The sequence below is a fragment of the Flavobacterium sp. AC267 genome (assembly GCF_979258715.1).
The window spans coordinates 288,357-346,027 of the sequence record NZ_OZ409875.1 but is presented as its reverse complement, the minus strand read 5'-3'; the positions used below and the strand labels follow the sequence as shown (position 1 = coordinate 346,027).

Genomic DNA, 57,671 nt, shown 5'->3' with positions numbered 1-57,671 from the left:
TTTCCAAATAATTGGGTTTCATTTCACGAAAATGGAGATGTAGCTCTCTATCCAATGTTTGCAGAAAATCGTCGTCAGGAACGTCGTGAAGATATTTTGGATACTTTGGAAGAAAAAGGATTTGAGATTTCTAATATAATGGATTATACATCTGCAGAGGAAGATGGGATTTTCTTGGAAGGAACAGGAAGTTTGTTGTTGGATAGAGCAAATGGAAAAGCGTATTGTGCATTGTCTCCAAGAGCAGATGAAGAATTGTTTATAGAGTTTTGCGAAGATTTTGATTATGCTCCAGTTATTTTTGAAGCTTTTCAAACAGTTGATGGCGAGCGTAAGCTTATTTATCATACAAATGTAATGATGTGTTTAGGTGAAACTTTTGCTGTTATCTGTGCAGATTGTATTGATGATAAAAAGGAACGCAAAATGGTTTTGGATAATCTTAAAGCTGATCAAAAAGAAATCATTTTAATTACCGAGGCTCAAGTAAATAATTTCGCTGGAAATATGTTAGAGGTTCGAGGGAAAGATGATAAGCGATATCTTGTAATGAGTGCATCTGCGCATCAAAGTTTAACTGCGAAACAAATTGCCCAGTTAGAAAATCACGCTGAAATTATAAGTTCAAGTCTTGATACAATTGAAGCCTGCGGAGGCGGAAGTGCGAGATGCATGATGGCCGAGGTCTTTTTGCCTAGAAGTTAAAAAATGAAAAATATAAATAAGAAAAGGGATAAAATCAAAAATTAGATTTTATCCCTTTTCTTATTTACAAACATATATCTTACATTAAATTTCCTTTAATAATATTTACTAGCGAGCTTACAATATATTGAATTCCGATAGAAATAACTATAAAGCCAACAATTCTGGAAATTGCAACAATACCCGAAGCACCTAAAATTCTAGCTAAATAATGAGCGCTTTTTAGAATTACAAAAATTGCAACAGCAATTGCTAAAATCGCAAGACAAGAAAAAATAATTTCTTCAATCTCGTGATGTTCTTGATAAAATGCAATTAGTAAGGACATTGAGCCTGGTCCCGCCAGCATTGGTATAGCTAAAGGAGTGAGTGCAATATCATTTCTTTGTTGTACTTCATTTTCTATTTTTTTGTTAATTCCTCGTTTTTTATTGAATTTGCCAGAAAGCAGTGAAAATCCTGAATTTACAATTACAATACCGCCGGCAATTCTAAGCGCATCAATGCTGATTCCGAAAAAAGTCAAAACATATTGACCTATAAAATAAGAAACTAATAATATAATAAAGACGTTTATTGCTGTCCATAACGAAATTCTTGAACGTTCTTTTTGTGAATCGTGCTGTGTTAATCCAACAAAAATAGGCACAGTGCCAATAGGGTTTAAGACTGAAAAAAGAGTCGCAAATAGGTAAATAAATAAATCCATATAAAAATTGGTTAGTGAGGTAAAAATAATCAAATTTTAATAGCCGCATGATAAATTAAAAAGAGGATATTATTTTTTTACAGTTAATATTCTAAATTAATAAAACAATTTAAACCAGCACTTTTGATTACTTTTGTACCATATATTTATTATTATGAAAAACAAAAAAACCTTACTTCTTGGTGCTACTACAAGACCAGATCGTTATGCTTTTAGAGCTATAAATGCCCTGACTCAAAAAGGACATACTGTAATTGCAATTGGACAACAAACGGGAGAAGTTGCAGGTGTAAAAATTCACACAAAAGCCATTCCCGTAAAAAATATAGATACAGTAACATTATATCTAAATCCGAATAATCAGCGTGATTATTACAATTATATTATAGAGGCACAGCCTAAAAGAGTGATTTTTAATCCAGGTACCGAAAATCCGCAATTATATCAATTGTTAGAGTTGAATAATATTGAGGTAGAAGTGGCGTGTACTTTGGTTTTATTAGCTACAAATCAATATTAAATACTGTTTTTTATTAAATAGTTTAGCCTGCATTCGATTGATGAGATTTTATTTAATCAGTGAATTTTATTCATTGTGAATTTAATCAATCGTATGCAGGCTAAATCATTAAAAGTATTACTTTTGTCGTCATGGAATTTTCATCAAAATTAATTGAAAAAGCGGTTAACGAAATGTCGCAATTGCCTGGTATTGGTAAGCGTACAGCACTTCGATTGGTTCTTCATCTGCTTAAGCGACCTAAAGAACAAACTTCTTTTTTGTCTCAAGCATTATTAAATATGCGGGAAGATATTAAATTTTGTGAAAGCTGTCATAATATTTCGGATACTAAAATCTGTGAAATCTGCGCTAATGCTTTGAGGAATCATGAGACTATATGTGTGGTTGAAGATATTAGAGATGTAATGGCAATCGAAAATACAGGCCAATTTAAAGGTATTTACCATGTTCTTGGTGGGAAGATTTCGCCAATTGAAGGAGTGGGGCCTAATCAGCTCAATATTTCAACTTTGGTAGAAAAAGTAAAATCAGGGAAAGTGGTTGAGATTATTTTTGCCCTAAGTTCAACAATGGAAGGCGATACCACTAATTTCTATATTTATAAGCAAATAGGAGATTCAAATATTATAATCTCAACAATTGCAAGAGGAATATCTGTTGGTGACGAATTAGAATATGCAGATGAAATAACATTAGGAAGAAGTATTCTGCATAGGGTTCCTTTCGAAAAAACATTTAAAAATAATTAACTAAAACCCCAAATAAGTTCGATTTTCCAAGCATTAAAGGAAAAACTATATTTGCATAAAATTAAACTAATGACAAAAAACAGCTTTTATCTATTTTTATTAATCTCGGTATTATTTACATCTTGTATTCCGATTAAAGATTTAGTTTATCTTCAAGATAAAAGTACTTCAAGCGAGCAAAATTCTATTGCGGCAGTAGAATCCAAACCATATAGATTACAAGTTAATGATGTTTTAAGTATAAACATAAAAGCAATTGATCCCAAATTAGTTTCTATTTTTAATACAACAAATACAGAAGGAGCTGAAACAGGTAAGTCTGAATCTGGTCTTTATTTTGATGGTTTTACAGTTGATGATCACGGAAATATTAGAATGCCAATTTTAGGCGAAATAAATGTAATTGGTTATACACTTGAAGAGGTTCGTGTAAAAATTGAAAAAAAATTATTAGAAGAGTATTTTAAAAGTGAAGCAAATATTTTTGTTACTGTAAAACTGGCAGGTTTTAGATATACAATTAATGGAGAAGTTGGAAGTACAGGAACAAAAACTTTATTTAAAGATAATGTTACTATTTTAGAAGCAATTGCTAATGCTGGAGATATTACTACAGTTGGTAATCGAAAAGCTGTAACTATAATTCGTCAAACGCCAACAGGTGTTCAAATGAATGATATTGATCTTACAGATGTAAATGTAATGAAGTCTCCTTATTATTATTTACAGCCAAACGATTATATATATGTAAAACCATTGAGACAAAAAACATGGGGAACCGGTCAAACTGGTATCCAGTCTATTGGTACAATAATTACATTATTATCTTTAGCAACGACAGTTTATCTTATTATAAAAAATTAAATCAGATTTAGAAAATGCTAGATATTAAAGATTTTTCCATTTTTGAAAATCATTCCAATTTTGATTTTAAGGGGCTTTTGTTGAAGATTATCAGCTACTGGAAATGGTTTTTAATCAGTTTGATTATTGCATTTACAATTGCTTACCAAGTAAACATTCGTAAAGAAAAAAATTTACGGAATGCAGACCATGATTTCTATAAAAGAAGAAAGCAATCCGTTTTTTACTTCTAATACGAGTTTAGTTTTTAATTGGGGTGGAATTTCAGATCAAGTTAATGGAATTTCAACAATTTTAAAATCACGATCTCACAACGAACTAGTTGTGGATAAACTGCAGTTTTATATTGATTATTTAGAACAGGGAAAATATAATTTAATTGATTCGTATGGTGCTGTGCCTTTTTATGTAAATATTGATAAATCAAAAGGACAGCTAGCCAATGCATTAATAAAAATTAAATTTTTGAGTGAAAGCGAATATCAAATTGAAATTCCTTTTGAAAATAATTCAGTTTCACTAATTACGTATAGTTCTAAAACTTACAGTAATACATCTGTACAACTCGGAACTTTTTCAAAAAGATATAAAGTAGGAGAACACGTTACTCTGCCTTTTTTAAACTGGACACTACAAATAACAGATAATCCAGGTTTCTACAAGGGAAAAGAATATTTTGTAAAATTTAATGATTTTGATGGAACCGCTTCTAGATACAGAGGAATAAATGTCGAAGGGGATAAAGGAGGAGGATCATTACTGACTTTATCAATGCAGGGAACCAATAAAGCAAGAATGGTAGAGTATTTGAATTCTACTGTAAAAATGCTTATTAAAATACAGCTAGATGGTAAAAATCAGTTTGCAACAAATACGATTAGATTTATTGATAGTACTTTAGTTGCAATGGAATCGCGACTAAAGCAAACAGGCAACGAGCTAAAATCTTTTCAAAAAGACAAAAATATTTTTCAAATAGAAGACGGCGGTGCTAAAGTTTCTGATAAAATAATGAATTTTGATGTTGAAAAAGATGAAGTAACCCGTAAAATAGCCTATTACAATTCATTAAAATCGTATTTAAGCAGTAGTAATGATTATTCTAGACTGCCGGCTCCTTCGGTAGCGGGAATTGAAGATCCAAACATTGTTGCAAGTGTCTCAAAGTTAATAGCACTTTCAACTCAAAGATCTGAAATGGCTTATGCTGTAAAAAGCGAAAAAATATTTAAAGATTTTGACAATCAAATGGAGGCTGTCAAGAACGTTCTTCAAGAGAATATTACAACAGCAAAAACATCGTTACTTTATGATTTGTCTCTGGTAAATGCAAAAATAGGGCAAGCAGAGAGCACAGTTCGAAAACTACCTGCAGAACAGCAGGAATTGTTGAAAATTAAAAGAAAATATGATTTAAATGATAATATTTATACGGAGTTTCTTCAAAAGAGAAACGAGGCAGAAATTGTAAAAGCTTCAAATTTATCAGATATTCATTTTATTGATCCTGCAAAAGATATTGGAGACGGTTTAATTGGCCCAAAGACTTCTGCAAATTATATTCTGGCTTTATTTTTAGGAACTTTAATTCCTTTACTATTTGTCTTTGCAATTTTCTTTATTAATAATTCTATTCAGAATACCGATGATATAAGTAAATTGACTCAAATACCTTTATTGGGAGTAATCGGTGTGAATAAGGATTTAAGAAGTCTCGCTGTTTTCGATAAACCTAAGTCAGCTCTTTCTGAAGCCTTTAGAGGCATACGTTCTTCTCTTCAATTTTTATATAAAAAGCAACAAGTCAGCGGATCAAAAACATTGATGATTACTTCTTCAATCAGTGGGGAAGGAAAAACATTTTGCTCGATAAATATTGCAACTGTTTTTGCTTTAAGCGAAAAGAAAACAGTCATTGTTGGTTTAGACTTACGAAAGCCTAGATTAGCAGATGAGTTTGAATTAACAACATCTTTAGGAGTTGTTAATTATTTAATCAGGCAAAATACTTTGGAGGAAATTACCAACTCAACTCCAATTCCAAATTTAGATATAATTCTTTCAGGTCCTATTCCTCCAAATCCTTCGGAACTTATTTTAAGTGATGCGATGAAGGAATTAATAGATGAATTAAAAGAGAAATACGATTATATAATTTTGGATACACCGCCTGTTGGCTTAGTTGCCGATTCATTAGAATTGGTTCAATTTGCAGATGTTACGCTATATATCGTAAGACAAAATTATACCAAAAAAGAAATGATAACGTTGTTAAATACCAGACTTAAACGCGGTGAGCTAAGTAATGTCAGTATTGTACTGAATGGTTACGAGAACAAAGCGAAATACGGTACAGCTTATGGCTATGGCTATGGTTACGGAGCTTATTCAAACGGTTATCATGAGGAAGAAGTTAAATTAGGATTTTGGAAAACACTTTTAAATAGATTTAAAAGAAGCTAATCTTTCACAAATGGAAAACACATCAAAAAATATAATTTTAATTACTGGAGGAGCTGGATTTATTGGTTCTAATTTGACTGAATATTTTTTAGGATTAGGACATAAAGTAATTTGTTTGGATAATTTTTCTACAGGTCATCGCCATAATTTGAAAGATTTTTTAAACAACCCTGATTTTAAATTAATAGAAGGAGATATTAGAAATCTAGATGATTGTGTTCTGGTCGCTGAAGGAGTAGATTATGTTTTACATCAGGCGACTTTAGGTTCTGTTCCTCGATCAATAAAAGATCCTATTACTACAAATGATGTAAATGTTTCTGGTTTTTTAAACATGCTTATTGCGACTCGAGATGCTAAAGTAAAACGTTTCGTTTATGCGGCGAGTTCTTCAACTTATGGAGATTCACAAGGACTTCCAAAAGTAGAAGAAGTTATTGGAAAGCCTTTGTCGCCTTATGCTATAACTAAATATGTAAACGAATTATATGCTGAAATTTTCAGTAAAACATACGGATTAGAAACTATAGGATTGCGTTATTTTAATGTTTTTGGAAGGAAGCAAGATCCTAATGGAGCATATGCTTGCTGTAATACCAAAATTTGTAAAGCAGTTCATGAATTATGAAAGTCCTGTAATTAATGGAGACGGAAATTATTCTCGTGATTTTACTTACATTGATAATGTGATTCAAATGAATGAATTAGCGATGACTTGTCAAAATCCAGCGGCTGTAAATTCTGTTTACAACACTGCATTTGGAGATCGAAATACATTAAATGATTTGGTTAAATATTTAAAACAATATTTGTCTGAATTTGATTCAAAAATAAATGATGTCCAAGTTGTTTATGGAGAAAATAGGGTGGGAGATATTCCTCATTCATTAGCCAGCATCGAAAAAGCAAAAAATATACTAGGTTATGATCCAAAATATTCCTTACAAGCTGGATTGAAAGAAGCTGTTGGATGGTATTGGGAGAATTTAAAATAAATAAGATCAAGATAATAACAGATCAAATGAAAATTACAAAAATTTGTCGCATTGGTGCAGGATATGTTGGTGGGCCGACAATGGCGGTTATTGCTCAAAAATGTCCACATATTCAAGTTACGGTTGTTGATTTAAATGAACAAAGAATAGCTGACTGGAACGATCCTAATCCTGAAAATATTCCAATTTATGAGCCGGGACTTTCTGATATTGTATCTGAAGCAAGAGATCGAAACTTGTTTTTTTCTACAGATGTAGATAAAGCAATCGACGAGGCGCAGATGATATTTATTTCGGTAAATACCCCAACAAAAACGTATGGAAAAGGAAAAGGAATGGCGGCAGATTTAAAATATATTGAATTATGTGCCAGACAAATTGCGAGAGTTGCAGAACAAAATAAAATCGTAGTAGAAAAATCAACTTTACCTGTTCGAACTGCAGAAGCAATTAAAAGTATTTTGGATAATACAGGAAATGGAGTTCAATTTCAGATTTTATCGAACCCAGAATTTTTAGCTGAAGGAACAGCAGTTACAGATTTATTGAATCCTGACAGAATTTTAATAGGAGGAGATACAACTCCAGAAGGTCAAGAAGCAATTAATTCACTAGTTGATGTTTATGCAAACTGGGTGAATAAAGATAAAATTTTGACAACAAATGTTTGGTCGTCAGAGTTGTCTAAGCTAACTGCAAATGCATTTTTAGCGCGACGAATTTCATCAATTAACGCAATGTCTGAATTGTGTGAAAAAACGGGTGCTAATGTAACTGAAGTAGCTAGAGCTATTGGAATGGATAGTAGAATTGGATCAAAATTCCTTAAAGCGTCGGTTGGTTTTGGAGGTTCATGTTTCCAGAAGGATATCTTAAATTTGGTTTACATCGCAAAATCATATGGATTGAATGAAGTTGCCGATTATTGGGAGCAAGTTATTATTATGAATGATCATCAAAAAGAAGATTTTCAAATAAAATTGTTCAAACCTTATATAATACAGTTGCAGATAAAAAAATTACATTTTTAGGTTGGGCCTTTAAAAAAGACACAAATGATACCAGAGAATCTGCTCGCAATTTATGTTGCAGATGACTTAATTAATGAGCAAGCTAAGATCTCAGTTTATGATCCGAAAGTTTCGAGAAATAAAATGCTGTCTGATTTAGATTATTTAGAAACAAGAATAAGTCAAGAGAATATTAACTCTTTAAATGTTTTTGAAAATGCTTATGAGGCTTGCGCTGGATCTCATGCAATTGCAATACTAACTGAATGGGACGAATTTACGAGTTACGATTGGAAAAAGATTTACGATTCAATGCATAAGCCCGCTTTCGTTTTTGATGGAAGAAATATTTTGGATGGTAAACAATTAGAATCAATTGGTTTTGTTTACTCCAATATAGGTTCTTAAATTGTTTTCTGCGGAAGTGAATAAATTGAAGTGATTAATGTGAAGTAGTAAAAAGTTTTACTTCGTTATAAATAGAAAAATGAATTGGTACGTAGTTTATACAAAACCTAAATGGGAAAAGAAAGTTGCAGATAAACTGAGTCAATTAGGAATTGAAAGCTACTGTCCATTAATTACCCAAGTTAAACAATGGTCAGATAGGAAGAAAAAAATTGAAGTGCCTCTTTTTAATTCTTACGTTTTTGTTCAAATACCAGATTCAGAGAGGAATTCGGTTTTTCAAGTTTCAGGGGTTGTAAGGTATTTGTTTTGGCTTGGAAAACCAGCAATAGTTAAAGATCAGGAAATTGAAGTTATAAAAAGCAGTCTTAAAGCGCCTAATATAAGTGATGTATCAGTTTCAACGATACAGGTTGGAGACAAAATTAAATTAGAGTCGGGAGCATTTAGTAATCAAAATGCAATTGTACAAGAAATATCCAACAATTATTATATTCTAGTATTAGAAACTTTAGGATGTGTTTTGAAAATAAAGTATAAATAATTGCGTTATTCAATGAAATTAACAGAAGAGAAAGTCTTTTTTAGATTTTTTTCTTCTGTTTTTTTATAAAGTAATTATTTACACCCTGATTAATAACATATTGTGTTTTAGTGTTTTTTATTAATAACTGTTTTTTGTGTTATTACGGGAAACCGTATTGAAAAAGTAGAGTTATTGTATTATATTTGCCGAAAATGATTAATTTAGGTAGCTGAGTCCGAATATTGGGACTTGGAACGGCGAAGCCGTGAATTTTAATGACCTAAATAAATTGAAAGAATGGAATTAGAAAAAAAAGTAAAAATTGCGGTTATTGGTTTAGGCTATGTAGGATTGCCTTTAGCTCGATTGTTTGCTACAAAATATTCAGTTATTGGATTCGATATTAACGAATCAAGAGTTAATTCTTTAAAATCTGGAACTGACTCAACTTTAGAAGTTGAAGATGATGTTTTACAAAAGGTTTTAATTATAAATCCTAGTGACGAAAAAGGATTATATTGTACAACATCATTAAGCGATATTGAAGAATGTAATTATTATATAGTTACTGTTCCGACACCAGTCGATAAAAATAATAGACCAGATTTAACTCCTTTATACAAGTCTAGTGAGACTGTTGGAAAGGTTTTGAAAAAGGGAGATATTGTTATTTATGAATCTACAGTGTATCCAGGTGTTACAGAAGAACAGTGCGTGCCAGTTTTAGAACGAGTTTCAGGTCTGATATTTAATGAAGATTTTTTTGCAGGATATTCACCAGAAAGAATAAATCCGGGAGATAAAGAGCATACTGTCGAAAAAATTTTAAAAGTTACTTCTGGTTCAACTCCAGAAATCGGTTTAAAGGTTGATGAATTATATAAATCAGTCATTACAGCGGGAACTCACCTTGCACCAAGTATTAAAGTAGCTGAAGCGACGAAAGTTATTGAAAATTCACAACGTGATATCAATATTGCTTTTGTAAACGAATTGGCTAAAATATTCAACTTAATGAATATTGATACACAAGAAGTTTTAGAGGTCGGATCAACAAAATGGAATTTCTTGCCTTTTAAACCAGGTCTTGTTGGTGGACATTGTATCGGTGTCGATCCGTATTATTTAGCACAAAGAGCACAAGAATTTGGATATCATCCTGAAATAATTTTGGCAGGAAGACGTTTGAATGACAGCATGGGAGAATATGTGGCTTCCCAGATAGTGAAGTTAATGATTAAAAAAGGTGTTTCAGTAAATGGAGCAAATTTGCTGATGCTTGGAATCACTTTTAAAGAAAATTGCCCAGATGTTAGGAATACAAAAATAGTTGATGTAATAAGAGCATTAAAAGAATATGGTATAAATGTTACATTATATGATCCTTTAGCAAATATTGAAGAAGTTAAAAAGGAATATAAATTAGAAATTATAAATTCTGTTCCAAAAGAAAAATTTGATGCTATAGTATTAGGGGTAGCACATAAAGAATTTTTAAAGATGGATTTTTCAGAATTGCAAAATGAAAATAGTTTATTATATGATGTCAAAGGAGTTTTAGGTGCTATAGCTGATAACAGATTATAATACTTACACCCTTTTTAATTTAAAAACAATGGAAAATAATAAGATTACTCATGTAATTTTGACTGGCGGTGTGGGAAGCAGATTATGGCCTCTTTCTCGTAAAAGTCAGCCAAAACAATATCTAGAAATATTTGAAGCTAAGTCACTTTTTGAAATGACTGTTGAACGTAATAGTCATTTAGCTGATAACGTAATGGTTGTAGGAAATGTCGACAATCATCATTTGAGTGGCAAAGTAATGGATAAAACCAATACTTCTTATTTAAACATAGTTGAAGCTACTCCAAGAAATACTGCAATAGCAATTGCTTTTGCGGCTTTCGCATCTAATCCTGATGATATTTTAATTATAACTCCATCCGATCATATTATTGATAAAATGGATGATTATAATAATGCTATCCAGGAAGCAATTTCTAAAGCAAAGGATGGTTATATCGTTACTTTCGGGATTATTCCAACCAAACCAGAAACTGGTTATGGTTATATAGAATCAAAAGGCGATAAAGTATTATCATTTCGTGAAAAACCAAATGAAACTACTGCTAAAGAATTTATAGCAAGAGGCAATTTTTTATGGAACAGTGGAATGTTTTGTTTCAAAGCTGGAGTTCTTTTAGATGAATTAAAAATATTTCAACCAGATGTATATGAGAAATCAAAAGCAGTTTGGGAAGCTTCTAAAGAAGGGTTTTTAGATTTAGAGTTGTCATTACAAATTCCATCGATTAGTGTAGATTATGCTGTTATGGAGCGCAGTAAAAAAATAAAAGTAGTTCCTGCGACCTTCGCATGGTCAGATTTAGGTTCGTTTGAATCGGTTTATGATTATTTGGTTTCCAAAGGACATCCTACTGATCAAAACGGTAATATGGTTATTGGTTCAGGAAAACATACAACTTTTCTAGGATTAAAAAATACTATTTTTGTTTATACTGATAGTGCTAACTTAATATTGCAAAAAGAAAACTCACAAGATGTAAAAGACATTTACAGTGAGTTAGAAAAAATAAATTCAGATTTATTAAATTAAAATAATAATTTAAGAATGAAAAAAATTCTTATAACCGGTGGGGCTGGTTTTATTGGATCTCATGTCGTTAGACGTTTTGTAAATAAATATCCTGACTATCAAATATTCAATTTAGATGCTTTGACATATGCAGGGAATTTAGAGAATATAAAAGATATTGAAAATAATTCTAATTATACTTTTGTCAAAGGTGATATCGTTGATGAGAATTTTATAAATGAGCTTTTTGCAACTCAGAATTTTGATGGTGTTTTGCACTTAGCGACTGAATCACATGTGGATCGTTCAATTGAAGATCCATTAGCGTTTGTAAAAACAAATGTTATTGGGACTATGAATTTGTTAAATGCGACTAAAAATCATTGGAAAGGAGATTTTGAAGGGAAACGTTTCTATCATATAAGTACAGATGAAGTTTATGGTTCACTAGGAAATGAAGGATTATTTACGGAAACAACCCCTTATGATCCAAATTCGCCTTATTCTGCATCTAAGGCAAGTTCTGATCACTTTGTTAGGGCTTATGGAGAAACTTATGGACTGCCTTATGTTTTAAGCAACTGTTCTAATAATTATGGTTCATATCATTTTCCTGAAAAATTGATTCCTCTTTTTATTAACAATATAATAAATAACAAACCATTACCAGTTTATGGAGATGGAAATTATACACGTGATTGGCTTTTTGTTGAAGATCATGCTATAGCGATAGATCTAGTTTTTCATGAAGGTAAAAATCATGAAACTTACAATATTGGAGGTTTTAATGAATGGAAAAACATTGACTTGGTTAAGTTGTTATGCGGAATAATGGATGAAAAATTAGGCAGAGAGAAAAGTACTTCGGAGAAACTAATTACTTATGTAAAAGACAGGCCGGGACATGATTTGCGTTATGCAATAGATGCTTCGAAAATTAATACAGAATTAGGATGGAAACCTTCCGTAACTTTTGAAGAAGGGTTAGAAAAAACTATTAATTGGTATTTAAGCAATTCGGAATGGTTGCAAAATGTGACTTCTGGTACCTACAAAGATTATTATAAAAAACAATATTCATAAATATATGAAAAAAATAACATACGTTCTTTTTTTGTTTTTAACACTTACTATGTCTTTAAGTGTTAAAGCGCAGGACATAATGAAGTCTAAAGATTTAAGTACAGTCAATGTAGATTATTTATCTGATGATGATTTGGCTAAAATTAGTGCGACTAAAAAGCAATAATGCAACAATTGATCAAGTTGAAGCAATGGCATTATCAAAAGGGATGAATCAAGCTAATTTCAACAAATTGAAAGTTAAACTTAATGAATATCAGAAAAAAATTCAGGGACAAAAAAAATTGATGAAAAAGCTGTCGATAAAGATTCTGATTCTGGAAGAAAACAGGAAAAGATCGAAAATTTCAAAGTAAAAGACTCAACAAATGCGCTTATTTTTGGATCTGAGCTTTTTGATAATCCAACTCTTAATTTTGAACCAGACTTAAAAATGGCGACTCCAATGAATTATGTTTTGGGACCTGGAGATGAAATTCAAGTTACTGTGTATGGCGTACAAGAGTATAATGGAAATCTACCAGTTAGTGTTGAAGGAAAAATTTCTATTGAATATGTTGGTCAAATCACTGTTTCAGGAATGACAATAGAAGTCGCAACACAAAAAATAAAAGCAACAATAGCAAAAGTTTATAGTACAGTTAGATCAGGTCAGTCACAGGTAAGTGTGAGTTTAGGTAAAATTCGAACAATAAAGATTACTGTAGTTGGAGGAAAACAGCCAGGTAACTATTCAATCTCTTCGTTAGCAACAGTTTATAATGCTTTGCACTTAGCGGGTGGGCCAGGAAAGAATGGAAGTTACAGAAATATTGAATTGATTCGAAATAATAAGGTTTATAAAAATATTGATATTTATCGATTTTTAGTAAAAGGAGATCAGTCTGATAATGTTAGTATAAAAGAAAATGATGTCATCAGGATTCCAGCTTACAGCCAGAGAGTTACTGTTGAAGGAGAAGTAAAAAGGCCTGGAGTTTTTGAAATGAAAAATGGAGAAAAATTCTCCGATTTATTAAATTTCGCTTCAGGATTTAATGAGTTTGCTTACACAGCTTCTGTAAATGTATTGCAAAAAACGGGAAAAGAATTTAAAGTTCATGATATAAATGAAAGTGAATATAGTTCATATCAGCCTCAATCTGGTGATGTTTTTAGAGTAACGAAAATATTGAATCGTTTTGAAAACCGTATTAAAATTGAGGGAGCTGTATTTAGACCTGATTATTATTCGTTCTCAGAAGGAATGCGTATTTCAGATCTTATCACCAGAGCTGAAGGTTTAAAAGAAGATGCCTATAGTAAGAGGGCAAGAATAATTCGTCTAAAAACAGATTTAACTACTGAAATTGTAAATTTAGATTTAGGAGCGACTTTATCGGGTGATTTAAATGCAGATATAGTTTTAAAACGTGAAGACATTGTTACAGTATATTCTATATTAGATTTTAGAGAAGAGTATAAAGTAACGATTGATGGAGAAGTGAAAAATCCTGGAGAATACGAATATTTTGAGAATCTAACATTAAATGATTTGGTTGTTCAAGTGGGAGGATTAACTGGTTCTGCTTCTAAAAGAGTTGAAATTGCGAGAATGATAAAGTCAGATGCCATTGATGATGCTGATCCGAAGCGAATAGAATTAATTGAACTTGAGATTACAGCAGATAATAATGAACAAATTAAAAATTTTATTCTAAAACCTTTCGATGTTATTAACATTCGCCGCATGGCAGTTTATGAAAGGCCTGAAATGGTGATTGTAAGTGGATCTGTTGCATATCCTGGTAAATATGTTCTAGCTAACAAAAAAGAAACTGTTTACAATGTAGTAATGAGAGCAGGCGGTTTAACATCTATTGCTAACCTGGATGGAATGAAAATTAAGCGACCAATAAAACAAGAACAGATTGAGACATTAGAAAGATTTGATTTAAATATTTCTAAAAATGATACTTTAAAAGGTAAGCTAGCTAAGAAATTGAAAGAGGATTTAAAATATGCAACAATTCCAGTAAATTGGGAAAAAATCGTAAAAGATAAAAATCATTTTTCTAATGTTACATTATTTCCAGGTGATGAAATTGAAGTTGCTGTTTATAATGAGGGGGTTAAAGTAACAGGAAATGTTTTATTGACTTCTGAAATTCCATATAGAAGCGGTAAAGGCTTTAAATACTACATTAATGCAGTTGGAGGTGTTGATAATAAAGGATGGAAGAAAAAAGCATATATAATTTATCCAAATGGAAAAGCTGATGTAACAACTTCATTTTTATTTTTTAGATCTTATCCTAAAGTGCAACCTGATTCACAAATTGTAGTACCAGAAAAACCAGATAGAAAAAAGATGACTACAGGCGAATGGGTTGGTATAGGAAGTGTGATTTCTAGTTTAGCTTTATTAATTATTACAGCCTTTAAATAATATCTTAAATGGAGAAAAATAAGATTGAAAGCGATGGAATCTCGTTTATAGAATTAATTCAAAAAATTAGAGAATGGTCTCATTTTTTGCTTTCCAAATGGAAAATTATCGTTTTTGCTGGATTTATTGGCGGAGGACTCGGACTAACCTATGCATTTTTAAAAAAACCTATTTATACAGCAACATTGTCTTTTGCACTAGAGGATGAGAAATCTGGAGGTGGCGGATTAGGAAGTGCTTTAGGTTTGGCAAGTTCCTTTGGTTTAGATTTAGGTGGAAGTGGAGGAGGCGTATTTGCTGGCTCTAACTTAACAGAATTGTTTAAATCAAGATCAATGGTTGAGAAAACCCTTTTATCCCCAGTTGTATTTGACGGCAAAGAAATTTCAATAGCTGAAATGTATATTGCAAATAATAAATGGAGAAAAAATTGGTCTGATAAACCATCTTTAAACAAAGTCCAGTTTCTCCCAAATGTTAATCGCAAAAACTTTTCAAGGGTCCAAGATAGTATATTAGGAGCGATGTATAATGACCTATCTAAGTCAAGTTTGTCGGTTTTGCAAAAAGATAAAAAAGCATCTATAATAAGTATTGATGTTACATCTGAAAATGAATTATTCGCCAAATTCTTTTGCGAAGCTTTAGCTAAGCAAGTAGGAAAATTTTATATAGAGACTAAGAGTAAAAAAGCTCGAATGAATATGGATATTCTAGAGCATCAAGTTGATTCGATACGTGGTGAGCTTAATGGAGCAATCACTGGTGTTGCAATTGCAAACGATAATACTTTCAATCTAAATCCTGCACTAAATATACGTCGAGCGCCTTCTGCTAGAAGACAAGTTGACGTTCAGGCTAATACGGCCATTTTAACAGAGTTAGTCAAACAGGCTGAACTAGCAAAGGTTACTTTACGCAAAGAAACTCCGCTAATTCAGGTAATTGATAAACCAATTTTACCATTAGCTAAGGAAAAGTTCGGAAAATTAAAAGGTATTTTATTAGGGGGAATCTTATCAGGATTTTTAGCCGTTTTTATTCTTGTATTTCGACGAATTTTAAACGAGACTGAAATTTAAAATTTAAATATATTGAAAAGGAATACAAGTTTACTTTTTTAATAAGAATTGTAAAGTTACTAGTTGGGATTTTAAATTTATCTCTTACCGCAAAATATTTTGGCGTAAGCTTAGAGAAAGACGTATGGTTACTAGCTCTATCTGTTGTTTTGTTTTTAGATATGGCAATTTGGGGGCCTATAAATGAAACTTTTCGATCGAAATTCATTTTTTTGCGTGGTGAAAGTGGAGAAAATGAAGCGCTAACAAAAACAAAATCACTACTTTTTTTTACTTTAATAATCTCTACAGGATTAGTTTGTTTTATTCTTATTTTTCCTCAGTTGTTAGCTAAGATTATTGCTCCTACATATTCGGGAATTCAATATGACAAGCTAATCACAATGATTTTGATTGTCGCACCAATATTGTTGATTACTCAGCTTTCTGCGATAGCCACTAGTGTATTAAATGCCTATGAATCTTTTTTTGTGCCAGAAATAACAGGATTTGTTACTTCAATTATAAATTTATTTCTACTAATTTTTCTTGCACCATACATTGGAATATATTCTTTAGTTTTATCTTATTACATTGGAGCAATACTCTTACTTCTATTATTAATTTTGCAAATAAAAAAATTGAAGATTTCAATTTTTTCTTATTCTAGTATAAAGTTTAATGATTTTAAGATTTTTTTCTTTTCGCTCTTCCTTTTTTCTTGCCATATTCCTTTGGTCAAATATCAGCGGTTTTAGAAAAGACTTTAGTTAGTACTTTAGGAATTGGATATGTATCGGTACTTGATTATTCGAGAAAATTTACTGATATTTTTACGAGTGTTTTAACAAGTGTGCTTGTAACTATGCTAGTACCTGTACTGTCTTCAAAGTTTATTGAAAAAAAGCCTAAAGAATTTACTGCAAATTTCATGGAAATTTTACAATTAGGAATTCTTTTATTGTGTTTTGTAATTCCAATATTTACTTCATGTTCATTATCTTTTGTTTATATCTTTTTTGATAAAGGTAAAATTCCACATAATATGTTATTTGAAATAAGTCAATTAACGATTTATTATAGTTGGAGCATATTAGCTGTTTTTATTTATGTAATTTTTGGAATGGCTCTGTTGTCTTCTAATGACAGTAAGAAGTATGCTTTTTTAGGAGTATGTGCGCAAATTATTTCTATTTTATTAAACTTGACACTTGTTTCAAGTGTGGGAATTTATATGTTTCCAATTTCATTATTTATTTCTCATTTTATTATTGGTTTAATAATGGCCTATAATTTTCCTTACAAATCAAAAACCATTATCGTAGTATTTTTTAAATATGTCAGTATTCTTGTTTTAACAGCTGTAATAGTCTTTTTCATTAATAAAATAATTAATGATAGTATTAACCCATTTCTTCATATTTTAAGTAATCTAATTCTTGTTACAATTCTTATTATTGGGTCGTTATATCTTTTTGATTTGGACGAGAAGAATGTTGTTTATAAGTACATTATAAAATTTAAAGAAAAATGCCGAAATTTTTAACTATTTTTCCTAAGACTTCAAATGTTCATTTGATAAAAGATGTAGGTATGATTCCTTATGTTCTCCATAAAGAATTTGGATATTATTCGACACTTGCTAGCTTTAAAAATGGAGAGTATCCTTATATAGAAAGCGATGTAAAAGGGTTAGAACATCTTTTTATTAGTAAAAAATTTAATAACGAAATACTTGATGTATGTTGGTATATATTGTTGAATTTTAGAAAGTACGAAATTGTCCAGTGTTATCATATTTCAAGAGAAAGTATTATTTATTTAATGTTTTTTAAAATTTTAAAAAATATTACATTTTCTAAGAATGTTACTTATTTAAAATTTGATGCTAATGATTCTATAAAAAATAAAGGATTAAGTAAAAGATTAGTTTATATATTAAAGAAAATCGATATTTTAAGTGTTGAAACAAAAACCTTGCATAGTTATTTAAATACTAAAAAGTTATTTGACGGTATTTTAAATTATATTCCAAACGGATATTATAACACTAAAAACAAAGTTAAGTTTAGTTCTAAAGAAAATATAATTTTAACAGTAGGTAGAATTGGTAGTAAAGAAAAAAATAATGAAGAATTACTAAAATCATTTAGAGATTTTGCACAAAAAAATGAAGATTGGAAATTAGAGTTAGTTGGGCCTATTGAGGAAGGATTTAATAAGTATATTGATGATTATTTTAAGGAAAATCCAAATTTAATATCTAGGGTAATGTTTAGTGGTAACATTACAGATAGAGATATATTGCAAACGAAATACGATAGAGCAAAAATATTTGCATTGACTTCTCCTATGGAAGCTTTTCCACTAGTTTTTCTAGAAGCCATTAAATCGGGTTGTAGTTTGATTTCTCCAAACTTTTCATCCGCAATTGATGTTACTTCAAATGGAAAATTAGGGACGTTATTCAATGTTGGTGATTATGATTGTTTAACAACACAAATTATCGAAATGGTAGAAGACTCCACGAAACTCGAGCATAACTGTGAAAAAATACAGGAATATGCTTATAATAATTTTTATTGGAAAAAAAATTTGTGGAGAGCTTAATAAAATTATTTTGCAAAATCTTAACTAAAGTTAAATATTATATATAGACTATGATTAAGTATTTAAAATTAATAAATCTTCTTAGAGTAGAATTCATCTGGAATTTAAAAAGAAGAATGCAGATGGTCCAATGGAGAGCAATTAATAAACATAATTCTACGACACTTTCGATAAACGTTAAAAATCCTAAAATAATAACTGCTGGGAAATATTCTTATGGTGAAATTAATGTTGAATCGTTTGAGAATAAAAATGAGAAATTAGTTATTGGAAATTTTGTAAGTATTGCTTCTAATGTTGTATTCATATTGGGAGGAAATCATCAAATTGATAAATTTACTACTTACCCAATAAAAGCACATTTTTTAGAGGAATTTTCAGAAGAAGATGCGGGTACAAAAGGACCTGTCATTGTAGAGGATGAGGTTTGGATTGGGAATAATGTAATCATTTTGTCTGGTGTAAAATTAGGAAAAGGCTCTATAATTGCAAGCAGGAAGTGTTGTAACTAAAGATGTTCCGCCATTTTCGATTGTGGGTGGTAATCCTGCAAAATTTATAAAATGGAGAATTTCTGAAACTGTAATAGAACAACGAAATGCACTTAATTTGAAAGAGATTGACTTAAAAGTAATAATGGAAAATGTTGAGGTGTTTTATAACACCTTGGATCAATATACAATTAATTTAATTAAAAACAAAATTTAATGGTTTCTATAATCATAGTAAACTATAACACTAGAGAGATAACGGCTAATTGTGTTCACTCTATATATCAACATACCAAGTTGATTGACTTTGAAATTATCATTGTTGATAATGCTTCAACCGACGGTTCGCAAGAGTATATAAAAAACAAACTTTCCAAAGGTTAAGCTAATAAATTCTAAAGAAAATATCGGATTTGGAAGAGCTAATAATTTGGGAGCTCAACATGCAAAAGGAGAGTTTTTGTTTCTATTAAATTCTGATACTATTTTAATTGAAAATTCTATATTAAAATTTATATCTTTTTTCAGTAAAAATGAAAACGAACTGAATATTGGAGTTTTAGGTACAATATTGGTTGACGAGAACCTTGAACGTAACGGTTATGGAAATAGTTTTCCCACTTGTCATAAAGAGAATAAAAAAAATTGGAGAAAGATTCCTTTTTTAAGATCTTTTATATTAGATCCAATTGCTATAACATATGATTTTGGAAAGGAATATTTTGAGATCGACTATGTAATAGGTGCAGATATGTTCTTAAGAAAAAAGCTTTTTGATAAAATGAACGGTTTTTCCGAAGATTTTTTTATGTATTATGAAGAATCCGATTTACAGAAACGAATTTCTAATTTAGGTTATAAGCAGTACATCTTTACCAATACAAAAATTATTCATCTGGAAGAAGTAAGCTGACAAAGTAATAGAGAATTATTCTAACAGAAAAAGAATAATAACGCACCAAAGTAGAGCAATTTATTTAAAGAAAAATGATTTCAAGAATTTTTATAAATATGTAATATCTGATTTTCTTTTTCTTAGTTTAAATTTTTTAAATTTTAAGTATACAATGAGGGAAAATTTAAAATACTTTAAAGAAGTAGCAAAAAAATATTAAGCAAAAAAGTTTTATAAATCAAAAAATAATAAGATCATAAAAAATGAATATTTTAATATTTGGATCAACAGGATTTATTGGAAAAAATTTAATCTTACATCTATCTCAGTGCCATCAAATAGAAGTTGCAAAGATTGATGAGGAAGATTTGATCTTGAAGGAAAAAATAAAGAATGCAGATGTTATTATAAATGCTTCGGGGGTTTCTAGATCTAACTTAGAGAGTGACTTTTTTTTATATAACATTTACCATTCGCATGACGAGTATTTTCTTTTATAAACGAACATGAAAATAAGATGTATATCTATTTTTCATCCATTCATTATTCATCAGATAGTATATATGGATTTAGTAAAAGGTATAATGAGTTTTTGTTAAGTGATTTAAAATTTAAAGAAAAAAACTACTTTTTATGTTTGAGAATTCCAAGTATATTTGGTCCAGGAATGAAGCCTAATTATGTTTCAGTTGTGGCTACTTTTTGTAATAACATAGCAAATAAATTAGAAAGTAATGTTGTAGATGGTGGGAAGACACTTAAATTGCTGTATGTTGGCGATTTACTGAAAAATATTAATAATAAAATAATTAATAAATCTCATGCGGGATTTGAAATAATTGAATTATTTTCTGAAACTGTCGAAATTACAGTTAATGATTTATTCGAAACTATAAAAAATATTGAATTTAATTTTTCTCAGAACCAGAAAAATATATTCCTAAATAATTTATTTCTTACATATAACTCTTATTTAAATAAAATATGAATACAGACTTTCTAAAAGGCAAAACAATTACTATAACAGGGGGAACAGGATCATTTGGATCAACATTGTTAGATTTTTTAAGCGATAGCGAGGTTAAAAAAATTAAAATTGTTTCAAGAGATGAAACAAAACAAGATACTTTAAGGAAAAAATTTCCAAGTGATAAGGTTGAATTTATTATAGGAGATATTAAAGATCGTGATTCATTATTTGGTTCTTTTGAAAATTCTGATTATGTATTTCATGCGGTTGCTTTGAAATATGTACCTTCTTGTGAGTTTTTTCCTTTTGAAGCAGTTAAAACAAATATAATTGGATCAAATAATGTTTTAGAAGTAGCAAGATTAGTCGATGTTAAAAAAGTTGTAATGCTAAGCACAGATAAAGCAGTACAACCGATAAATGCAATGGGTATGTCAAAAGCTATGATGGAGAAATTGACTTTCACTTATGGTTTAAATCACAAAAGTACTGTGAAGACTATTTATAACGTTACTAGATATGGAAATGTGATGGGATCCAGAGGTTCAGTAATTCCTTTATTTATCAAGTTGCTTTTAAATAACGAAGAATTAACCGTTACTGATATGAATATGACAAGGTTTATGATGTCGTTACAAGAATCAGTAAATTTAGTTCTGTACGCTTTAGAAAATGGTACGCAAGGTGAGTTATTTGTTCAGAAGGCACCTAGTGCAACAATTGAATGTTTAATTAGTGCATTAGAAGTTATATTTAATAAAAAAGCTAGAATAAAAACAATAGGTTTTAGACACAGTGAAAAGCTTCACGAAACTTTACTTTCTTCCGAAGAAGCCACCAGATCATCAAGTCATGATAATTATTTTAGAGTACAACCTGATTTAAGAGATTTGAATTATTCAAATAATAATAGTTCTACAGGAAATTCTTCTACATTGCCATTTGATTCAAGTAATACAAAAAATTCTTAATACGGAAGAATTGGTTCAATTATTATTGAAACAGGACTTTATACAGAAATATTTAAAATAATTATAAAAGAGTATATATGTAATTTAACATCAATGCCCTTAAATGAATTTATAAATTAAGGAGTTAGGTGTTTTAAAATTTAGAAATGAAGAAAATAATTATTATTGGATCCGATAGTAAATTTGGAATGGAAAGAAGTTACAAATCGGCATTAGAAAAATGTAACTTTGAAGTAGAAATAGTTGATTTTAAGAATCTTTGCAATTCTTTTATACCAATCAAATTTTTAAAAAGAGTTGGATTATACATTGATGTTCTACCTTCAACGATACGTGGAAATCATTCTATTTCGAAAAAGGTATTTACAGAAAGACCTCACGCTATTATTGTATTTACAAGTGTTTTGATATATCCTGGAACAATTGAATATTTTAAGATTTTTTGCAATAATGTTTCTTTCTACTGGCCGGATTCAATAGTTAATATGTCCAGCGCGGTTTTTTCTAATTTAAAACATTATCATAATATTTATACACACTCTGAAAAAAATGTTGAAATTTTTGCAAGTAATGGTGTAAATTCTAAGTGGTTGCCTTTCGCAGGAGATACGCTCTTAACCAAAAATTATATTGCAAATTCAGAGAAACAAAGCGAGTTTGATTTTTCTTTTGTGGGTGCGTATAGACCTGAACGTTATGAGGCAATAAATGAGTTGATGAAGAACTTTACAAATAGCAAATTTTTAATTGTTGGTCTTGGATGGGAAAAACTTTCATTTCATAATAAAAAAAATCTTGACATCGTCAGTAAAATGGTAGATTTAAATGAGTTTTTAAATTATACAGCAAAAAGTAAAATTGCTTTAAATGCTATTGATCATTTAAATTATCCTTCTTCCAATTTAAGATTTTTGAAATTGCTCTTTCGTCAATTCCTCAGATTTCAACTTTTGTACCTGAGTTTAAGGATAAATTCATAGATAAAGAGCATGTTTATTATTATAGAAATTTGGAAGAATTAGTTACAATTGCTAATTATATATTAGAAAATTATAATGATGCATTAATTAATGCTTGCTAAATTTAGAAAAGCAATTGATTTAGATGACAATTACATTTCAAGAGCTAAATTTTTGATAAATGATTTTGTTAATGATTTGAATTAATAGTATTCTTTTAGGAATTAATTTGAAATAATATTGTATTCTTTGAAAATTTGAAATCTCTTAACAACTTGTTTTGATATATATATGTACGTTTTTACTGTTTAGCTTATTTGCTTATTTTGAAGTACGAATTAATTTGACTGAATACAATAAAAAGTTATTGTATAGTATAATTTTTATTTTTTTAATATTTCAGGTTGGATTTAGATGGGAAACTGGTACAGACTGGGTTCCTTACTATAAACATTTTCTAGTCGCTGGAGCGTTTGAGAAAATTTTTGTTGATGTATTATTAGGTTTTGAAATTGGGTATGGGTATTTTGTTTATTTTGTTAGATTATTTACAGATCAATACACTGTTTTTTTAGTAATTCATGCTTTAATTTATTATTCTCTAATATTCAAAGCTAATAAATTATTAAGTCCTTATCCCGTACTATCGATGTTTATATTTTATACTTCGACAATGGGAATTTTAGGTTCAAATAGGCAACTTTTAGCCTTGGCTATTTGTCTTTATTCATTAAAATTCATTTTAGAAAAAAAGAATAAACTATTTTTTTTATGTGTCTTTTTTGCATTTTTGTTTCATACTTCTGCACTTTTTTTTCTCATTTATTATTTTTTAAATAGAGATTTTAAAAAACATTTTGTGATCGGTGCTTTAGTATTAGCAATTATAATAGGTAAATCTAGTATCCCTACGTATGCTTTTTCTAGTTTTGCAAATTTTTTAGGAGGAGCTTCGTCAGATAAAGCTGAAGGTTATGTATTAAATCAGCTATCCGAAACATCTTTGAGTTTGACGGGGTTAATTAGGCGATTATTTTTCTTTGTACTATTTATAGTCAACTATGATTTACTTGTTAAAAAATGGCAACCTTACAGACTTATATTTAATGGTTATGTATTTGGACTTTGCATCTATTTCTTGTTTAAAGAAACTTTTATAATTTTAGTAGGTAGAGGAAGTTTCTATTTTAATGTTATGGAATGTTTTTTATTAGCTAGCCAGTTATTGTTATTTAAGTACAAAAAGGAACGAAGTTATATTTTGATAATTCTGTTAATATATGCTTGCTTGATATTTTATCAATCCATTTCCGAATTTCCAATGTTATTTTTACCATATAAGGGACTTTTTATAAACGAATATTTTCCAAGAGAAGGACTATAATTTTTATTTTACCACAGCATTAATATTTTATTTCAACTATGAACTCTTCAAAAAAACTTATAATATTTTCATTTGATTTTCCACCTTCGAACGGAGGAATAGCTAGACTTTGTCAAGAAATCGCAGTTGGAATGAAACCTTATTATGAATCAATCCAAGTTTTAACACCAGAGAAGGAGGGTGTCAACCTTCCATATAATTTGAAAGAAGTTGAAGTTACTAGGCTTCCTAAAAGACGTGTTTTATGTGAGTTAAAGGCTATAAGATTTTTATCTAAAATAAAGGACAAGAATAATTATGATATCATATGTGGAACTTGGCATCCCGAAGCTCTTTTATGTAAGATAAGCGGCTTTAAAAATATATTTATTTTAGCTCATGGAGCAGAATTAACTAGCGGAAAATCTTTCTTTAGAAAAAAATTTGGCTACCCTTCTATGCAAAGTTTATTTTAAACAACGTAAAATTAACAATTGCTAATAGTAATTTTACCAAAAAATTGGTTTACAAAATTTCCAATTCCGCTAATTGCAAAGAATTACCATTGGGGGTAAATGATAGTTTTTTTAAACCTTCGAATTTAGAAAAATCAAGCGAAAAACTTAAAATTTGCACCGTATCAAGAATAGAAGAGTTTAAGGGACATGATTTTATTGCTAACACTTTAGTAAAACTAAATCAGGAGTTTGAAGATAAAATAGTATGGAATATTGCAGGTACAGGAGGATATCTTAAGACACTAACTGAAACAGTTAATAATTTGGGAATTTCACGTTTAGTTAATTTTCATGGTTTTGTTAAAGATGAGGATTTGCCTGACTTCTATAATTCTAATGACTTATTTATTTTATGTACGAGAGAAAATCCAAAAGATATTAATGTAGAAGGATTTGGATTGGTTTTTTTGGAAGCTCAATCTTGTGGAATACCTGTTATTGGTACAAGAACAGGGGGAATCGCAGATGCTATAGAAGAAAATAACGGAGGGTGGTTAATCGAACAAAATAATGAATTAGAATTGTATCATTTAATAAGGAACTTATTAAATGATAAATCAATATTACATTATGAAGGCTTGCTAGCTAGAAAGAGGGTGGAAGAAAAATGTACTTGGAAGATTTATTGTGAATATTTATTTCTGATAATGAAGTAATAATTAAATAAGTTTAAAAGTTAATAAGAATTATAAATTATGTCAACAAAGGAGAAGCCATTAGTTAGTGTTGTTATACCAGTTTTTAATGCTTCAAATACAATCTTATCAACCCTTGAATCTGTAAGAGGTCAAAGTTACAAGCAATTTGAAATTATAATTGTAAACGATGGAAGTAAAGATTCTTCAGAACTCATTATTTCTGATTATATAGAAAAACATAAAGGATTAAGTATTAAATACATCAGTCAATTGAACCAAGGAGTTTCAAAAGCAAGAAATGTAGGGATGAAAAATGCAGAAGGAGACTTTATAGCGCTTCTAGATAGCGATGATGAATGGTTACCCAACAAATTAGAACGACAAATAAATGTTTTTTTTGAAAGATCGGATATTGATTTTTTTAGGAACGAATCGAAATGGAGAACATTTTGAAAAATTTTTAAATATCAAATTTGAGTTATTAACTAAGATTTCAGCAAAAAAATTACTTTACAAAATGTTTTTCATTACACCAACAGTAATTTTTAAAAAAAATATTCTGACTGATGTTGGTTTTTTTGATGAGAATCAAAGTTTTAGTGAAGATGCAAATTATTTCATAAAGATTGCTATTTCTAAAAGTTGTTATTTATTAAATGAAAGCCTTGTAATTACTGGTGGTGGTAAAACTTATTTTGAAGAGCGAGGTCTTTCTAGCAATGTTTGGGCAATGCAAAAAGGAGAATTCATAAACTTAAATTATGCTTTTAAACGTAAAGTGATCAATGTGTTAGAGTATATTTTAATTTTTAATTTTTATTGGTTAAAATATTGCAGAAGGATATTGTTGATAAAAAATACGAAATTTTAAAAAAAATAAGTTTATCAGAAAGTCAAAAAAAACAGGAATTTTAAATAAATAGATGAAGATTTTAATTGTGATAACCGATTACGGTAGTTTTAATAATTTTTTGTCAGAAATCAGTGTGGCACTTAGTTTGGATAATGAAATTCATGTGGTTTGCTCACCTTCAAATGTCATTAATATTATAGATAAATTTGATTACAAAAAATACAATTTAACATTTCACTTTATTGACATTCCAAGGTCTACCTCTATAGTGAAACTAGTAAAAGCGGGGTTTAAAATTAGGAACCTGATTAAAAAACAGAAAATTAACTTAGTCTATGCACATTTTACGACTGGAATTTTTCCAGTAATATTGTTGAAACGTAAAGATATAGAATATTGGGGAACCTTTCATGGATTAGGAATGAATGCAAGTTCAGGATTAAGAAAAATCATGTTTACTATTGTTGAAATGTTCTGTTTTGCTAGATTAGACAAAGTATTTCTTATAAATAAAAAAGATTTTGATTTAGTTTCTAAAATCTTTAAAAAGAAAACTTATAAGTACAATTCATGTGGAGTGGGATGCGATATCAATAAGTTTAATAGTGATAACTTTCAATTAATAGATAAAACTAATATAGTAAAAGCACTTAAAATTGAAAATAGGTTCGTAATAACTTTTACAGGCAGATTTGTGGAGTTTAAAGGGTTTGATTTAGTATATCGTAGCTTTGTAAAGTTGAGTGAAAAATATCCAGATTCTTTCGTTTTGTTCGTCGCTTGGAGGAAAAGATCCTATACATCCTTCAGGTCTAACAGAAGATGAGGAAATAATTTTAAAAGAAAATAATGACATTAGTAATATCGGTTATACTTCGGAGGTTGAAAAATATTTGAAGGTTTCGGATGTTTTTTTATTTCCAAGTAAAAGAAGGATTACCTGTTTGTATAGTCGAAGCTTTATCAATGGGGGTACCAGTGGTAACTTTAGATGAAAGAGGAAATTCTGATGTAGTAATAGACAACTATAATGGATATTTAATCAAATCATTTTCAAAGAAAATGATATTGATGAAATTGTAGCAAAAATTGAATATTTGTACAACCACAATGATGCTATTAAACTTTTTGTCTTCAAATTGTTTGCTTGATAGAAATAAGTATTCTAGATCATTTTTTGTTCAAGAACAGTTAAATCTTATTAATGATTACAAAAGCAAAGAAATAATTTAACTTTAATGGATAAAATATTAATTACAGGTAAATCTGGATTTGTAGGTACAAATCTTTCCAAATACTTAATTGATAATAGTTATAGTATTGATTCTATTTCGTTAAGAAACTCAGATTATAAATTGAATTTTGAAGCCGAAGTGGTTGTTCATTTAGCAGGTAAAGCACACGATACAAAAAACACAACTAATCCTTCTGAATATTTTGTAATAAATTCAGAATTAACTAAAGTTCTTTTTGATTCATTTTTAGAAAGCAAAACACGAGATTTTATCTATTTCAGCAGCGTAAAAGCTGTCGCAGATGATGTGCTAGGAATTTTGCATGAAGATGCATTACCTACTCCCAAAACACCATATGGAAAATCAAAACTCTATGCAGAACAATATATTTTATCAAAAGAAATTCCACAAGGAAAAAGAGTTTTCATTATTAGGCCTTGTATGATTCATGGACCAGGAAACAAAGGAAATTTAAATCTTCTTTACAATGTGGTAAAAAAAGAGAATTCCTTATCCTTTGGCAACATTTCATAACGAAAGATCTTTTTTGGGAATTGATAATCTAAATTTTTTAATTAAAGAGATTATTGAAAATAAAAATATAGCATCTGGAGTTTATAATTTTGCAGATGATGAGGTTATGTCAACAAATGATCTGATTAAAATTATTTCTTCTGTTTCTAATAAAAAAAGCTTATTAATTAATATTTCTAAACCAATTATAAATAGAATAGGAAAGTTTGGTGATTTAATAAAATTCCCTTTGAATTCTGAAACCATTCAAAAACTTACAGAAAATTATCGAGTTTCAAATCAAAAAATAAAGTTGGCAATAGGAATAGAGAAATTACCTTATACTGCTACGCAAGGTTTAGAAAAAACAATAAAAAGTTTTATAAATAAATAATGGAATACACAATTATAGGAATTATCTTAGTGACAATAATGTTGCTTTACTTCAAAGTAGCAAATCGTTTCAATATTATCGATAAACCTAATCAAAGGAGTTCACACACCGAGGTAACATTAAGAGGAGGCGGAATTATTTTTTGGTTCTCAGCTTTAATTTATTTTATTCAGAATGTGGAAAGTAATTACCTTTTTTTACAGGAATAACTTTAGTTAGTGTCGTAAGTTTTTGGGATGACATTCAAAGTTTATCTAATAAAATTAGAATTTCTGTTCATTTTCTTGCGATTTCAGTATTGTTTTATAGTTTAGGTGTATTTGATTCATTTCCCGTTTGGGGTATAGTAATTTCATATATTTTATCTATCGGAATAATAAATGCTTACAATTTTATGGATGGAATAAATGGAATCACTGGTCTGTACACTTTAGCAGTCATGGGATCACTACTCTACGTAAATACTAAAATTCAACTTTTTACAGATAGTACGTTTATTAAATATGCAATAATAGCAAGTTTGGTTTTTTTGTTTTTTAATTATAGAAAAAAAGCTAAGTGTTTCGCTGGAGATGTAGGAAGTATTGCAATATCTTTTTGGGTTATCTATCTGATATTAAAACTTGTTTTGATAACAAACTCGCTTATATGGCTTTTATTTTTGGCAGTTTATGGAGTTGATGCCATTTGTACAATTATGCATCGATTATATTTAAAACAAAACATTTTTGAAGCACATCGTTTACATTTATATCAAGTTTTGACTAACGAGTATAAGATACAGCATAGATCGATATCTTTTTATTATGCTTTGGTTCAAATTTTAGTTTCTGTTTTAGTAATATATCTTTATCAAAAAGTGCAAGATTCAATTGTTTTTGTTATTGTAATTTTACCATTACTTTTTATCTATTCCTCAAAGTTTTATCTATTAAATAGAATTAATTCAACTTTTAAAGCATGATTCCTAAAATTATTCAAGGTGGAAATTTTTCAGATCATAGGAGGTAGTGTTTCCTATGTTAATGATTTTAGTTTTAACGATATTGAAAGGTTTTATATTATAAGTAATTCTAAAGAAAATCCCTTGCGTGGATGGCAAGGACATAAGTTAGATGCTAAAAATTTTTATTGTATTTCGGGGTCTTTTAAAATTCATTTTATTAAAATTGATGATTGGGAAAATCCTTCTAAAGATTTAAGTATTGGGACAGTTTTCGTTTCTGATTCAGATAGTAAAATAGTACATATTCCTGCAGGTTATGCCAACGCAATAGAATCTTTAGAAGAAAACTCAAAGCTAATGTCATTTTCTACATTGTCATTAGCAAATGTTAGTGAGGATGATGTTCGTTATCCATCAGATTATTGGTCAATTAATAATGAATAATAAGAGAATTTATCTGTCGTTATCTCAAGAAAGCGGTTTTGAGCAAGAATATATTCAAAAGGCGTTAAAATCAAATTGGATTACTTCGGGAGGTCCAAATGTTGATGAATTTGAAAATGAACTACAAAATTATCTTGAAAAAGATTCATTTGTTGCGGCATTGAACTCAGGAACATCAGCAATACATCTAGCTTTAATTTTACTGGGAGTTAAAGATGGAGATGAGATAATTTGTCAAAGTATGACATTTGCGAGCCTTCATCAAATCCGATTTTATATCAAAATGCAGTTCCAGTATTTGTTGATAGTGAGCCAGAAACATGGAATATTTGCCCAGAGAATCTAGATATTGCGATAAAAGATCGAATACAAAAAAGGTAAAAAACCAAAAGCGATTATTGCAGTTCATTTATATGGGATGCCTTATAAAGTAGAAGAAGTTCATAAAATTGCCAAAAAACATGAAATTCCCATTATTGAAGATAGCGCAGAAGCTCTTGGAAGCAGGTACAAAGGATTAAAATGTGGTAGCTTTGGAACTTTTGGAATTTTTTCTTTTAATGGAAATAAAATTATTACAACTTCAAGTGGAGGTGCATTAATTGTTAAATCAAAAGAAAAAAAAGATAAGACAATTTTTTACGCTACACAATCTAAAGATAACGTCGCGCATTATCAGCACAGTGAATTAGGGTATAATTATAGAATGAGTAATATCTGTGCAGGAATAGGTCTTGGACAATTAAAAATATTAGAAGACAATATTCGGTCAAGAAGAAATAATCATTTGTTTTACAAAGAAATTTTTAAAGGAATTAATGAAGTAGAACTTTTTGATAATTTTAATGAAGATTTCTTTTCAAATTACTGGCTCAATACAATATTGTTAAAAACAAAAGAGCAAAGAGAAAATTTAAGAATTGCTTTTGAAAAGGCAAATATTGAAAGTCGTCCTTTATGGAAACCAATGCATTTACAGCCAATCTTTGAAAAATATCCTTACTACGGGAATGATGTAGCAGAAAAGTTGTTTGAAAATGGATTGTGTTTACCTTCAGGATCAAATTTAACACATACAGATAAAATTAGAATTAAGAAGGTAATTTCTGATTTTTTTAATAGAATTGTAATTTAAATATGAAAATCGAAAAAACATTTATTGAAGATTTAGTAATTGTAGAACCAACAGTTTTCGGAGACGAGAGAGGTTATTTTTTTGAATCTTACAGTAAAACAAAATTTGAAGATTTAGGAATTAATATTGATTTTGTTCAGGATAATCAATCCTTTTCAAAAAAAGGAACTTTAAGAGGGTTGCATTATCAAAATCCTCCTTTTGCTCAAACTAAATTAGTTCGTGTGCTAGAAGGCGAAATTATTGATGTAGCGGTAGATTTGAGAAAAAATTCTCCAACTTACGGTAAAGCTTTTGGTATTTTATTATCAGCAGAAAATAAAAAACAATTATTAGTCCCACAAGGATTCGCTCATGGTTTTTCGGTTATCAGCGAAACGGCTTCAGTGATGTATAAATGTGATCAATTTTATAATAAAGCTTCTGAAGGAGGAATTAAATTTGACGATCCTTCATTAAATATTGATTGGGGAATGAATTTGGATGATGCAATTGTTTCAGAAAAAGATCAAATTCTTCCTTTTATTGATAACTGTAATAGTTTATTTTAATGAAAAAAATTCTAGTAACCGGTGCAACAGGACAATTAGGATCTGAGCTTTTAGTTTTAGCCCCTGTATATAATCAATATGAATGGATATTTGCAGATAGAACAAAAATAACTTTAGATAATTTAGAACTACTTAAATTACAATTAGAAGAAATAAAGCCTGATATTATATTTAATTGTGGAGCTTACACAGCTGTTGATAAAGCTGAATCAGAAAAAGAATTAGCGTTTAAAATAAATCATTTAGCAGTAGAAGCAATTGCAAAATATGTTAAAGGAAGTAATGCTAAATTAATTCATATTTCAACAGATTATGTTTTTGATGGATCTTCATCAATTGCTTTAGATGAAAAGGCAGACACAAATCCCGTAAATGTTTATGGAGAAAGTAAATTGGCGGGAGAAATTGCATGTTTAAAAGAAAATCCTGAATCAATTATTCTTAGAACTTCCTGGGTTTACAGCAAATTTGGAAATAATTTTGTAAAAACTATCCAGAGATTAATGCAGGAAAGAAACGAAATAAATGTTGTAAATGATCAGATTGGCTCACCGACATATCTTGCTGATTTAGCACAAGCTATGATTGATATAGTTGAATCTTCAAAATGGATTTCTGGAATTTACAATTACTCTAATGAGGGAGAAATTAGTTGGTATGAATTTGCTCTTTCAATAAAAGAATTAGGAAATTATAATTGTAAAGTTGGAGGGATTGCTTCGTCAGCATATCCAACTCCAGCTAAGCGACCAAGTTTTTCATTGTTGAATAAAGAAAAAATTAAGGCAACTTATAATTTAGTCGTTCCAAATTATAAGAAAAGTTTAAAAAAAATGTTTGTTTAAAATAGCTTTAGAATTGAGAAAAGATCTAAAGTTTAAAATCTCAAATTATCATTTATGAAAGGAATTATATTAGCGGGAGGTTCAGGTACAAGGTTACATCCTCTAACATTGGCGGTTAGTAAACAATTAATGCCAGTGTATGATAAGCCAATGATTTATTATCCACTGTCAACTTTAATGATGGCAGGAATTAATGAGATTTTGATTATATCAACTCCTCATGACTTACCGCACTTTAAGAAACTTCTGGGAGATGGAAATTCAATAGGGTGTAAATTTAGTTATGCTGAACAACCCAATCCAAATGGATTAGCCCAAGCTTTTGTAATTGGTGAAGATTTTATTGGAAAAGACAAAGTGGCTCTAGTTTTGGGAGATAATATCTTTTTTGGAACGAATATGCAACAACTGTTAAAAGATAATTCAGATCCTGATGGGGGAGTTGTTTTTGCTTACCATGTAGCAGATCCTGAAAGATATGGTGTTGTTGAATTTGATGACAACAAAAAAGCGATTTCTATTGAAGAAAAGCCTTTGGAGCCTAAATCTAATTATGCTGTTCCAGGTTTGTATTTTTATGATAATTCTGTAGTTGAAATAGCTAAAAATATTAAACCTAGTGCTCGTGGTGAATATGAGATTACAGATGTGAATAAAGTTTATCTTGAAAAAGGGCTGTTAAAAGTTGGAATCTTAAGCAGAGGTACCGCATGGCTGGATACAGGAACTTTTAATAGTTTAATGCAAGCTGGACAATTTGTTCAAGTTTTAGAAGAAAGACAAGGATTAAAGGTTGGCTGTATTGAAGAAATTGCATGGAGACAAGGCTTTATTAATGATGATCAACTTGAAGAATTAGCACTACCTTTGGTTAAATCAGGATATGGTAAGTATCTGATAGATTTTCTGAAACAAAAGAAAAAAGGTGTTAAAATTTAATTTGCCTATATAATTAATTATTTAAAACCTTTAATTTGTATTTTTGTACACCATTCAGATTTCATATATTTAAATAAAAACCCAATTGAGTACAGATAAACCAAATAGTATTACATCTTTATTGTATAAAACCTTTTCTCCAAGGAATATTAGGTTTAACATTAATAACCTGAGTTATCTGCCGAGATGGATAATCATTGCTATCGATGTAATGATTCTGTTATTTTCATTCTCTTTTACGTATTTACTTTTTGAAGGGACTGCAATTGGATATATTATTACATCTCATGATTTTTATTTTGTTGCAAGTTTAATTTTTGTAAACGTATTTTTCTTTTGGCTCTTCCGGACATATTCAGGAATTATCAGGCATTCTGGTTATATAGATGCAATAAAACTGCTTTTTTCTCAAATGTCGGTTTTGGTATTTTTCTTATTTATAAATTTAGTTTTTGAATTGTACACTGGGCATAAAGCCTTTTTTGAATACTGCACTGTTTATAAATTTAGTTTTGTCATTTTGTGGTTTGTTTCTATATCGCGTAATAGTAAAACAGACTTTTGAAATGTACTTTTCAGAAAAAGCGACCACAAAATTGGTTAGGACAGTTATTTATGGTACAGATGCCAACGCAATTTCTGTAGCAAATGCTCTTAAGTTTGAAACACCTTCTCGATTTAAAATAGTAGGATTTGTAGATAAGAACAATCAGAATGCTTCGAAGCGTATGCTTGATCTTCCTATTTTGATATTAAGAAAAAAGCTTCCGGCATTAATGCGATCTGTGGTCGCAGAAGGTGTAATTATTGCTGATAAAAGTTTAAGCAAGGAAGAACAACTAATCATTGTTGATCAATGTTTGGAATTTAATTACAGAGTATATACAGTTCCTTTAATTTCAGATTGGGAGAATCAAAAAGAAATTTCTCAAAAAGTTAAGAATATTCAGATTGAAGATTTATTAGAAAGAAAACCTATAGTTCTAGACAGTAAATCAATTTCTAAGCAATTAAAAGATAAGACAATTTTAATTACAGGAGCAACTGGCTCAATTGGAAGTGAAATAGTAAGACAGGTCTTAAACTTTAATCCAAAAACTGTTATTGTTTTAGATCATGCTGAAACGCCATTACATAATTTGTGTCTAGAAACTCAAGCTATGAATTCGAGCGCAAAGATTGTAGCGGTAATAGCGGATGTTAGGAGTAAAAAAGCTTTAGAAAAGGTATTCAAAAATTATAATCCACATGTGGTTTTTCATGCCGCAGACTTATAAACATGTACCTTTGATGGAAGAAAATCCTTCTCAAGCTATTCAAACTAATATTAAAGGAACTAAGAATTTGGCAGATTTAGCATGCAAATATCATGTGAAGAAATTTGTAATGGTCTCTACAGATAAAGCCGTTAACCCAAGTAATGTAATGGGGGCAAGTAAGCGTATAGCTGAAAAGTATGTACAGTCTTTATTCTTAAAAAATCAGAGAGAAAATAATGAGGGCGGTACAAAATTTATTACAACTCGTTTTGGTAACGTTTTAGGTTCAAACGGTTCAGTTGTTCCTTTATTTACTAAACAAATTGCAGAGGGTGGACCAGTAACAATAACGCATCAGGATATTATACGTTATTTTATGACTATTCCAGAAGCTTGTCAATTAGTATTAGAAGCTGGCGCAATGGGTAATGGTGGCGAAATATATATATTTGATATGGGTAAACCTGTACGAATAATAGATTTGGCTAAGAAAATGATTAAACTTGCTGGTTTTATACCGGATAAAGAAATAAAAATCAAGATTGTTGGATTAAGACCTGGCGAAAAATTGTATGAGGAATTGTTAAATGACACTTCTAAAACAGTCGCCAACGTATCATGAGAAAATTATGATTGCACAAGAAATTCAGGATGAATACGAAAATTTACATATTGATGTAGATGAGCTTATAGGAATTGCCGATTTTTATGAAAATGATGATATCGTAACTAAAATGAAAAAAATTGTTCCTGAGTTTAAAAGCATGAATTCTGCTTTTGAAGTCTTGGACAAATAACTTTAAGTTAAATAAAATATATAATATATAGTCAAAAGGTGTTTTTTCAAAAAACACCTTTTGGCATTTTTAAACAATATCTAAAATGTTAAAAATCCTGTTAATTTTAGAATTGATCCAATTAATTTTTCCAGTTTTTACATAATGATTGATTCTAATAATACAAATGACTGGTTGTTTGAAATAACACCAAAAAATAAATTTTTCTCGCTTAACTTTAAAGAAGTATGGCAGTATAGAGATCTATTAATGCTTTTTGTAAAACGCGATATAATCACAGTTTACAAACAAACCGTTTTAGGTCCTCTTTGGTACTTAATACAGCCATTATTTACTTCGGTAACTTTTACTATAATATTCAATAATGTTGCTGGAATTAATACTGGTGAAATTCCTCCCTTTTTATTTAATCTTGGAAGTATTACAGTATGGAATTATTTTACAGCATGCGTTAACGGAACTTCTGATACTTTTAAATCGAACGCTTCAGTTTTCGGAAAAGTTTATTTTCCTAGAATTATTACACCATTGTCTATAGTAATATCTAATTTAATCAAATTTGGAATTCAATTTTGCATTTTTATTGCATTTTACCTTTTTTACTATTTAAAAGGAGCCAATTTAAGTTTAAATGTTTCATTTTTGTTTTTCCCCATATTGATTGCATTTATGGGATTATTGGGCTTAGGTTTAGGAATGCTTATTTCATCAATGGTCACAAAATATCGTGATTTTACTAATTTAGTTAGTTTTGGAATACAACTCCTAATGTACTTATCGGCAGTAATGTATCCGATGCAATTAATAAAGCAAAAATTACCTCAATTTGGATGGATTGTTCAATATAATCCATTAGCATATATAATAGAAACATCTCGCTTTATGCTTTTAGATATTGGTGATATATCTATAGGAGGTTTGCTTTATACTTTATTCATCACCTTTGTAGTCTTTTTTATTGGATTGTTAGCATTTAATAGAACAGAAAAAAGCTTTATAGACACCATCTAGCAGTTTTGTCATATGATTTTATTAAAAAATAATGTTCTATATTCTTCATGAAAGATATTATATTAAAAGCCGAAAATATTTCTAAACAATACCGTTTAGGTCAGGTAGGAACAGGAACTTTAAGCCATGATTTAAATCGTTGGTGGCATAAAATTCGTGGCAAAGAAAATCCATATTTAAAAATAGGAGAGGTTAATGATCGTTCTACCAAAGGAACTTCAGATTATGTATGGGCCTTACAAGATATTAGTTTTGAAGTAAAGCGTGGAGAAGTTTTAGGAATCATTGGAAAAAACGGTGCTGGGAAATCTACCCTTTTAAAAATACTTTCAAAAGTTACCGCTCCTACAACGGGAAGCATTAAATCTCGTGGACGTATAGCATCTTTATTAGAAGTTGGTACTGGGTTTAATGGAGAAATGACAGGCCGAGAAAATATCTTTTTGAATGGTGCTATTTTAGGAATGACCAAAAAAGAAATCACTTCTAAACTGGATGAAATTATTGAGTTTTCAGGATGTGAACGCTACATAGATACTCCCGTAAAAAGATACAGCAAGCGGAATGACAGTTCGTCTAGCATTTGCTGTTGCCGCATTTCTAGAACCTGAAATTTTAGTTATCGATGAGGTTTTGGCCGTTGGCGATGCAGAATTTCAGAAAAAAGCAATTGGTAAAATGCAGGATATTTCAAAAGGAGAAGGAAGAACAGTTTTATTTGTAAGCCATAATATGGTCGTGCGGTAAAGAGTTTGTGCACTCGTGGAATTATTATTGAAAATGGAGCAATTAAGTGCGAAGGAAATATTGATTTTATTATTGATGAATATTTTAGCGAGGATCAACTAGTTAACGATGGTAAGAGAAATGAAATTATAGATGATTCTTTAAACGTGTTCACAAAGTGGTTTTTAAAGGATAGAAATACTTTCGATATCTCTTCTGATGAAAAAGCGAATATTTGTTTTGAATTTATTTCACATAAAAATTTAAAAAATTGCGAATTAGGACTTGTCATAAGAAATTTTGAAGGGAATATATTGCTAGGTTGTAATAGTAGAGATTTTAACGGAGATTATTTTAATATAAAAAATGGAAAATATATTTTTAATTTTGAGTTAATCTTACCTATTATAGATGGAAAATATGAAATAGATATTACTTTAGTTAGCAATAATATCCTAATAGACCAATGGATATCAAAAACTCATTTAATCGTAAAAAATAAATTTGATTCCGTACTTGATAGAAAATGGAGAGGAGAATTAAATCTAAAAACGTATTTTACCTATGATGAACTTTCTTAAAAGGGGATTGATTAAATATTTATTTTTTTCTTTTCAGAAGATTCAACCTAAGTATTATGATAAGAATAATTCGTTAGGTATTAAAATGGGATTAAATTCTATTTTTGAAAAGCCAAAAACCTTGGATGGTGCTAAATACATTGAGATAAATGAAAACTCTAGTATTGGACACAGCGCTTGGTTGGGAGCCTTTGATAAATATTTGAATCAGTCATTTAATCCAAAAATAATAATTTCAAATAATGTTAGAATTGGAAACTATGCTTGTATTACAGCAATAGATGAAATATTAATTAAAGAGGGATGTTTGATTAGTGAATATGTTTATATATCAGACCATTATCATGGGTTCGACCCTACCTTAAATTTGTCTCCAAAAGACCAGCCTCTTTTTCCAAAAGGAAAAGTTGAAATTGGTGAGAATACCTTTATTGGATATAGAGTTACAATTCTTTCAGGAGTAAAACTTGGCAAAAATTGCGTGGTAGGATCACATTCGGTAGTTAATAAGTCTTTTCCTGATTATTCAATGGTGGCTGGATCTCCAGCCAAATTAATAAAGTCTTATGATTTTGAAAATAAATACTGGAAAAATGAAGAGGATTAAAAATATATTAAAAAAATCCTTGAATTTAAAAAATATAAAAAACTGGGATTATCATATAGTGAATTTACGTCACTCAAAAATAAATCAAATAAAAAAACTTCAATTCTATTTGGAAGAGAAATTAAAATTACAGATTCTTTTTGGCACTTACATATTCTCAGTGAGCTCTTTTTGGAGGAGGTTTATAAATTCAATTCGGACAATACAAAACCTAAAATAATTGATTGTGGTTCAAATATCGGTTTAAGCATTATTTTTTTTAAAAGAATGTTTCCAGATGCTGAAATTGTTGCATTTGAACCTGATAACGAAATTTTCAATATCTCTAAATATAATTTAAACCAATTTGGTATTACTGATGTTGAATTATTTCAAAAAGCAGTTTGGACAAAAGAAGAAAGTCTAGTTTTTGCTAAGACAGGTTCATTAGGTGGGCATATTGTTCACGAAATAGGAAATAATACAATTGAGATTCAAGCAATTCGGTTAAAAGATTTATTAGTGGAAAAAATAGATTTTTTAAAAATTGATATTGAGGGCCCCGAATATGATATTTTGAAAGATTAGTGGAGAATCATTAAAAAATGTGGAAAATATTTTTGTTGAATATCATAGTCTTTCTGAAAACTCTCAGATGATCGGAGAATTGCTAATTATATTGAAAAATGCTGGTTTTAAAATATACATTAAAGAAGCATGGGAAAACATGAAAAATCCTTATATAGAAAAAAGAGCACCTTATTTCTATGATCTGCAATTAAATATATTTGGTTATAGATTATAAAAAATCGTCTACTAAAAATATTTTCGCGATATTAATTCTTTTGTATATTTAAAGGCTTTTTGCTTGCCAAAAGAATATTACTCTTATTACAAAAAATCATAAAAGTTAGTATAAATTAGTTTATATGCCTCATAATAAAATAAAATTTCTTGCCTATTATTTACCACAGTACCATCCTATTCCTGAAAATGATAAGTTTTGGGGAAAGGGTTTTACAGAATGGCGAAATGTTACCAAAGCAAAACCATTATTTAAAGGACATTATCAGCCAAGATTTCCTTCAGATTTGGGATATTATGATTTAAGAGTATCTGAAGTAAGGGAACAGCAAGCGCCTATAGCCAAAGAATATGGTGTAGACGGTTTTTGTTATTATCACTATTGGTTTGGAAATGGGAAGTTAGTGTTAGATGGGCCGTTAAAGGAAGTCATAGGGTCTAAAAAACCTGACTTCCCTTTCTGTGTATGTTGGGCTAATGAAAGCTGGAAAGGTATTTGGTTCGGAGATAAAAAAAAGAAATACTTATTCAACAAGAATATCCAGGAAAACAAGATTATATAGATCATTTTAATTATTTGTTAAGTGCTTTCAAAGATGAGCGCTATATCAGAGTAGATGGAAAATGTTTGTTTAATGTTTATCTTCCTACAGAAATATTAGACTTATCACTCTTTGTAAATACATTTAGAGAGTGTGCTAAAGAGTCTGGTATTGGAGATTTATATTTAGTAGCCACTAGATGTCCAGAAAATTGGGACGCCAAAGCTTTTGGTTTTGATGCTGTTGTTGGATCACAATTTTCCACTCTTCGATATGTAACAGGAGATAGGTATGAAAAACGAACGATTGGTAAGAGATTGATAAATCGTGTTAAACGTATTCTTATTAATCATAGGCAAGTTAATCTAAATTTTGAAGAACGAGATAAACCTTTGATTGTAGATTATGAAGAAGCCTGTAAGTATTTATTGCCAACTAAAAAAATTCCCATGGCATCATTTTCCTTGTGTTATTCCAGATTGGGATAATACTGCTAGAGCTGGACAGAAAAGTTTGATTTTTCATAATTCAACTCCTGAACTTTGGCAAAAACATCTTGAAAATGCTTGTGATTATGTCATAGATTATCAAGAAGAGCAACAAATAATTTTTATTAAATCATGGAATGAATGGGCAGAAGGTAATTATTTAGAGCCTGATTCTAAGTGGGGTTACAGTTATCTAAAGGTGTTGAAGAGTATAAAAGAGCGATATAATGGGTAGATGCAATAGATAAATAAATTGTAGTAGCCTTTACTATATCTCTTTATACAGAATGACTCCATTTTATATTAATATAATTTGTCTTTCTTACAAGAGAAAATATGGGAACAGTCAAATAGAATGCAATAAATACAAATAATGATTAGTAATTATTTAGTTTCAATTATAATGCCAGCATACAATGCCGAACATTATATTAATGATGCAATAAACTCTGTTATTATTCAGACTTATAATAATTGGGAATTGATTATTGTTGATGATGGTTCGACTGATAAAACGGCAAGCATTGTAAACCAATGGTTGGGGAAAGATAAACGAATTCAATATTATTATCAAGAAAATGGAAAGCAAGGAAAAGCTAGAAATTATGGTATCTCAAAATCTAAAGGTATTTATCTCGCATTTCTTGACGCTGACGACTTATGGTTACCCCATAAGTTAGAGATTCAAATAAAGGAGATTCAAGAAAAGGAAGTGGATTTAGTTTTTTGTGATTCTTTTGTTTTTTCAAGTCACGAAATAATTGATGTTTCTAAAAAAATGAATATTTCCGGAGAAGTATTTTACAATACAGACGACATTAAATTATTTCTTCAGGGAAACAGAATTCCAATACTTACAGTGCTAGTTAAAAAGGAAAAAGTAATAAATGTAAACAGTTTTTCAGAAGATTTAAATATTCAAAATGTCGAGGATTATCATTTGTGGTGTAAGTTACTAATGTCTAAAAATATCTTTTATTCTTCCAAACATACTCTTACAAAATATAGAGAACATAGTCACTCAGCAACAGCAAGCAGATAAATTAGTATTAGATAAGATTCCAAATGTTTTTTTTGATCTTTTACAACTTTACCCAGAGTATAAAAGAGAAATTAAGAAAGAATTAAAATTAAAATTTCGACTTATTTATAAAAGAAATCTTTTCACTAAAGAACAGTTAGCTAGTTGGATTGAAAAGAATACATTGTATTTATCACTACCAAAAGAAAGATATTTTTATTTGCTTTTAAATTTCTTTCTGCCAACAAAAATCACAAAAAGAGCCTTAATTAATATTTTAAATAGATAAAATATACAAATCATTTTTTAATTAATGATAACAATAATATACCCTTATAGAAATAGAGAATTGTCTAGAATTAAAAAGTCTTTAGATTCTTTATTAAATCAATCTAATAAGGATTTCTGTGTTGTCTTTGTAGATTATGGATCTAATTTCGAAATGGCAGACTCTGTCAAAGAGTTATTACAGCAATATAAATTTGTAAAATATATTTATTCTTTTCATAATAATCAGCCTTGGTCACGCGCAAAAGCAATTAATATTGGATTGCGATTTGTAGAAACAGAATATGTTTTTATAGCAGACATAGACATTCTTTTTCATAATAAATTTATCGACACTTTATTTGAACTGAAATCTAAAAGTGATAATGTTTATTTCCAAGTTGGTTATTTAGATGAATCTGAAAGTGCTGAGGTTAAAGAATTTAATCATTACACCGTTGCCTCTAAAAGTATACCTGAAGGACAAGGTTTATCATTTTTTAAACAAACAGCACTATTGAAAATTAGAGGCTTTGACGAGTTTTTTCATTTTTGGGGCGCTGAAGATGAAGATGTACATTTAAGACTTCAAAGTGAAGGTTTTTCTTCTAAATTTTATGATGATGAAATTTTACTATTGCATCAATGGCATGAAAGTTTTCAAAAGCTGAATAAAAATAAACTAACAAAAGAACCAATTTTGTCAGATGCATTTGATTTGAACAAGCAAAAAAATGAGGTTCAATCAAAAAAATAATATTGTAAAACCTAATAAGGAAAATTGGGGGAAATTGATCACTGAAAATGATTTTCAACTTTTAAATTCAAATCAGGATTCTATTATTTTATTAAATAAAAAACACGTGATTGAAAATTTTATAAATATTATTTTACCCAAAACTGATTCTAAAATAATCAATGTTATTTTTAAGGAAGACGAGTATCAATTGACTTTTAAATATAAAATAAAGAAATTGTTAGGCATTAAATCAAATGGATATTATTCTTTAAAAGAAATTAACGATCTGCTTCTCAAAATTCTTGTGATTTATTACCAAGATTATTTATTTACTTACGAGATAAGCTCTGATTTGAAAAGTATCCAATTAAAAATTAAGAAATAATTACTTTAATGTCTGAATTAATATCCATAATAATTCCAACATTCAACAGGGCTCATTTGATCTGTGAAACTCTTGACAGTATTTTAATTCAAACCTATAAAAATTGGGAGTGTATTATTGTTGATGATGGCAGTACTGATAATACCGAGGATATAGTAAATCAATATATTGAAAAAGATAAGCGTTTCCAATATTATAATCGTCCTAAAGATAGAGTAAAGGGGCCAAATGCATGTCGCAATTATGGTTTCGAACTTTCAAAAGGAGATTGGATAAAATGGTTTGATAGCGATGACTTGTTTTTTGAAAATGCCTTAAGTAGAAGTGCTGATTATTTTGACGATAATGTTGACGTTACCGTTTCTTCATTACAGTATGTTAATAGTAAAGGAATAAAAATGGAAAGAAAACATGAGTTTATTTCTGATAATTTAATTGAAAGCTATTTAGTTAAAAATATTACATTTTATACTTTTACTCCTACTTGGAGACGTACTTTTATTACAAGGCAATCTGAACTTTTTGACGAGGCAATATCCACTCTTGACGACTGGGATTTTAACTTGAGAATGTTATATCAAAATCCGGTTATAAAATATATTGACGAACCACTTATTAAATATAGAGTTCACGAAAGCTCATTGTCACATGAAATAGAGAAATTGAATTACGACGAAATAAAATCTGAAATGATTGCTCGAGAAAAACATGTTCAATTGCTTAAACAAAATAAAAAAGTTGATTTCGTAATATTGAAGAAATTTATTATACGGAGATATAAATATTTTTTTAAAGAGTCAATGTCAAAAAAAGAAGCATCGTTATTACTACTTGAAAATTGTTTTAAAAAAAGAGTTAGAACTACAAGATTTTATGGGTATAATTAAAACATTATCTGGTTTTATTTTAATTCAGTTGTTTAATAAAGGTTATAGTTTGTTAAAATAGACGCGAGACAGCTAAATTGAATATCGTATAAATAAGGAATGAGAGGTATAAAGCAAAGAAATGATAACATTTAAAAGTTTAGGAAAAAAAGGGAAATCTGGGAAATCAGCTTTTTCAAATTGCTTCAACAATTGGAATTGCCAATAAAAATGGACATGAATTTGTGTTTCCTGCTTGGGAATACGCTAAGTACTTTAGTTACAAGTTCCCTATTATTGATCCAAATAAAATTAATGACTTTGTACAAGTCATTGAAAAATCGTATTCATTTCAAGAATGGCATTTAGATCAAAAAAATTATGATGTTAACGGGGCTTTGCAATCAGAAAAATATTTTGACAAAAACTTCACTAAGAAATTATTTGAGTTCGATGCAGATTTTTTAAAAGTCACATTAAGTAAATACGAATATTTGTTTGATAAAAAAACCATTTTCATCTCGGTTAGAAGAGGTGATTTCGTTTATCATCCTGATTACTACCAATTACCTTTTCAATATTATTTTTTGGCTTTAAAAGAATATTTTCCTGATTGGAACGAACGAAATTTAATTTTTATGAGCGATAATATCAAATATTGTAAATTTCATTTTGGATTTTTAAAGAATGCTTTTTTTTTAGAAAACATTTCTGCTGTAGAGCAATTGGCGATTTGTTTAAAAGGACAGGATTTTATTATAAGTAATTCGACATTCTCATGGTGGGGCGACATGGTTAGCTGAAAAAGAAAACAGTATTATCATTAGACCTTTGAAAAACTTTAGGGGTTCACTGGCACAATTAAATAACGATTCTGATTATTTTCCCAATCGTTGGATAGAATTTGATTACAAGAAAAAGAGTATTAGTGATTTAGGATTAGTTTTGGCATTCAAGGGATTCGGTTATCAAGTTGTTGACGTGCTAAAATTTAGCGTACAGCAAAGTAAAATTTTAGTAAAAAAAATAATCAAGAAATTTTTTTCTTAAATGAAAATACTTTTAGTTTCTATGCCCTCTGTCCATGTTATTCGTTGGATAGAAAATCTAAAAGATACTTCTTTTGAATTGTATTGGTTTGATGTTCTGGGAAGAGGTAAGCTAGAAACGTTAGATTCTGTTCATCAATTTACGGATTGGAAAAAAGAAAAAGATCTCATATAAAAGGAGAGTATTTCCTGAGTAAAAAAGTGCCAGTATTATATGAAAAAATTCAACCTTTTTTTGAAATAACTGCAAATGAAGCATTAGAAAAAATAATTTTAGAAATTCAACCTGATATTGTTCATAGTTTTGAGATGCAAAGTTGTAGTTATCCCATACTCAAAGCGATGCAAAAACATTCGAAAACAAAATGGCTGTATTCTTGTTGGGGAAATGATTTATATTATTTTGAACAATTTTCAGAACATTTAAAAAAATTAGGCAAGTTCTTAAAAGAGTTGATTTTTTGCACACAGATTGTGAGCGAGATTATACTTTGGCTAAAAAAAATGGTTTTTCGGGGATCCATTCAGATGTTGTTCCCGGAGGAACCGGTTATAAATTAAATGAACTACAATCATACAAACAGCCACTTTTAAACCGTAGAATAATTTTGGTAAAAGGTTACGAACATATTTTCGGCCGGGGTTTAAATATCGTAAAAGCACTGCATACTATTCAAGATAAAATTGCAGACTATAAGATTGTTGTTTTTGGAGCGCACCGTAAAGTAATTGATTATGTAGAATTGAATCAATTGAATTTTAAAGTTTATGACAGAAACCAACTTACACATCAGGAATTACTTGAATTAATGGGTAAATCATTACTTTATATTGGCGACAATATTTCTGATGGAATGCCTAATACACTTTTGGAGGCTATTGTAATGGGGGCGTTTCCTATTCAATCCAATCCAAGCAGCGCAACTGAAGAAATCCTAAAAAATGGAGTAAATGGCTTATTAATCGAAAATCCAGAATCAATTTCTGAGATTATAATGCTTATTTTGAATGCTGTTTCTAATTTTGAATTGTTGGAAAAAGCGGCAATTGAAAATGAAAACATTTCAATAGAAAAATTAGATTATTCAATCAATAGAAAAAAAGTAATTGATATTTATACGAAAATTTTAAAATGCGAGTAGGCTTCAATCCACATAAAGACAAGCTTCAGGAAGAATCTAATTATTTTCATCAGGTTGTAATTCCTGTTTATATACCCAATCAGGAAGATTATTTTAAAGATAGTTTCGAGATTTTGAAACTCTGCTTAAATTCACTTTTTAATACCATTCATGATAACACATTTATTACGATCGTAAACAATGGGAGTTGCGAATTAATTATAAATTATCTAAACAATTTATTTGCTGAAAATAAAATTCAGGAGATAATTCAAACGACCAATATCGGAAAACTCAACGCTGTCTTAAAAGGTATTTCGGGTAATAATTTTTCTCTGATTACAATTTCAGATTCAGATGTTTTATTTTTGAATAATTGGCAAAAAGCTACTTATGATGTTTTTGAAAATTTTCCAAAAACAGGAGCGGTATGTCCAACACCGTCATCAAGATCTTTAAGATCTCTTACAACAAATATATATTGGGACTATTTTTTTTCTAAAAAATTGTGCTTCAGCAACATTCAAAATCCGGAGGCATTAAAAAAATTTGCTCATAGTGCCGGAAATATAAATTTTTACAATGATGTACAATTAAAAAAATACTTGACCATAACTAATAAAGATATAAAGGCAGTGGTTGGAGCAGGACATTTTGTAACGACTTACCGAGGTTCTGTTTTTGATGATTTACAAGGCCGATATACGCCTTTTAAACTTGGAGGAGACAGCGAATTTGAATTTTTAGATATTCCGGTTATAAAAAAAGGTTTTTGGAGATTATCAACTTCGGATAATTATGCTTATCATATGGGGAATGTCTTAGAACCTTGGATGTTTAATGAAATACCGAAGTTAAATAACGATAAAAAAAGAGCTTTTCAGATCTCAACAACAGGATCGACTTCCACTTTTTCTTATTTTATTAAAAGTAAACTTTTCGCGAAAATTATATTGAATAAAAAAATAATGAAATACTTTTTAATCTGGAAAGGACTTTCAAAAGAAGAGGCTGATAATTATTTGTAGAATAAATAAATGCAAAATAAAATTAAAATAGCTTATCTCATCACTGCCTACCATAATTATGATCATCTAAAAAAAATAATTGTAGCGCTCAATGATACTAATGTGTTTTTTTATCTGCATATCGATAAAAAAGCCGCATTGCCAACTAATTTAGATGAATTTGAAAACCTTAAGTTTATTAAAAGACATAAAGTGTGGTGGGCAGGCTGGTCGCATCAAAAAGCTATACTGAATCTAATGTCAGAAGCAGTAAAGACAAATTATGATTACTACGCTTTAATTAGCGGAAGTGATTATCCTATTAAAAATAATGACTTTCTATATTCGCAATTAAATCAAGGGGGTGAATTTATTAGCATAAAAGAGGGTTTTCCATCTGAAATGAAAAAAGACTGGATAACAAATTTTTACTTTGATTTGTTTTACAGAAGAAAACCAAACAAACCCCTCTGGATCAAAATACTATTAAAATTGGAAAAGCAAATTAGCTTAAATTTTCCAAAAAAGAAATATCCGTTTAAAAAGGTTTTCTTTGGGCCAACTTGGTGGATTTTGAGCCATTCAACGACTGTTTATATTTTAAACTTCCTCGATGCTAATCCGCAATATAAAAGCTTTTTTAAAAACTCTTATTGTTCTGAAGAAATTCTAATACCAACAATTATTGGAAATTCTGACATTAGTAATTTGAAAGGAAACTTAACTTATGTAGATTGGTCGGTTCATCCTGGTCCAGCTTATATTTCTGAAAAACACATTAAAATTTTTGAGAAAGATTTTGTAAACAATGAAATGGGAGACAATCAGGCTTTTTTTGCTAGAAAATTCAAAAATGATTGTTCTGAACTTTTGCAAAGCAAATTGATAATAATTTAAGAGCTTAATTTTATGTTAACACTACTTTATCCTTATCGAAATAGAGAAATAGAACGTGTTAAACGCTCGTTAGATTCATTATTGAACCAAACTAATATGGATTTTAAGGTGGTTTTAGTAGATTATGGTTCAAATAGTTCTTCAGCTTCTTGCATCAAAGAACTTATTTCCTTTTATCCATTCGCAAGTTATATCTATAATTTTTCAGAATTTCAGCCTTGGTCACGAGCAAAAGCGATAAATATTGGATTAAGAAATATTAATGCTGAATATGTTTTTACTGCTGATGTAGACATGATTTTCAGTCCCAATTTTATTACAAAATTGCACGAATTGAAGAATCCCTTAAAAGCATATTACTTTAAAGTTGGCTTTTTAAATGAGAAAGAATCTGAAACAAAAAAAGTATTTGAGAATTACAATATTGATTTTTACTCTGAAGTTGGTGCTCAGGGATTATCATTACTTCCTCTGAAAAAGTTGGAAGAAATTAATGGTTACGATGAGTTTTTACATTTTTGGGGTGCCGAAGATATTGATATTCACAACCGGCTGGAAAGATCTGGGCTTGAAAGTGTTTTTTACAACAATGAAATTTTAATGCTTCACCAATGGCACAAAAGCTATAGAAGTGCCGAAAAAAAAGTTCTTACTCAGGATTTACAATTAACAAATATTGTACAAATCAATCATCAGCAATTATTGAGTAACAATCGAAATCAAAAAGTACAAGTTAATAATCAAAAATGGGGAAATGGAACTTCTGAAATTGATTTTCATCAATTAAATGTAGATCAGAAAGAAATGGTTTTACTCAATAAAGTAGAAGTTGTAACTCATTTTTTGTTTTGTGAACTGCCAAATTTTAAAAACGGAATTATAAATGTTCGTTTTAAAGAAGATAATTTTCAAAAATCAATAAAATATAAAGCAAAGAAATTATTGGGGAAAAAAAGTTCCAAAATATTATTCGCTTAAAGAAATTAATGATATGATTTTGCTTCATATTATTTCTTTTCACCACAGTTTTCCTTACTCTTACGAAGTTAGTAATGATTTAAAAAGTATTTCTTTTAAAATAAAAAAATAAGAAAGATTTAAATTTTATTATTTTTACGCAAATCCAAATTTTAATGCCTCAAGTAGTTCTAATTTCACAAGTCCCTTTGCCGTATTCCAAAATAGGAAGCTGGACAACTTTGTACCATAATTATTTGACGCGCAATCATAAAGTGGATTATATTATTTGTAAGTAACCAGACCAGTTATATCCAGAAATTCAATATCAATTTGTTGCCGACACTTTTGCAATAAAACTTCTAAAGAAAATTTTAAAAAATCCTTATTTGGGATATTTTAAAGCACTTGAAAAAATTCTTGAAAAAGAAGAAAAAATAATTATTCAAATCATTGATAATTTTGGAATTGTAAAACCGCTGATCGATTTTTTAGAACGAAAAGGAAAAAGAAGCCAATGTTACCTTCAGTTTTTTTATCATGGCTTTGCTCCATTTTATGAAAACTTTCTTGGGAGATGGTTTTTTGAATGTATTGATGAAATGGTTGTGCTGACTAATGATTCTTATAAAGCGCATAAAAACTATTATACGGTTTTGCCAACAAAATTTTCGGTACTGCATAACGGAATTGATACTTCAAAATTTCACACAATACAATCATCAGAAAAAGAAATCTTAAAAAAGGAGCTAAAAATTACCAGTAAAAAAGTCTTTATATGGTGCTCTCAGGATCGTCCCAAAAAAGGATTAGATCTTATTCTAGATGTTTGGAAAAAAATATACAGTGAAGAAAAAGATATTCTTCTTTTAGTGATAGGGGTAAATCGTGAAATTGCAATAGATGGGGTTTCTTTTTTAGGAAAAATTTCTAATGATAATTTACCCAAATATTATCAAATTGCCGATTGCTATTTGTTTCCTACTCTTTGGCATGAAGGTTTTGGCATGAGCTTGATCGAAGCTTTACATTGTGGTTGCTACTGCATTGCTTCTTCCAATGGTGGAGTTCCAGAAGTTTTACAATATGGAAAACTTGGAAAATTAATAGAAAGCCCAAACATTGTAGAAGAATGGGAATTAGCTGTTTTGGAGTTCTTGGATCAAAAAGAAATAATTCCAGTTTTCATTCCAGAGAATTTGTATTCTTTAGATAGTTGGAATTTCGGAATGAATAAAATTATTGATAATGCAAAATCACTTTTTTAAAATAAAAACATGAATTTAAAAAAACAAATAAAGAATAGAGTAAAAGAAGAAATTCAAAAAAAGGGATTTAAGATTATCAATGTATTTAATTTTAATTATTTAGAGAGTATTCTATACCAATATATTCGTAAAAACAAGACCATTAGCCTTATTCAAATCGGAGCAAATGACGGTAAAAGATTTGATCCTATTAACGAATTCATAAAATATAATAAAGATAAAGTATCAGGTTTTGTTATTGAACCAGTAAGTGATTACTTCAAAGATTTGTCTGCTACATATAAAGATTATCCGAATATAATACCTCTGAATTTTGCAATTCATAATACTTTGTCCGAAACTATTATTTACAAAATTGCAAAAGAGTTTGAGACAAAGGTTCCAGAATTTGCCTTAGGAATTGCTTCTTTTGATCCTAATCATCATACCAAAACAAAGATTCCGTCTGAATTTTTATCAGAAGAAAAGGTAAAATGTATTTCTTTTTCAAACTTAATAAAAGAATATAATATTGAAAATGTTGATGTTTTAGTTCTAGATACTGAAGGGTATGATTATGACATTTTAACAAACCTAGATTTTAGTAAAATTTCTCCATCAATTATTCATTTTGAGCATGGTTTAAGAACAAAAAATATGAGTTTAGAACAATTCAAAGAATTAAAAGAGCTATTTAATAAAAATGACTATCAATTATTGGTTGAGGATACTAATGCAACGGCAATAAAAACTTTTACATTTTTATAATGAACAGCAAAACAATTGCAATAATTCCCGCTCGCGGTGGCTCAAAACGCATTCCTGAAAAAAATATTCAGATTTTTGCAGGCTTACCGTTATTAGTTCATTCTATTCTTTATGCTCAAAATAATAAAGATTTGATAGACGAGATTTATGTTTCTACAGATAATGAAAACATAAAAAAAATTGCAATAGAATTTGGAGCAAAAGTGATTGATAGACCAGCATCACTTTCGGGAGATTTTGAACCAACAATTTCTGCTATGAAACATGTTTTAGAATCTATTGACAATAGTGATGTTGCAAATGTAGTTTTATTGCGACCTTACAAATCCACTGCGTCCGGAAAACCTATTAGTAGAATCTTTTGAAATTTATGAAAACGGGAATTATGATAGTCTCTTTACGGTTTCAAGAAATCATCAAAAATTCGGAAAAATTATTGAAAATAAATTTAAGCCTTTTAATTATACAATAGGACAGCGAAGCCAAGATTTAGAACCGCTTTTTTTTGAAAATGGATTACTCTATATATCAAAAAAGCATTTGATTTTAAACAATACCATAATTTCAGAAAATGCTTTTCCGTTAGAAATTGATCATATTTACGCAAAAGTTGATATTGATACGAAAGAAGATTTTGATTATGCTGAATACATCAAAAACACAATAAAATAATTTTATGAATCCATATATAGAAATCGCAGGTCGAAAAATTGGACCAGATTATCCACCATTAGTAATTGCCGAAATAGGAATTAACCATGAAGGATCACTTAAAGTGGCCAAAGAAATGGTTGATGCTTGCTCATAGAGCTGGAGTAGAGGTTGTAAAACATCAAACTCATATTGTGGAAGATGAAATGAGTGGCGCCATGAAGAAAGTAATTCCAGGTAATGCTGATGTTTCTATATATGAAATTATGGAGCGTTGTTCCTTAAATGAAGCCGATGAATTAGAACTTAAAAAATATGTTGAAAGTAAAGGAATGATTTTTATTTCAACACCATTTTCAAGAGTCAGCTGCAGAAAGACTTAAAAAATTTGATATTCCAGCATATAAAATTGGTTCAGGAGAATGTAATAATTATCCGTTATTAGAGCATATTGCTTCTTTTGGAAAACCGGTTATATTAAGTACTGGAATGAACACTATAGAAAGTGTACAAAAAGCTGTTGCAGTTTTTGATAAATATAATGTTCCTGTTGCATTACTGCATACAACAAATTTATACCCTACGCCAATTCATTTAGTTCGTTTTGGAGCGATGGTACAATTGCACGAAGCATTTCCCGATAAAGTTTTTGGTTTAAGCGATCATACTTTGAATAATAATGCGTGTTTAGGAGCAGTTGCTTTAGGAGCAAGTATTCTGGAGCGACATTTTACAGATCACATGCGCCGTACGGGGCCAGATATTGTATGTAGTATGGATGAAAAAGCGTGCGCTGATCTTATTATTGGTTCAGCTGAAATGGCTCAAATGCGTGGAGGGACAAAAGGACCAGCTCAGGAAGAACAAGTTACAATCGACTTTGCATTTGCAACGGTTTGTACAATTACACCAATTAAAAAAGGTGAAGTTTTGTCAAAAGAAAACATTTGGGTAAAGCGTCCAGGAACCGGTGAAATATTGGCGGAACATTTTGAAAGTTTAATTGGCAAAAAGGGTCACGCAAGAGATATTGAAAATGATGAACAATTAAGTTTTAAAGATTTAGAATAAATGGATAATTTATACGATTTAAATAAGTGTTTTGAATATGAAAATGGATTTTATGCAACAGCAGATCCATCAAGATTTAGTAAGTTTATTTCTCATTTAGAATTTTTCAAACAAACTTCAACTGTGAGGGGGAGAAATTGTTGAATTTGGTATTTTTAAAGGAAATTCATTTTTCAGATGGATAAAATTTAGAGATCTTTTAGAACAGACCAAGAGTAGAAAAATCATTGGATTTGATATTTTTGGAGACTTTCCTGAAACCAATTTTGACGATGACAAGGCAACTAGAGATGCTTTTGTGGCTGAAACTAACGGCGGACAAAGTATTTCATATGATGAAATAAACGACTTGCTGACAAAACAAGGATTAAAAAAAAACGTTGATATAATCAAGGGTGATATTTTAGTAACATTAGATGCTTATTTAGATAAAAATCCACAATTAAAAATTTCGCTATTACATATAGATGTCGATTTATATGAGCCGACAAAACACATTCTAGAAAAATTATTCTCAAGAGTAACTAAAGGAGGGATTATCATTTTTGATGATTATGGAGCTTTTTCAGGAACAAATAAAGCCGTTGATGATTTTTTTGAAAATAGTGTTGAAATAAAAAAACTTCCATTTTCACATGCTATTGCCTATATAGTAAAGTAATAATGAAAAAAATCCTTTTCTTAACGGGTACCCGTGCTGATTTCGGCAAAATTAAGTCATTGATTTCTGTTCTTGAAGGCCAAGAGGAATTTGAAGTTTTCGTGTTTGTAACAGGTATGCATTTGCAAAAAGAATATGGCTACACTTTAATTGAAATCGAGCGTTGTAATTTTAAAAACATCCATACTTTCGAAAACCACACTCATGAAACCACAATGGATTTAACACTTGCCAAAACCATTGAAGGCTTATCCAATTATTGTAAAAAGATAAATCCAGATATGATTGTGGTTCACGGTGATCGTGTCGAAACTTTGGCAGGAGCGATCGTAGGTTCACTAAATAATATTTTAGTTACGCATATTGAGGGCGGTGAAATTTCTGGAACTGTCGATGAACTGATTAGACATAGTGTTAGCAAATTAAGTCACATTCATTTTGTGTCAAATTCAGAAGCAAAAAAAAGACTTTTGCAAATGGGCGAAATTCCAGAATCTGTTTTTGAAATTGGTTCTCCGGATATCGATATTATGTTTTCAGATCAATTGCCGGAACTTGAAGTTGTCAAAGAATATTACCAGATAGATTTTGACCAATTTGCTATTGTAATGTTTCATCCTGTTACCACTGAGTTCAGTCAGATGCAAAAATATGCTGATGATTTTGTAAATTCATTACTAAATGATGTACATAACTATATAGTTGTTTATCCTAATAATGATTTAGGAAGTCAATATATTATAGAAAGTTATAAAAAGTTAAAAGATAATCCGAGATTTAGAATATTTCCGTCCTTACGATTTGAATATTTTCTTACTTTATTAAAAAATTGTCAATTTATTATTGGCAACAGCAGTGCAGGAATTCGTGAAGCTCCTTATTACGGAATTCCGATTATAAATATTGGAACAAGACAAAATAACCGCTCTGTTCATGCAGATATAATAAATGTCGATTATACTTTTGATGATATTAATGAAGCTTTATCTAAAATTGATTCGCATCATGTTCAAATTTCAGATGCAGAATATGGACAGGGAAATAGTACGCAATTATTTTTGGAATCACTTTTAAAAAACGATCTTTGGTGACTCAATCACCAAAAACAATTTAGAGACAGTTAATGAAAAATAATAAAATTTTTATTTTTTTACCTGATGGGATCGGCCTTAGAAATTTTGCCTTTTCAAAATTTAATCAGCTTGGTCTGGACGAAAATTTTGAAATCAAATACTGGAATAATACTCCTTTTCAATTAAAAGATTTAGGCTATAAGGAAATAAAAATAAATAAAGCAAAATCGCATCCATTAACGGATAGTTATAAAAACGCCCGAAAACATATTGAACTCAATTTAAATATAAAAAGAGAAAATGATGCCGTTTATAACGATTACCGTTTTCCTTTTTTATATAAAGCATTAAAACCGGCAATTAAAAATTTATTCTCTCAGTTCTTAATTGCTACTCATTCTTATCCGAAAGGATTAGAAAGAATTCGCGAAAGAATTAAAAAAATTAGAACGAAAAACAGCTTATTATCAGGATTGTATTAATACACTCAAAGAAGAAAATCCAAGTATTGTTTTCTGTACCAATCAACGTCCAGTTTTGGCTATTGCACCGCTCTTAGCGGCACAGGATTTGGGGATTCCCACAGTAACGTTTATATTTTCATGGGATAATTTACCAAAGGCAACGATGGTTGTAGAAACAGATTTCTATTTTGTTTGGAGTCAACATATGAAAAAGGAATTATTGCATTACTACCCTTATATAAAAGAAAATCAAATATTTGTTACAGGGACTCCTCAATTTGAAGCACATTTTGATCTCGATAATTTGGTTTCAAAAGAAGCTTTCTATAAAGAAAACAAATTAGATGTCGATAAAAAATACATTTGTTATTCTGGCGACGATATTACTACTTGCCCGGATGATCCACAATATTTGTCAGATGTTGGAAATGCTGTAAGAAGTTTAAACAAAAACGGACAGTCATTAGGAATCATATTTAGACGTTGTCCAGTTGATTTTTCAAACCGATTTGATAAAGTTCTTGAAGACTATAAGGACGTTATTACTTCCATCGCACCTCTTTGGAAAAAAAATGGTTCAGAATGGAACACTATTTTGCCAACAAAAGAAGATGTTATTTTACAAACCAATACCATAAGACATACCGAGATGGTTATCAATCTTGGTTCTTCAATGGTTTTTGATTATGTAAGTCATAAAAAGCCCTGTGCTTTTATTAATTATGATGTTGCTAGTAAAGAACAAAAAACCTGGTCGGTGTCAAAAATTTATAATTATGTACACTTCAGATCGATGCCTAATAAAGATGCTGTAATCTGGCTAAACAATCGTAATGAAATTAGTGAGAAAATAATAAATGGCTTGCAAAATTCATCTGAAAAAATCTCAAATGCGGAACAATGGTTTGAAAAAATTAATCAACATCCGCCACAATTGGCATCTAAACATATATTTGAAGCTATAAAAAAAATAGTTCAATAATTTCATAAACAGCAAACAAAAGTGCAATTAATGCATGATCTAAAAATATTGATTTAACCTTATGTTTTTTAATTCTCTGGCATTTGCCATTTTTTTACCAATCGTTTTTTTGTTGTATTGGTTCGTTTTTAATAAAACCAAAAGCTCGCAAAATGCTTTGTTAATTGTTGCTAGTTATTATTTTTATTCCTGTTGGGATTGGAGATTTTTGTTTTTATTGGTTTTTTCTACTTTTCTGGATTACTATACCGGAATTCAAATTGAAAAAGGAAAATCAGAACGAAACAGAAAATTTTGGTTTTGGCTTAGTGTTTTAACCAATTTAGGATTTCTAGGAGTTTTTAAATACTACAATTTTTTTGCAGTTTCTTTTTCTGAATTATTGAATTCTGCTGGAATTAAGGCCAGTCCGATTCTATTAAATGTAATACTTCCAGTCGGGATTTCATTTTATACTTTTCACGGTTTATCCTATGTTATTGATATTTATTACAAACGAATAAAAGCAGAGTATAATTTTATAGATTATTCATTATTTGTAAGTTACTTTCCGCTTTTAGTAGCCGGCCCAATTGAGAGGGCAACTCACTTGCTTCCTCAGGTAAAAGTAAAAGAGAATTTGATCTTCAAATGGCAAAAGACGGGGTTTGTCAAATTATTTGGGGTTTGGTAAAAAAAGTAATTATTGCAGACACCTGCGCCCCTTATGCCAATGCCATTTTTGATCACTACACTTCAATGAATTCATTTTCACTTATTTTGGGTGCAGTATATTTTGCATTTCAGATTTATGGAGATTTTTCTGGATATTCAGATATTGCATTGGGAGTTTCAAAATTGTTTGGTTTGGATTTGTTAAGAAACTTTAATTATCCTTATTTCTCCAGAGATATTGCAGAATTCTGGCGTCGTTGGCACATTTCCCTTTCTTCTTGGTTTCGTGATTATTTATATATTCCGTTAGGTGGAAGTAAAGGCGGACTTTGGATGAAAATAAGAAACACTTTTATCATTTTTGTGGTTAGTGGTTTTTGGCATGGAGCCAATTGGACTTATCTAGCTTGGGGTTTTATAAATGCAGTTTACTTTTTGCCATTGCTATTATCAAACAGTAACAGGAAAAACATGGAAGATATTAAACTTAAGTGGAATTTTGATTCAGTAAAAGTACTTATCAGTATCCTCTATACTTTTTTCCTAACCTGTTTAGCTTGGGTATTTTTTAGGGCCAGAACGATTAATGATGCCGTTTTGTATTTAAAGAAAATTATAACCAACAGAGATTTTAGTTTTCAATATCTGGACAATGAACGTTATAGTTATGAATTGTTAGCAATGATAGGATTATTTGTTTTAATAGAATGGAATAATCGTCAAAAAATCGAACCGCTTTCAGGAAAAAGAAGTATGCTAAAAATATCTTTAGCAATTGTCGCCATATTAGCTTTTGGGACCTTTTCAGATTATAAAGAATTTATCTATTTTCAATTTTAATGAAACAGTTTTTACTATATATAACTAAGATTATTGTTCTAACAGTCTTAATAGCAGTTGTTTTAGATGGGCTATACAGCGCGATGTACATACAATGCAAGAATAGGGGAAAAATAGATCACATTTACAACTCTAAAGAAAGAAAATATGATGTTGTAATCTTAGGTACATCAAGGGCAAATAACCATTTTGTGGCACAAATGTTTGCTGATAAGGGAATGAAAACCTTCAATTACGGAATGAGTGGATCACACTTGTTCGAAACAGCTCTTATGCTGAAACTTATGATAGAACGTAAGTATGAAATAAAAAACGTGATTCTTGAAGCTGATTTAAATCTTTCAAGTATTGACCAATCTTCCGGAATAGCTTCTCGTTATTTACCTTATATTCACGATTCAGATGTAATAAAAAAACATTTTGAAACTCAAGAAGATTTTAATGAAATATACTATATCCCGTTTTACAGATACCTTAAATACGAAAATAGGATTGGTTTTAGAGAAATGTTTTTTAACGCGATAAGAAAAAAACGGTTTCGTTAAGTCATCTTGGTTATTATCCTTTAGAAGGTGTTGAAAATGGTAATATGAAAAATAATATTGTCAATCTAAATCCGTTGTCGCATAATAAGTATTATGAAGAAATAAAAAATATTTGTAAAGCCAATCACATTAACTTTATTGCAGTAACAACACCAATGTGCGAAAATGTTGTAGGCATGAATTATTTTGAAAAAGTTAAAAAAGCATATCCAGAGATTC

At 29.6% G+C, this 57,671-nt stretch carries 63 protein-coding genes and 9 pseudogenes (2 of these 72 cut by a window edge); 71 read left to right on the top strand and 1 reads right to left on the bottom strand.

Translation table 11 applies throughout. The features are described from left to right. On the top strand, positions 1 to 705 hold the 3' portion of the coding sequence (ctlX, locus tag ACZZ95_RS01885; protein WP_463467814.1) for a citrulline utilization hydrolase CtlX. It extends 231 nt beyond the left edge of the window; 705 of the gene's 936 nt are visible here — the last part of the coding sequence; the start codon falls outside the window, past its left edge; the stop codon is at positions 703 to 705. Between the two features lie 79 nt (positions 706 to 784). On the opposite strand, the gene ACZZ95_RS01880 is transcribed toward ctlX, so the two are convergent. Next, complete coding sequence (locus ACZZ95_RS01880; RefSeq protein ID WP_463467813.1) at positions 785 to 1,414, bottom strand: MarC family NAAT transporter; 630 nt, start codon at positions 1,412 to 1,414, stop codon at positions 785 to 787. A gap of 154 nt (positions 1,415 to 1,568) precedes the next feature. Here ACZZ95_RS01880 and ACZZ95_RS01875 point away from each other — a divergent pair, with 154 nt between their 5' ends. The 70 genes and pseudogenes from ACZZ95_RS01875 to ACZZ95_RS01530 form a co-directional block, all read left to right on the top strand. Continuing rightward, positions 1,569 to 1,934, top strand: a complete 366-nt coding sequence (locus ACZZ95_RS01875; protein WP_095952353.1) for a CoA-binding protein — start codon at positions 1,569 to 1,571, stop codon at positions 1,932 to 1,934. A 131-nt stretch (positions 1,935 to 2,065) separates the two neighbouring features. Next, positions 2,066 to 2,686, top strand: coding sequence for a recombination mediator RecR (recR, locus tag ACZZ95_RS01870; protein WP_463467812.1), 621 nt, complete (start codon positions 2,066 to 2,068; stop codon positions 2,684 to 2,686). A 69-nt stretch (positions 2,687 to 2,755) separates the two neighbouring features. After that, positions 2,756 to 3,550, top strand: coding sequence for a polysaccharide biosynthesis/export family protein (locus ACZZ95_RS01865; protein ID WP_463467811.1), 795 nt, complete (start codon positions 2,756 to 2,758; stop codon positions 3,548 to 3,550). A gap of 14 nt (positions 3,551 to 3,564) precedes the next feature. After that, a pseudogene (locus ACZZ95_RS01860) lies at positions 3,565 to 6,013 on the top strand (polysaccharide biosynthesis tyrosine autokinase). 10 nt (positions 6,014 to 6,023) lie between these two features. Beyond that, positions 6,024 to 7,008 (top strand): annotated as a pseudogene (locus ACZZ95_RS01855) (SDR family oxidoreductase). 26 nt (positions 7,009 to 7,034) lie between these two features. Continuing rightward, positions 7,035 to 8,426 (top strand): annotated as a pseudogene (locus tag ACZZ95_RS01850) (UDP-glucose 6-dehydrogenase). 79 nt (positions 8,427 to 8,505) lie between these two features. Next, positions 8,506 to 8,970, top strand: coding sequence for a UpxY family transcription antiterminator (locus ACZZ95_RS01845; protein ID WP_463467810.1), 465 nt, complete (start codon positions 8,506 to 8,508; stop codon positions 8,968 to 8,970). 279 nt (positions 8,971 to 9,249) lie between these two features. Then, entirely contained in the window at positions 9,250 to 10,539 is a 1,290-nt protein-coding gene (locus ACZZ95_RS01840; protein ID WP_463467809.1) for a nucleotide sugar dehydrogenase, read from the top strand. A gap of 28 nt (positions 10,540 to 10,567) precedes the next feature. Beyond that, positions 10,568 to 11,572, top strand: a complete 1,005-nt coding sequence (locus ACZZ95_RS01835; RefSeq protein ID WP_463467808.1) for a mannose-1-phosphate guanylyltransferase — start codon at positions 10,568 to 10,570, stop codon at positions 11,570 to 11,572. 15 nt (positions 11,573 to 11,587) lie between these two features. Further along, the gene (gene rfbB / locus ACZZ95_RS01830) at positions 11,588 to 12,634 is read left to right on the top strand and encodes a dTDP-glucose 4,6-dehydratase (protein WP_463467807.1); all 1,047 of its coding nucleotides are present in this window, start codon (positions 11,588 to 11,590) and stop codon (positions 12,632 to 12,634) included. A 4-nt stretch (positions 12,635 to 12,638) separates the two neighbouring features. Next, positions 12,639 to 15,062: pseudogene (locus tag ACZZ95_RS01825) on the top strand (SLBB domain-containing protein). Between the two features lie 8 nt (positions 15,063 to 15,070). Next, complete coding sequence (locus ACZZ95_RS01820) at positions 15,071 to 16,144, top strand: lipopolysaccharide biosynthesis protein (protein WP_463467806.1); 1,074 nt, start codon at positions 15,071 to 15,073, stop codon at positions 16,142 to 16,144. An 11-nt stretch (positions 16,145 to 16,155) separates the two neighbouring features. Continuing rightward, positions 16,156 to 16,881: a lipid II flippase MurJ gene (locus ACZZ95_RS01815; protein WP_463471609.1), complete on the top strand. Its 726-nt coding sequence runs from the start codon at positions 16,156 to 16,158 to the stop codon at positions 16,879 to 16,881. Continuing rightward, a complete protein-coding gene (locus ACZZ95_RS01810) occupies positions 16,845 to 17,669 on the top strand; it encodes a lipid II flippase MurJ (protein ID WP_463467805.1) in 825 nt (274 codons plus the stop codon). The genes ACZZ95_RS01815 and ACZZ95_RS01810 overlap by 37 nt, the downstream gene beginning before the upstream one ends. Continuing rightward, complete coding sequence (locus ACZZ95_RS01805; RefSeq protein ID WP_463467804.1) at positions 17,654 to 18,733, top strand: glycosyltransferase; 1,080 nt, start codon at positions 17,654 to 17,656, stop codon at positions 18,731 to 18,733. Before ACZZ95_RS01810 ends, ACZZ95_RS01805 begins: the two co-directional genes overlap by 16 nt. Positions 18,734 to 18,783: 50 nt before the next feature. Then, positions 18,784 to 19,245, top strand: a complete 462-nt coding sequence (locus ACZZ95_RS01800; protein ID WP_463467803.1) for an LbetaH domain-containing protein — start codon at positions 18,784 to 18,786, stop codon at positions 19,243 to 19,245. Next, positions 19,220 to 19,441, top strand: coding sequence for a hypothetical protein (locus ACZZ95_RS01795; protein ID WP_463467802.1), 222 nt, complete (start codon positions 19,220 to 19,222; stop codon positions 19,439 to 19,441). The genes ACZZ95_RS01800 and ACZZ95_RS01795 overlap by 26 nt, the downstream gene beginning before the upstream one ends. Continuing rightward, complete coding sequence (locus ACZZ95_RS01790) at positions 19,441 to 19,608, top strand: glycosyltransferase family 2 protein (RefSeq protein WP_463467801.1); 168 nt, start codon at positions 19,441 to 19,443, stop codon at positions 19,606 to 19,608. Before ACZZ95_RS01795 ends, ACZZ95_RS01790 begins: the two co-directional genes overlap by 1 nt. Positions 19,609 to 19,654: 46 nt before the next feature. Next, positions 19,655 to 20,137, top strand: a complete 483-nt coding sequence (locus ACZZ95_RS01785) for a glycosyltransferase family protein (protein WP_463467800.1) — start codon at positions 19,655 to 19,657, stop codon at positions 20,135 to 20,137. A gap of 245 nt (positions 20,138 to 20,382) precedes the next feature. After that, a complete protein-coding gene (locus ACZZ95_RS01780) occupies positions 20,383 to 20,619 on the top strand; it encodes a hypothetical protein (protein WP_463467799.1) in 237 nt (78 codons plus the stop codon). A gap of 92 nt (positions 20,620 to 20,711) precedes the next feature. Beyond that, complete coding sequence (locus ACZZ95_RS01775; protein WP_463467798.1) at positions 20,712 to 21,107, top strand: Rossmann-fold NAD(P)-binding domain-containing protein; 396 nt, start codon at positions 20,712 to 20,714, stop codon at positions 21,105 to 21,107. After that, positions 21,104 to 22,060, top strand: a complete 957-nt coding sequence (locus tag ACZZ95_RS01770; RefSeq protein ID WP_463467797.1) for a polysaccharide biosynthesis protein — start codon at positions 21,104 to 21,106, stop codon at positions 22,058 to 22,060. The genes ACZZ95_RS01775 and ACZZ95_RS01770 overlap by 4 nt, the downstream gene beginning before the upstream one ends. A gap of 146 nt (positions 22,061 to 22,206) precedes the next feature. Continuing rightward, positions 22,207 to 23,040 carry a CgeB family protein gene (locus ACZZ95_RS01765; protein ID WP_463467796.1) on the top strand — a complete coding sequence of 278 codons (834 nt, stop codon included), beginning with the start codon at positions 22,207 to 22,209 and terminating at the stop codon, positions 23,038 to 23,040. A gap of 346 nt (positions 23,041 to 23,386) precedes the next feature. Next, entirely contained in the window at positions 23,387 to 24,403 is a 1,017-nt protein-coding gene (locus ACZZ95_RS01760; RefSeq protein WP_463467795.1) for an EpsG family protein, read from the top strand. 38 nt (positions 24,404 to 24,441) lie between these two features. Further along, the gene (locus ACZZ95_RS01755; RefSeq protein WP_463467794.1) at positions 24,442 to 24,858 is read left to right on the top strand and encodes a hypothetical protein; all 417 of its coding nucleotides are present in this window, start codon (positions 24,442 to 24,444) and stop codon (positions 24,856 to 24,858) included. 44 nt (positions 24,859 to 24,902) lie between these two features. Then, positions 24,903 to 25,556, top strand: a complete 654-nt coding sequence (locus tag ACZZ95_RS01750; RefSeq protein WP_463467793.1) for a glycosyltransferase family 4 protein — start codon at positions 24,903 to 24,905, stop codon at positions 25,554 to 25,556. A 39-nt stretch (positions 25,557 to 25,595) separates the two neighbouring features. Next, positions 25,596 to 25,991, top strand: a complete 396-nt coding sequence (locus ACZZ95_RS01745) for a glycosyltransferase family 2 protein (protein ID WP_463467792.1) — start codon at positions 25,596 to 25,598, stop codon at positions 25,989 to 25,991. Further along, positions 25,951 to 26,409: a hypothetical protein gene (locus ACZZ95_RS01740; protein ID WP_463467791.1), complete on the top strand. Its 459-nt coding sequence runs from the start codon at positions 25,951 to 25,953 to the stop codon at positions 26,407 to 26,409. Before ACZZ95_RS01745 ends, ACZZ95_RS01740 begins: the two co-directional genes overlap by 41 nt. 52 nt (positions 26,410 to 26,461) lie before the next feature. Next, positions 26,462 to 27,217 (top strand): glycosyltransferase, encoded by a 756-nt coding sequence (locus ACZZ95_RS01735; protein ID WP_463467790.1) that lies wholly within the window; start codon positions 26,462 to 26,464, stop codon positions 27,215 to 27,217. 80 nt (positions 27,218 to 27,297) lie between these two features. After that, positions 27,298 to 27,474: a glycosyltransferase gene (locus ACZZ95_RS01730; RefSeq protein WP_463467789.1), complete on the top strand. Its 177-nt coding sequence runs from the start codon at positions 27,298 to 27,300 to the stop codon at positions 27,472 to 27,474. 155 nt (positions 27,475 to 27,629) lie between these two features. Continuing rightward, positions 27,630 to 28,160 carry an NAD-dependent epimerase/dehydratase family protein gene (locus tag ACZZ95_RS01725; RefSeq protein ID WP_463467788.1) on the top strand — a complete coding sequence of 177 codons (531 nt, stop codon included), beginning with the start codon at positions 27,630 to 27,632 and terminating at the stop codon, positions 28,158 to 28,160. 13 nt (positions 28,161 to 28,173) lie between these two features. Next, a complete protein-coding gene (locus ACZZ95_RS01720; RefSeq protein WP_463467787.1) occupies positions 28,174 to 28,533 on the top strand; it encodes a hypothetical protein in 360 nt (119 codons plus the stop codon). Positions 28,534 to 28,738: 205 nt separating this feature from the next. Continuing rightward, positions 28,739 to 29,497: an MraY family glycosyltransferase gene (locus ACZZ95_RS01715; RefSeq protein WP_463471608.1), complete on the top strand. Its 759-nt coding sequence runs from the start codon at positions 28,739 to 28,741 to the stop codon at positions 29,495 to 29,497. An 18-nt stretch (positions 29,498 to 29,515) separates the two neighbouring features. After that, positions 29,516 to 29,923 (top strand): WxcM-like domain-containing protein, encoded by a 408-nt coding sequence (locus ACZZ95_RS01710; RefSeq protein ID WP_463467786.1) that lies wholly within the window; start codon positions 29,516 to 29,518, stop codon positions 29,921 to 29,923. Next, a pseudogene (locus ACZZ95_RS01705) lies at positions 29,916 to 31,058 on the top strand (DegT/DnrJ/EryC1/StrS family aminotransferase). Before ACZZ95_RS01710 ends, ACZZ95_RS01705 begins: the two are co-directional and overlap by 8 nt. A gap of 2 nt (positions 31,059 to 31,060) precedes the next feature. After that, a complete protein-coding gene (rfbC, locus tag ACZZ95_RS01700; RefSeq protein WP_463467785.1) occupies positions 31,061 to 31,609 on the top strand; it encodes a dTDP-4-dehydrorhamnose 3,5-epimerase in 549 nt (182 codons plus the stop codon). Continuing rightward, on the top strand, positions 31,609 to 32,454 hold the full coding sequence (rfbD, locus tag ACZZ95_RS01695) for a dTDP-4-dehydrorhamnose reductase (RefSeq protein WP_463467784.1): 846 nt from the start codon (positions 31,609 to 31,611) through the stop codon (positions 32,452 to 32,454). The genes rfbC and rfbD overlap by 1 nt, the downstream gene beginning before the upstream one ends. A gap of 54 nt (positions 32,455 to 32,508) precedes the next feature. Next, positions 32,509 to 33,393, top strand: a complete 885-nt coding sequence (gene rfbA, locus ACZZ95_RS01690) for a glucose-1-phosphate thymidylyltransferase RfbA (protein WP_463467783.1) — start codon at positions 32,509 to 32,511, stop codon at positions 33,391 to 33,393. A 566-nt stretch (positions 33,394 to 33,959) separates the two neighbouring features. Beyond that, positions 33,960 to 34,670, top strand: coding sequence for a nucleoside-diphosphate sugar epimerase/dehydratase (locus tag ACZZ95_RS01685; RefSeq protein ID WP_463467782.1), 711 nt, complete (start codon positions 33,960 to 33,962; stop codon positions 34,668 to 34,670). 13 nt (positions 34,671 to 34,683) lie between these two features. Continuing rightward, on the top strand, positions 34,684 to 35,274 hold the full coding sequence (locus ACZZ95_RS01680; RefSeq protein WP_463471607.1) for a polysaccharide biosynthesis protein: 591 nt from the start codon (positions 34,684 to 34,686) through the stop codon (positions 35,272 to 35,274). A 7-nt stretch (positions 35,275 to 35,281) separates the two neighbouring features. Continuing rightward, positions 35,282 to 35,449 carry a hypothetical protein gene (locus ACZZ95_RS01675; protein WP_463467781.1) on the top strand — a complete coding sequence of 56 codons (168 nt, stop codon included), beginning with the start codon at positions 35,282 to 35,284 and terminating at the stop codon, positions 35,447 to 35,449. Positions 35,450 to 35,593: 144 nt separating this feature from the next. Further along, positions 35,594 to 36,460: an ABC transporter permease gene (locus ACZZ95_RS01670; RefSeq protein ID WP_463467780.1), complete on the top strand. Its 867-nt coding sequence runs from the start codon at positions 35,594 to 35,596 to the stop codon at positions 36,458 to 36,460. Positions 36,461 to 36,507: 47 nt separating this feature from the next. Continuing rightward, positions 36,508 to 37,767, top strand: a pseudogene (locus ACZZ95_RS01665) (ABC transporter ATP-binding protein). Further along, a complete protein-coding gene (locus tag ACZZ95_RS01660; RefSeq protein ID WP_463467779.1) occupies positions 37,751 to 38,374 on the top strand; it encodes an acyltransferase in 624 nt (207 codons plus the stop codon). The pseudogene ACZZ95_RS01665 and the gene ACZZ95_RS01660 overlap by 17 nt, the downstream one beginning before the upstream one ends. Positions 38,375 to 38,545: 171 nt before the next feature. After that, a complete protein-coding gene (locus ACZZ95_RS01655; RefSeq protein WP_463467778.1) occupies positions 38,546 to 38,941 on the top strand; it encodes an FkbM family methyltransferase in 396 nt (131 codons plus the stop codon). 67 nt (positions 38,942 to 39,008) lie between these two features. Further along, positions 39,009 to 39,158: a hypothetical protein gene (locus ACZZ95_RS01650; protein WP_463467777.1), complete on the top strand. Its 150-nt coding sequence runs from the start codon at positions 39,009 to 39,011 to the stop codon at positions 39,156 to 39,158. A gap of 124 nt (positions 39,159 to 39,282) precedes the next feature. Beyond that, positions 39,283 to 40,187, top strand: a pseudogene (locus tag ACZZ95_RS01645) (glycosyltransferase WbsX family protein). Further along, entirely contained in the window at positions 40,105 to 40,422 is a 318-nt protein-coding gene (locus ACZZ95_RS01640) for a glycoside hydrolase family 99-like domain-containing protein (protein ID WP_463467776.1), read from the top strand. Before ACZZ95_RS01645 ends, ACZZ95_RS01640 begins: the two are co-directional and overlap by 83 nt. Positions 40,423 to 40,590: 168 nt before the next feature. Next, entirely contained in the window at positions 40,591 to 41,229 is a 639-nt protein-coding gene (locus ACZZ95_RS01635; protein WP_463467775.1) for a glycosyltransferase family 2 protein, read from the top strand. 292 nt (positions 41,230 to 41,521) lie between these two features. Then, positions 41,522 to 42,232, top strand: coding sequence for a glycosyltransferase family 2 protein (locus ACZZ95_RS01630; RefSeq protein ID WP_463467774.1), 711 nt, complete (start codon positions 41,522 to 41,524; stop codon positions 42,230 to 42,232). Positions 42,233 to 42,266: 34 nt separating this feature from the next. Then, positions 42,267 to 42,599 (top strand): hypothetical protein, encoded by a 333-nt coding sequence (locus ACZZ95_RS01625; protein WP_463467773.1) that lies wholly within the window; start codon positions 42,267 to 42,269, stop codon positions 42,597 to 42,599. Positions 42,600 to 42,607: 8 nt separating this feature from the next. Continuing rightward, a complete protein-coding gene (locus tag ACZZ95_RS01620) occupies positions 42,608 to 43,486 on the top strand; it encodes a glycosyltransferase family 2 protein (protein WP_463467772.1) in 879 nt (292 codons plus the stop codon). 158 nt (positions 43,487 to 43,644) lie between these two features. Then, the gene (locus ACZZ95_RS01615; protein ID WP_463471606.1) at positions 43,645 to 44,268 is read left to right on the top strand and encodes an alpha-1,2-fucosyltransferase; all 624 of its coding nucleotides are present in this window, start codon (positions 43,645 to 43,647) and stop codon (positions 44,266 to 44,268) included. 393 nt (positions 44,269 to 44,661) lie between these two features. Beyond that, positions 44,662 to 45,075: a glycosyltransferase gene (locus tag ACZZ95_RS01610; RefSeq protein WP_463467771.1), complete on the top strand. Its 414-nt coding sequence runs from the start codon at positions 44,662 to 44,664 to the stop codon at positions 45,073 to 45,075. Next, a complete protein-coding gene (locus ACZZ95_RS01605) occupies positions 44,976 to 45,656 on the top strand; it encodes a glycosyltransferase (protein WP_463467770.1) in 681 nt (226 codons plus the stop codon). The genes ACZZ95_RS01610 and ACZZ95_RS01605 overlap by 100 nt, the downstream gene beginning before the upstream one ends. Continuing rightward, positions 45,647 to 46,663 (top strand): glycosyltransferase family A protein, encoded by a 1,017-nt coding sequence (locus tag ACZZ95_RS01600; RefSeq protein ID WP_463467769.1) that lies wholly within the window; start codon positions 45,647 to 45,649, stop codon positions 46,661 to 46,663. Before ACZZ95_RS01605 ends, ACZZ95_RS01600 begins: the two co-directional genes overlap by 10 nt. A 9-nt stretch (positions 46,664 to 46,672) precedes the next feature. After that, a complete protein-coding gene (locus ACZZ95_RS01595) occupies positions 46,673 to 47,539 on the top strand; it encodes a beta-1,6-N-acetylglucosaminyltransferase (protein WP_463467768.1) in 867 nt (288 codons plus the stop codon). 12 nt (positions 47,540 to 47,551) lie between these two features. Next, complete coding sequence (locus tag ACZZ95_RS01590) at positions 47,552 to 48,517, top strand: glycosyltransferase family 2 protein (protein WP_463467767.1); 966 nt, start codon at positions 47,552 to 47,554, stop codon at positions 48,515 to 48,517. A 368-nt stretch (positions 48,518 to 48,885) separates the two neighbouring features. Further along, positions 48,886 to 49,764 (top strand): glycosyltransferase family 4 protein, encoded by an 879-nt coding sequence (locus ACZZ95_RS01585; RefSeq protein WP_463467766.1) that lies wholly within the window; start codon positions 48,886 to 48,888, stop codon positions 49,762 to 49,764. Between the two features lie 9 nt (positions 49,765 to 49,773). Continuing rightward, on the top strand, positions 49,774 to 50,511 hold the full coding sequence (locus tag ACZZ95_RS01580; RefSeq protein WP_463467765.1) for an FkbM family methyltransferase: 738 nt from the start codon (positions 49,774 to 49,776) through the stop codon (positions 50,509 to 50,511). Beyond that, positions 50,511 to 50,876, top strand: a complete 366-nt coding sequence (locus ACZZ95_RS01575) for an acylneuraminate cytidylyltransferase family protein (RefSeq protein WP_463467764.1) — start codon at positions 50,511 to 50,513, stop codon at positions 50,874 to 50,876. Before ACZZ95_RS01580 ends, ACZZ95_RS01575 begins: the two co-directional genes overlap by 1 nt. A 175-nt stretch (positions 50,877 to 51,051) precedes the next feature. Further along, positions 51,052 to 51,183 (top strand): hypothetical protein, encoded by a 132-nt coding sequence (locus tag ACZZ95_RS01570; RefSeq protein WP_463467763.1) that lies wholly within the window; start codon positions 51,052 to 51,054, stop codon positions 51,181 to 51,183. A 4-nt stretch (positions 51,184 to 51,187) separates the two neighbouring features. After that, positions 51,188 to 52,233 (top strand): annotated as a pseudogene (locus tag ACZZ95_RS01565) (N-acetylneuraminate synthase family protein). A 136-nt stretch (positions 52,234 to 52,369) separates the two neighbouring features. Continuing rightward, positions 52,370 to 52,894 carry a TylF/MycF/NovP-related O-methyltransferase gene (locus ACZZ95_RS01560; protein ID WP_463471605.1) on the top strand — a complete coding sequence of 175 codons (525 nt, stop codon included), beginning with the start codon at positions 52,370 to 52,372 and terminating at the stop codon, positions 52,892 to 52,894. A gap of 2 nt (positions 52,895 to 52,896) precedes the next feature. Beyond that, positions 52,897 to 53,985 carry a UDP-N-acetylglucosamine 2-epimerase gene (gene neuC / locus ACZZ95_RS01555; RefSeq protein ID WP_463467762.1) on the top strand — a complete coding sequence of 363 codons (1,089 nt, stop codon included), beginning with the start codon at positions 52,897 to 52,899 and terminating at the stop codon, positions 53,983 to 53,985. Between the two features lie 32 nt (positions 53,986 to 54,017). Further along, the gene (locus ACZZ95_RS01550) at positions 54,018 to 54,449 is read left to right on the top strand and encodes a hypothetical protein (RefSeq protein WP_463467761.1); all 432 of its coding nucleotides are present in this window, start codon (positions 54,018 to 54,020) and stop codon (positions 54,447 to 54,449) included. 55 nt (positions 54,450 to 54,504) lie between these two features. Then, positions 54,505 to 55,413, top strand: coding sequence for a hypothetical protein (locus ACZZ95_RS01545; protein ID WP_463467760.1), 909 nt, complete (start codon positions 54,505 to 54,507; stop codon positions 55,411 to 55,413). 61 nt (positions 55,414 to 55,474) lie between these two features. Beyond that, positions 55,475 to 56,907: pseudogene (locus ACZZ95_RS01540) on the top strand (MBOAT family O-acyltransferase). Next, on the top strand, positions 56,907 to 57,452 hold the full coding sequence (locus ACZZ95_RS01535; protein ID WP_463467759.1) for a hypothetical protein: 546 nt from the start codon (positions 56,907 to 56,909) through the stop codon (positions 57,450 to 57,452). The pseudogene ACZZ95_RS01540 and the gene ACZZ95_RS01535 overlap by 1 nt, the downstream one beginning before the upstream one ends. A gap of 44 nt (positions 57,453 to 57,496) precedes the next feature. Then, positions 57,497 to 57,671: the 5' portion of a hypothetical protein gene (locus ACZZ95_RS01530; protein WP_463467758.1), read on the top strand. The gene runs 116 nt beyond the window's last position; 175 of the gene's 291 nt are visible here — the first part of the coding sequence; the start codon lies at positions 57,497 to 57,499; the stop codon falls past the right edge of the window.

Coding starts and splice junctions, on each gene's coding strand:
- ACZZ95_RS01880 (WP_463467813.1), bottom strand. CDS start 1,414: ATGGATTTATTTATTTACCTATTTGCGACTCTTTTTTCAGTCTTAAAC.
- ACZZ95_RS01875 (WP_095952353.1), top strand. CDS start 1,569: ATGAAAAACAAAAAAACCTTACTTCTTGGTGCTACTACAAGACCAGAT.
- recR (WP_463467812.1), top strand. CDS start 2,066: ATGGAATTTTCATCAAAATTAATTGAAAAAGCGGTTAACGAAATGTCG.
- ACZZ95_RS01865 (WP_463467811.1), top strand. CDS start 2,756: ATGACAAAAAACAGCTTTTATCTATTTTTATTAATCTCGGTATTATTT.
- ACZZ95_RS01845 (WP_463467810.1), top strand. CDS start 8,506: ATGAATTGGTACGTAGTTTATACAAAACCTAAATGGGAAAAGAAAGTT.
- ACZZ95_RS01840 (WP_463467809.1), top strand. CDS start 9,250: ATGGAATTAGAAAAAAAAGTAAAAATTGCGGTTATTGGTTTAGGCTAT.
- ACZZ95_RS01835 (WP_463467808.1), top strand. CDS start 10,568: ATGGAAAATAATAAGATTACTCATGTAATTTTGACTGGCGGTGTGGGA.
- rfbB (WP_463467807.1), top strand. CDS start 11,588: ATGAAAAAAATTCTTATAACCGGTGGGGCTGGTTTTATTGGATCTCAT.
- ACZZ95_RS01820 (WP_463467806.1), top strand. CDS start 15,071: ATGGAGAAAAATAAGATTGAAAGCGATGGAATCTCGTTTATAGAATTA.
- ACZZ95_RS01805 (WP_463467804.1), top strand. CDS start 17,654: ATGCCGAAATTTTTAACTATTTTTCCTAAGACTTCAAATGTTCATTTG.
- ACZZ95_RS01800 (WP_463467803.1), top strand. CDS start 18,784: ATGATTAAGTATTTAAAATTAATAAATCTTCTTAGAGTAGAATTCATC.
- ACZZ95_RS01790 (WP_463467801.1), top strand. CDS start 19,441: ATGGTTTCTATAATCATAGTAAACTATAACACTAGAGAGATAACGGCT.
- ACZZ95_RS01780 (WP_463467799.1), top strand. CDS start 20,383: ATGAATATTTTAATATTTGGATCAACAGGATTTATTGGAAAAAATTTA.
- ACZZ95_RS01770 (WP_463467797.1), top strand. CDS start 21,104: ATGAATACAGACTTTCTAAAAGGCAAAACAATTACTATAACAGGGGGA.
- ACZZ95_RS01765 (WP_463467796.1), top strand. CDS start 22,207: ATGAAGAAAATAATTATTATTGGATCCGATAGTAAATTTGGAATGGAA.
- ACZZ95_RS01755 (WP_463467794.1), top strand. CDS start 24,442: ATGAACTCTTCAAAAAAACTTATAATATTTTCATTTGATTTTCCACCT.
- ACZZ95_RS01745 (WP_463467792.1), top strand. CDS start 25,596: ATGTCAACAAAGGAGAAGCCATTAGTTAGTGTTGTTATACCAGTTTTT.
- ACZZ95_RS01735 (WP_463467790.1), top strand. CDS start 26,462: ATGAAGATTTTAATTGTGATAACCGATTACGGTAGTTTTAATAATTTT.
- ACZZ95_RS01730 (WP_463467789.1), top strand. CDS start 27,298: ATGTTTTTTTATTTCCAAGTAAAAGAAGGATTACCTGTTTGTATAGTC.
- ACZZ95_RS01725 (WP_463467788.1), top strand. CDS start 27,630: ATGGATAAAATATTAATTACAGGTAAATCTGGATTTGTAGGTACAAAT.
- rfbC (WP_463467785.1), top strand. CDS start 31,061: ATGAAAATCGAAAAAACATTTATTGAAGATTTAGTAATTGTAGAACCA.
- rfbD (WP_463467784.1), top strand. CDS start 31,609: ATGAAAAAAATTCTAGTAACCGGTGCAACAGGACAATTAGGATCTGAG.
- rfbA (WP_463467783.1), top strand. CDS start 32,509: ATGAAAGGAATTATATTAGCGGGAGGTTCAGGTACAAGGTTACATCCT.
- ACZZ95_RS01685 (WP_463467782.1), top strand. CDS start 33,960: ATGTACTTTTCAGAAAAAGCGACCACAAAATTGGTTAGGACAGTTATT.
- ACZZ95_RS01680 (WP_463471607.1), top strand. CDS start 34,684: ATGGAAGAAAATCCTTCTCAAGCTATTCAAACTAATATTAAAGGAACT.
- ACZZ95_RS01675 (WP_463467781.1), top strand. CDS start 35,282: ATGATTGCACAAGAAATTCAGGATGAATACGAAAATTTACATATTGAT.
- ACZZ95_RS01670 (WP_463467780.1), top strand. CDS start 35,594: ATGATTGATTCTAATAATACAAATGACTGGTTGTTTGAAATAACACCA.
- ACZZ95_RS01660 (WP_463467779.1), top strand. CDS start 37,751: ATGATGAACTTTCTTAAAAGGGGATTGATTAAATATTTATTTTTTTCT.
- ACZZ95_RS01650 (WP_463467777.1), top strand. CDS start 39,009: ATGATCGGAGAATTGCTAATTATATTGAAAAATGCTGGTTTTAAAATA.
- ACZZ95_RS01640 (WP_463467776.1), top strand. CDS start 40,105: ATGAAGAAGCCTGTAAGTATTTATTGCCAACTAAAAAAATTCCCATGG.
- ACZZ95_RS01635 (WP_463467775.1), top strand. CDS start 40,591: ATGCCAGCATACAATGCCGAACATTATATTAATGATGCAATAAACTCT.
- ACZZ95_RS01630 (WP_463467774.1), top strand. CDS start 41,522: ATGATAACAATAATATACCCTTATAGAAATAGAGAATTGTCTAGAATT.
- ACZZ95_RS01620 (WP_463467772.1), top strand. CDS start 42,608: ATGTCTGAATTAATATCCATAATAATTCCAACATTCAACAGGGCTCAT.
- ACZZ95_RS01600 (WP_463467769.1), top strand. CDS start 45,647: ATGCGAGTAGGCTTCAATCCACATAAAGACAAGCTTCAGGAAGAATCT.
- ACZZ95_RS01595 (WP_463467768.1), top strand. CDS start 46,673: ATGCAAAATAAAATTAAAATAGCTTATCTCATCACTGCCTACCATAAT.
- ACZZ95_RS01590 (WP_463467767.1), top strand. CDS start 47,552: ATGTTAACACTACTTTATCCTTATCGAAATAGAGAAATAGAACGTGTT.
- ACZZ95_RS01580 (WP_463467765.1), top strand. CDS start 49,774: ATGAATTTAAAAAAACAAATAAAGAATAGAGTAAAAGAAGAAATTCAA.
- ACZZ95_RS01575 (WP_463467764.1), top strand. CDS start 50,511: ATGAACAGCAAAACAATTGCAATAATTCCCGCTCGCGGTGGCTCAAAA.
- neuC (WP_463467762.1), top strand. CDS start 52,897: ATGAAAAAAATCCTTTTCTTAACGGGTACCCGTGCTGATTTCGGCAAA.
- ACZZ95_RS01550 (WP_463467761.1), top strand. CDS start 54,018: ATGAAAAATAATAAAATTTTTATTTTTTTACCTGATGGGATCGGCCTT.
- ACZZ95_RS01535 (WP_463467759.1), top strand. CDS start 56,907: ATGAAACAGTTTTTACTATATATAACTAAGATTATTGTTCTAACAGTC.